We start from the raw sequence: 56,159 nt of genomic DNA, 5'->3' as shown, positions 1-56,159 counted from the left end.
GAGCGAACTTCGCTTCTTCGGCGCGCTCGCGGTCCTGGAAACTCGTCATCGGACAACCTCGGGTTAAAGCGTTGTCCATGCCGATAGGGAACGCGGGGCTGCGGGGCAATCCTTGATTCGCAATAGCGACCGATGGATCGAGAGGCGAAGAATCCTCCCTGTCGCGAAGCGATGGGGAGGGGGACCGCCGCCGCAGGCGGGGGTGGAGGGGAAGAAGACCCCTCCGTCAGCCCTGCGGGCTGCCACCTCCCCATTCCTTCGGAACAGGGAGGATTTTGCGGTCAGGCCGCCAGCACCGGGCTGGCAAGGAACGACAGCGTTTCGCGTGCCTTGCCTTCGTAGGTCGAGATCGTTTCGCCCTGCGCCATCGTCAGGCCCACTTCGTCTAGGCCGTTCAGCAGGCAGTGCTTGCGGAACGGATCGATCTCGAACGTGAAGCGATCCTGGAACGGCGTGGTCACCGACTGCGTGTCGAGGTCGATGTCGATCGTCTCGTCCTGCGCCACTTCCATCAGGCGGTCGATCGCCTCCTGCGGCAGCGCCACGGTGAGGATGCCGTTCTTGAAGGCGTTGCCCGAGAAGATGTCCGAGAAGCTCGGCGCGATCACGCAAGTCACGCCCATGTCGAGCAGCGCCCAGGCGGCGTGCTCACGGCTGGAGCCGCAGCCGAAGTTGTCACCCGCGATGAGAATCGGCGCGCCGGCCCAGCGCTCGTCGGTGAAGACGTTGCCGTCTTCCAGCTTGATCGATTCGAACGCGCCCTTGCCGAGACCTGTGCGGGTGATCGTCTTGAGCCAGTGCGCCGGGATGATGACGTCGGTGTCGACGTTCTTACGGCCGAACGGAATCGCCTTGCCGGCGACGTGGTTGATCGCCTGCATCAGTCCGTCTCGCTCGGGAAGTGTGGAGCCGTGTTGGTCTTCGGCGGCTGCGCGTCGGCCTTCTTGCGGTCGCTGCGGCGCTTCACGAAGAGCAGGGCAGCGGCGATGGCGGCCGAACCGATGGCGGCACCGGCGGCGATGGCGGCGCGGCCTGCGAGCGAGTTGTCGGAATCGTTGGACATGGGGGAGATCCTATCAGCTTAGGCCGGTTCAGTCATTGGCGCGAGGTCGCGCACGTCGGTCAGCTTGCCGGTGACGGCGGCGGCGGCGGCCATGGCGGGGCTCATCAGGTGGGTGCGCGCACCCGGACCCTGGCGGCCGGTGAAGTTGCGGTTGCTGGTGGAGGCGCAGCGCTCTCCGGCAGGCACCTTGTCGGGGTTCATGGCAAGGCAGGCCGAACAGCCCGGCTCGCGCCATTCCAGACCCGCATCGATGATGATCCTGTCCAGACCCTCGGCCTCGGCCTGCGCCTTGACCAGACCCGATCCGGGGACGACGATCGCCCACTTCACGTTGTCGGCCTTGTGGCGCCCCTTGAGCACTTCGGCGGCGGCGCGGATGTCCTCGATGCGGCTGTTGGTGCAGCTCCCGATGAAGACGTTCTGCACTTCCACGTCGGTCAGCTTCGTGCCGGGCGTCAGGCCCATGTAGTCGAGGCTGTGCTTGACCGCGTCGCGCTTGGAGGCGTCGGCGAAGTCCTCAGGCGCGGGGACGACGCCGCCGATGCCGGAGGTGTCCTCAGGGCTGGTGCCCCAGGTCACGGTGGGCTGGATGTCCTCGGCGCGGATGAACACGGACTTGTCGTACGTCGCGCCTTCGTCGGTCGCCAGGCTCTTCCACCAGGCGACGGCCTTGTCCCAGTCCGCGCCCTTGGGCGCATAGGGGCGGCCCTTGACGTAGGCGAAAGTCGTCTCGTCCGGTGCGACCAGACCGGCGCGGGCGCCGCCCTCGATCGACATGTTCGATACCGTCAGGCGGCCTTCGACCGACATCTCGCGGAAGACGTTGCCGGTGTACTCGATCACGTAGCCGGTGCCGCCGGCAGTGCCGATGACGCCGATGACGTGCAGGATCACGTCCTTCGGGGTGACCCCGGCGCCGAGCGTGCCCTCGACCCGGACCTCGAAGGTCTTCGACTGCTTGAGCAGCAGCGTCTGGGTGGCCAGCACGTGCTCGACCTCGGACGTGCCGATGCCGAAGGCCAGCGCGCCCAGGCCGCCGTTGCAGGCTGTGTGGCTGTCGCCGCAGACGATGGTGGCGCCGGGCAGCGAGAAGCCCTGCTCGGGGCCGACGACGTGGACGATGCCTTGTTCCGGATCGGCGTCGCCGATGTAGCGGATGCCGAACGAAGGCGCATTCTTCTCCAGCATGTCGAGCTGCTGGGCGCTCTGCGGATCGGCGATCGGCACGCGGTTGCCGTTCGCGTCGCGGCGCGCGGTGGTGGGCAGGTTATGGTCAGGCACCGCGAGCGTAAGATCGGGGCGACGCACCGGGCGACCGGCGGCGCGAAGGCTCTCGAAAGCCTGCGGGCTCGTCACTTCATGGACGATGTGCCGGTCGATATAGATGAGGCAGGTGCCGTCGTCCCGTTGGTCGACGACGTGGGCGTCCCAGATCTTCTGGTAGAGGGTGCGCGGTGCGGTTGTCATGATCAGGCGCGATTAGGCCCCGCCCTTGCGAAATTCAAGGGGCAGGGCGATTCGCTGCGCCCCTCGAATGAAATTTTCATTCAATCCGAATTGACCTGACGATCGATCGTTGCTGTTGCGAGGCGCTCGCACCGCCATGTAAAACGCGCCCGGTCCTTGCGGCCGGGCGCGTTAGGGAGTGTGCGGGCCGGAATTCAGGGTTACCGGCCCGGTCGATCAGTGGTGGCGACGATCGTAACGGTCATGGCGATCGTAGCGCGAACGATAGCGGCGGTCGTCGTGGTGGCGGCGGTCATTGCGCCAGTAGTGCTTCGAAGCGCGGTGATGCTTCACGTAGCGCGGCGGGGCGTGGTGGCCACGGCGCGCATGGTCGCGCTGGTCGTGGTGGTAGGGTGCGGCCTCGGCGACGGCAGGGGCCAGCGAGGCGCCGCCGAGCAGCGCGACGAGGGCGGGGGCGATGATCTTGGTCAGCTTGTTCATGGGGGGATTCCTGTGTGGGGGGATTGTTCTGCCGGGAGGGAAACTGCGGGCTACGGCAAAGGCTGCCGGATTATTCCGCGACTTGGGGTTCCCGGTCGCCGATCAGCCGCGGCGGCGGTCGTAATCGTGGCGCTCCATCCGCAGCGAGGCGTAGACCTTGTTCACGCGGTTGCCGAGGATGCGGGTCTCCTGCGCGGAGAGGCCGCCGCGCGAGTACTGGCCGTAGAGACGCTGGATATCGACGACATCGCGGCGCAGGCCCGAGGCTTCGCGCTGCGAGATCGTCCGGCGGGCGGCGGCGCGGTCGATGTTGGCGCGCAGGCCCTGGATGTCGGAGCGAATGTCGTAGTGGCGGGCGGCCTGGACGTGGCGGTTCGGCGCGGCCTCGGCGATGCCGGGGGCGATGGCGCCGAGGCCGGTGACGGCGATCAGGGCGGGGGCGATGAACTTGGTGAACTGGCGCATGGGTCGCACTCCTTGCTGGAAACTGTTTTCGGAAGGTCGCTTCCGATGCATTCAGGATTAGGCTTGTGAAACTGAACGTCAGCTAGACGGCCCGTCGCAAGGGTGTGTGCAATTGTAAGAGAGTGTCGCAGCTTCAGTCGCGTCATCTCCGCCTGCGCGGGGATGACGGGATTTTGTGTGTGAAGAGAGGCGTTGGCAGTATAAGGGCAAGGCCATGTCCGCCCTTGCCGCCGTCCTGATCGTCCTTGCCTCCGCCGCCGCGATGGAGTTCGTCGCGTGGTCGAGCCACAAGTACATCATGCATGGCTTCGGCTGGGCCTGGCACCGCGACCACCACGAGCCGCATGACAAAATGCTGGAGAAGAACGACCTCTACGCCGTGTTCGGGGCGGCGATCAGCATTTCCATGTTCGCGCTGGGCTCGCCGCTGGTGATGGGGGAGCGAGCGTGGTGGCCGGGGACGTGGATCGGTCTCGGCGTGCTGGTCTACGGCGTGATCTACACGCTGATCCACGACGGCCTCGTCCACCAGCGCTATTTCCGGTGGGTGCCCAAGCGCGGCTATGCCAAGTGGCTGGTGCAGGCCCACAAGCTGCACCATGCGACCATCGGCAAGGAAGGCGGCGTCAGCTTCGGCTTCGTCGTCGCGCGCGATCCGGCGGTGCTCAAGCGGGAACTGCGGGCGCAGCGCGAACAGGGCATCGCCGTGCTGCGCGAGGCGGTGGACTAGGTCTATCCTCCCTGTTCCGAAGGAATGGGGAGGTGGCAGCCCGCAGGGCTGACGGAGGGGTCTTCTCCCCCTCCACCACCGACTGCGTCGGCGGTCCCCCTCCCCGAGCAAGCGCAGGGAGGATTTATTCCGCCCGCGTCCAGATCCACGTCCCGATCGTCGCCAGCACCGCTAGAGGGATCAGCGCCCACATTTCGCCTGCGGTGAACCATACGATCGCGACGCTCAGGCCCATGGTGGAGATCGCCGCGATCTTGCCCTTGCGGCTGATCGCCCGCCGGTCGCGCCATTCGCGCAAGTGGCGGCCGTACTTCGGGTGTCGATAGAGCCGCTCAGCCCATTCCGGGTGGCTCTTCGAGAAACACCCGGCGGCGAGAATCCAGAAGATCGTCGTCGGCAGCAGCGGCAGGAAGATGCCCAGCGTGCCGATCCCGACGAGGATTACCCCCGCCGTGATCCAGAGATATTTCCTAGCCCTGGGCATATCGCGCGGCAGTTTCCCGGATCAGCGCGATCATGTTGGGCACGCCCTGCGTCCGGTTGGACGAGAGCTGGTTGCGCAAGTCGAACGGTTCGAGCGCCGCCGCAATGTCGGTCGCGGCCACCGTCGCGGCAGGCTTGTCCTGCACCGCCGAGATCACCAGCGAGACGATGCCCTTGGTGATCGCCGCGTTGCTGTCCGCCAGGAAGTGCAGGGTGCCGTCCTCGCGCGCCATGGGATAGACCCAGACGCTGGCGGAGCAGCCGCGCACTTTGGTGGCGTCGGTCTTGAGCGCCTCGGGCATATCGTCCAGCTCGCGCCCCAGTTCGATCAGGAGGCGATAGCGTTCGTCGCCATCGAGGAATTCATACTCTTCGCGGATATCGTCCAGGTCACGCATAGACCCGGCATTTAGAGGCGGGGGCGGCGAGGGCAAGAGGATATTGCGAACATTTCGCAAAGGCCAACCGTCGTCCCGGACTTGATCCGGGACCGCTGGCGGTCTTTAGGTGAGCTTCATCGTGCAGGGCGCCCTGCCGAGAGGACGGCTGTTCACGGCCAGCGGTCCCGGATCAAGTCCGGGACGACGAATTCGAGGAATGCCGATGACCGACACCAGCCACCCGTTCTTCTCCATGCACGAGCATGGCTTCGTCCGCGTCGCCACCTCGACCCCGCGCGTGAAGACCGCCGACGTCGCCGCCAACCGCGATGCGATCCTTGCCGAAGCGCGCCGGGCCCATGCGGCGCATGTCGACCTGCTGGTCTTCCCCGAACTCAGCCTGTCCTCCTACGCCATCGACGACTTGCACCTGCAGGGCGCGATGATCGAGGCGGTCGAGGCCGCGGTGGCCGATATCGTCAAGGCCAGCGCCGACCTTTCGCCGGTGCTGCTGGTCGGCGCCGCGCTGGAGCGCAAGGGGCGGCTCTACAACTGTGCGCTGGTCATCGCGCAGGGCCGCCTGCTCGGCGTGGTGCCCAAGTCCTACCTGCCCAACTACCGCGAGTTCTACGAGAAGCGCTGGTTCGCCAGCGGCAAGACCGTCCGGGGCTCCACCATCACCGTGAACGGGCAGGAGGTGCCGTTCGGCGTCGATCTCGTCTTCGCGTCCGAGGTGCTGAAAAACTTCCGCTTCTTCGTCGAGATTTGCGAGGACTTCTGGGCGCCGACGCCGCCGTCCTCGCTGGGCGCGATCGCGGGGGCGACGATCCTCGCCAACCTGTCCGCCTCCAACATCGTCATCGGCAAGTCGGACGAGCGCCACATGCTGTGCCGGGCCCAATCGGCGCGCGCGATGGCGGCCTATATCTACTGCGCGGCGGGACACGGCGAAAGCACGACCGATCTCGCATGGGACGGGCAGGGCATCGTCTACGAACTCGGCGACCTGCTGGCGGAATCGGAGCGTTTCTCGCTGGAAGCGGAACTGTGCGTGGCCGACGTGGACTGCGACCGCATCGTCATGGACCGCCTGCGCTCGCCCACGTTCAATGACGCGGCGGACGTCGCGGGCAAGCCGGAGGAAACATTCCGCACCGTCCCCTTCCGCCACGCCCCGGCCGGCGGCGACATCGGCCTCGTGCGCCCGGTCAGCCGCTTCCCGTTCGTCCCCTCGCGCGCCGACAGGCTGGACGCCGACTGCTACGAGGCGTTCAACATCCAGGTCGACGGCCTGATGCGGCGGATCGAATCGACCCATGCGAAGTCGCTGGTGATCGGCATCTCGGGCGGCCTCGATTCGACCCACGCGCTGATCGTCGCCGCGCGCGCCTGCGACCGGCTCGGCCTGCCGCGTGAGTTCATCCGCGGTTACACGATGCCCGGCTTCGGGACGAGCGACGGCACGAAGTCCAACGCGTGGAAGCTGATGGACGCCGTCGGCATCACCGCGCAGGAGATCGACATCCGGCCCGCCGCGACGACGATGCTCCATGACATCGGCCATGCCTTCGCCAATGGTGAGCCGGTCTACGACGTGACGTTCGAGAACGTCCAGGCGGGGCTGCGCACCGACTATCTGTTCCGCCTCGCCAGCCAGCACGGCGGCTTCGTGGTGGGCACCGGCGACTTGTCGGAACTGGCGCTGGGCTGGTGTACTTACGGCGTCGGCGACCAGATGAGCCACTACGCGGTCAACGCGGGCGTGCCCAAGACGCTGATCCAGTACCTGATCCGCTGGTGCGCCACGACCGACCAGTTCAGCGCCTCGACCGAGGAGATCCTGCTGGCGATCCTCGCGACGGAGATTTCGCCCGAACTGGTGCCCGCCGGGGCCGACGGCGCGATCCAGAGCACCGAGGCGAAGATCGGGCCTTACGAACTCAACGACTTCTTCCTCCACCACGTCATGCGCTTCGGGCAGAAGCCGTCGAAGGTCGCGTTCCTCGCCTGGCACGCCTGGCGCGACACGGCGGCGGGGGCATGGCCGCACGCCTTCCCGGAAGCCAAGAAGAACGCCTACGAACTGCCGGTCATCCGTTCATGGCTGGAGAAGTTCGTGACGCGCTTCTTCGCGTTCAGCCAGTTCAAGCGCTCGGCCATTCCCAATGGCCCGAAAGTGTCCACCGCCGGAGCCCTCAGCCCCCGGGGCGACTGGCGCGCACCGTCCGACGCCAGCGCAGCGGTATGGCTGGCGGAACTGGAGAAACGGGTGCCGTAACTTCCTCCCCGGAACGGGGAGGACGCGCGCCTAACCCCGTCATCCCAGCGAAGGCTGGGACCGCTGGCCTGTTACGGCGAGCCAACGTTCAAACGCCCTGCCGAGGGTTGGGCTTTGCGCGGCCAGCGGTCCCAGCCTTCGCTGGGATGACGACGCCGTGCGTGCAGTCAGCGCACGCGGAAACGCCCGCTGGCGAGTGCGGGCCGTTACGCCAGGGGAAATCAACGCGAATACCGAGAACATCGGGTCGGCGTCGGGAGCGTCCTCACCGGGACGCGGTGTTTTGTTTTCCGTGAAGCTCTGGCGAGCGGCCGGGTAATCACGGTGCAGCCCGGCTCGACCTGTATTCCATCGGAAAGTCCCATGTGGCCGTCGTTAGGGTTCGCATCGTTATCGGCCGAAGGCTATCCGGGGATGGCCGTCCCAAGTCCTGCCGTGTGTCGCAGAAACGTATGGACGGCGTTTCCGGTAGCGCAGAGACAGTCCGGGTCTTCGATGGACGCGTGGTTTGCGCGATCGCGGCTAAAACCGCATCCCGGCCCACGACGCCGACCCGATACACCTCTCCGGCGTGATCATCGCCGGATCGGATGCTGGGCTATATAACCTATTTGGCGATAAATGTCAATCCCGCAGGGCGTCGATCTCGCGGGCAAGGTCCTTGCCGCGCCGTTCGTCGGTGGCGATGCGTTCCAGCACAGCGATGCGCTTGCGCATGGTCTCGACCTCGCGCTCCAGTTCGTGTTCGCGGGCGGTGTGATCGTAGCCGCCGGCCTCGCGGTCCCGCTTGTCGCCCAGCGCGCGGTAGCGCTGGGACTTGAGCCAGGTCACGCAGCCGATGGCGAAAAGAACGACTACGGCAGTCCAGAAACTCATTGCTTGGTCACCTTCACCCTATCGCCGTCGTGCGCGTCCTCGACTCGAAGCGCTTCGATCTGGAGCGCGATGTCGTGGCCGCTGCCGCCGTCGGTGATGATTCTTTCCAGCACCCGCACGCGATTTTCAAGCGTGCTGTTTTGCGCTGCGTACTGTGCGGCCTTTTCGGCGGTCGCGCCGACGGTGATCTCCAGCTTGCGCTCGAGGAAGGCCAGGCGGCGCTTGTAGGCGCCCATCAGGATCGCGAAGACAGAGATGATGGTGATGAGGACGGCGCAAAGGCCGAGGAAATCGCCGGGGCTCATTGCGATGCTGCCTTCTGAAGCGGCGCGCGCAGGCTCTCTATCTGCGCGGCGGTCGTGTATCCGGTATCGGTGACGATGGTTTCGAGGCTGGCGGTGCGGCTCTCCAGCGCTTCCAGCCGGGCGCGCAGCTGCGCGTTTTCCTCAGCCAGTCGCGCCCCAGCAGCGTGATCCGCACGCTCGGTCTTGCCGCCCCATTCGTCCTCCAGCGCATAGCCGTGGCGCGCGCGGATCCAGTTGTTGAGCACCCAGCCGCCGGTACAGATGCCGACGATGACGAGGACGAAGTCCGGTCCACCCCATTGCATGGCGGTCTCCTCAGTTGATCTTGGGCTCGGCCGTGCGGGCGCTTTCGACCTCGCGCCGGTCCCGCAGCGCCTCGATCTGGAGGGCGGTGTCATAGCCGCCGTCGGTGATGATCCGCTCCAGCACCCGCACGCGCTCTTCGAGTTCGCGGCTGTGCGAGGCGTATTGCGCGGCCTTTTCGGCGGTCGCCTCGATCTGCAGTTCGGCGAGCTTGCGCTGGTGCTTGGTCCAGATCGCGAAGCCGCCCATGATGAACGGTGCGAGCGGGATCAGCACCCAGATTGCGTCTTCCATGTCGTCGTGTCCCTGTTGCCCGGATGGCGTTGCCCGGATGGCTGCGTGTCAGCGCAGCGAGTCGATCTCGGCCGCAAGGCGCGAGTTGCTGTTGGAATAGTGTGCCTCCATGTCCGCGATCCGGCGGTCCATGTCGGACAAGTCGGTGCGCAGGCGGCTGGAGGTGGACGGCTGGCTGAAATTCAGCCCCCCGCTCGTCAGCCCCTTGCGGGCGCGGCGGCGTTCCATGCGGCGCAGCAGGCGCATTTCCTCGTCCTCGGAATAGAGGCCCATCGGGCGGCTGTCTGCCAGCCAGGCCACGCCGAAGTAGATGGCGATCACGATCGGAAACCCGGCGAACAGCAGCAGCACGGCGCCCAGCCGGATCCACAGCGCATCGACGCCGGTGTAATCCGCGATCCCTGAGCACACGCCCGAAATCTTGGCGTTCGACTTGTCGAGATAGAATTGTCCGCGAGACATTGCCTGTTTTCCCTTCCCTCGAATGTCTTACTGTTGCTTGTCGGCCATCTGGCGCTTCATCTCCGCGAGTTCCTCGTCGATCGAGTCGCCATCGGCCAAGGCCGCGATTTCCTCGGCGAGCGTCGGCTGGCGGCGATCGGAGAGGCTCATGGCCTCGGCGCGGCCTTCCGCGTAGTCGACGCGGCGCTCCAGCTGGTCGAACCGGGCCATGGCTTCGTCCACGCGCTCGTTCGCCAGCAGCGTGCGCAGCTTGACCCTGTTTTCCGCGCTCTGCAAGCGGGCCGCGATGGACGACTGGCGGCTGCGGGCCTCGCGCAGGCGGGTCTGCAGCTTCTCGATGTCGGCCTCGTAGGCGCGCAGCGCGTCGTCGAGCACCAGGATCTCGGCCGAGAGCTGCTCGGCCATGTCGGCGGCCTTCTTGCGCTCCATCAGCGCGGCGCGGGCAAGGTCCTCGCGGTCCTTGGACAGCGCCAGCTGCGCCTTGTCGTTCCAGTCGGCCTGCAGCTTGTCCAGCTTGCCCACGTGGCGGCGCAGTTCCTTCTGGTCCGCGATCGTGCGGGCCGAACTTGTGCGCACTTCCACCAGCGTCTCCTCCATCTCGAGGATGATCAGGCGGATCATCTTGGCCGGGTCTTCGGCCTTGTCGAGCAGGTCGTTGAAGTTGGCGGCGATGATGTCGCGGGTGCGGGAGAAGATGCCCATGGCGGTGGTTCCTGTGGTGAAGCTGCGGCCCGAGGTGAAAGTACCCGTCGTGGCCCGGATGTCATCGGCGTCGAAGCGGTAGGCGCGCCCCGGATTGAAGTGTGCGTTCGGGGCGGGATTCTGGAGCACTTCGATCTCCGCGTCGAGCCTGCTCATGCGAGCGGCGCTCCGCACGAATGCACCGAGGAGGCATGCGCCTCGGGCACCGCGACCTTGTCGGCCAGCGCCACGAGATTGAGTGCGCCCATCGCCAGCATGCTGACGATGATCGCCCAGTCGAGCTTGGTGCGGGCCAGTGTCGAACGCGGGGTGGTGGAGCGTCCCTGGCCGGTGCTGTTCGCAGTGATCGGGAGCATGTCGAAGTTTCCTCTAGTCCTGAACTTGGTCTTGCCGAGGTAATAGCAACCCCCGTGCCAAACTGCGCGAATGGCGGATTTGCGGGATTTCGGTTTCTCCGTGCGAAAGTGCGCGTAAAATGAATTGCCAATGAATGGGAAATTTCGCTAACTTTCAGGAATGGAGCGCGACACCCACTTCATCGGCCAGTCCTCTGCCTTCCTCGATGCGGTCGAGCGGGCCAGCCGCGCCGCCGCCGTGCGCCGTCCGGTCCTCGTCATCGGCGAGCGCGGGACCGGCAAGGAACTGATCGCCCAGCGCCTGCACCATCTCTCGCCGCGCTGGGGCGAGCCCCTGGTGACCCTCAACTGCGCGGCGCTGCCCGAGACGCTGATAGAGGCCGAACTGTTCGGCCACGAGGCGGGCGCGTTCACCGGGGCCACACGGGCCAGGGCAGGGCGGTTCGAGGAGGCGGATCGCGGCACCCTGTTTCTCGACGAACTGGGCAACCTGTCGATGGCGGCGCAGGAGCGTCTGCTGCGCGCGATCGAATATGGCGAGGTCGTGCGCATCGGTTCCTCGCGCGCGGTGACGGTGGACGTGCGCATCGTCGCCGCCACCAACGCCGACCTGCCGCGCATGGCCGCCGAGGGCACCTTTCGCGCCGACCTGCTCGACCGACTGAGCTTCGAGGTCATCACCCTGCCGCCGCTGCGCGCGCGGGAAGGGGACGTCGCGGAACTGGCCGACTACTACGGCCGCCGCATGGCCAGCGAACTGGAGTGGGGTCGCTTCCCCGGCTTCTCGGGCGCCGCGATGGAGGCGCTGGAGGCGCACGAATGGCCCGGCAACGTGCGCGAACTGCGCAATGTGGTCGAGCGCGCGGTCTACCGCTGGGGGGATGAGGCTGCGCCGATCGCGGAAGTGGTGTTCGATCCCTTCGTCAGTGCATGGGGGCTGCGCGCGATGGCGGAGGTGGTGCCTGCTAAAAAAGCGCCCGAACAGGTGCTGGTGCCTGTAGTGACTACCCTTCCCGCTGAGATCGCCTCGTTGCGCGAATCCGTCGAAGCGCATGAGCGTGCGCTGATCCTGTCCGCGCTTGAAAGGCTTCGCTGGAATCAGCGCAAAGTTGCTGCCGCTTTGGGGTTGACGTACGATCAGTTGCGACATTGTCTGAAAAAGCATGGGCTTCGGGCAAGTGGGGGATAGACGTGATAAAGCGCATTCTGGGTATAGTGGCCGGTCTTATGCTTGGTCTGGCGCCCGGAGCAGCATGTCATGCAGCGCCGCCCAAGGCAGGCGAACTGGCTGCGGCGCAAAAGGCGCAGGAGCGTGGCTTGCAGATGTACCTCTACGATCAGGCAGCATGGCACGCGACCGATCGCTTTCAGGCGGACCTGCGTGGGATCGGAAAATCGCCTGCTGACCCGGCACTGAGGCTGTCCGGATATATCGTCGAGCCGACCAGCGGCGATGCGCTGCTGGTTTCGTTCTATGGTGGCGAGGGCGCTGCTGCAGTGGCGCGGGCGCGGTACACGGTTGATAGTGCCGGGCATATCGAGGGTGGCATTGTCGCTGATGGCGGTGATTCGGCGATGTCGCCGCTTGCGCTCCGGATGATTGCCGCGCGGGAGATTGCCTGGCATCGGGCATCGCGGCCGGGTCACGAGCTATGTTCCGCTTCGCAGGCCAATGCGCTGGTTCTGCCTCCCGGTCCCGATGGCTCGGTCGCCGTCTACGTGCTCACGTCCAGCGCCGATGCAGAGGTTTATCCTGCCGGCGGCCACTACCGGTTCGATGTGGCGCAGGACGGAAAGTTGATGGCCGAGCGCCGTTTCATGGCGACGTGTTTCCCGGTGGAAGTCGGCAAGATGCGGCGGGAGAAGGCGGAAGTGATGTTCCTGACGCATCACCTCGACAGACAGCCGACGGAAATCCATTCTTTTGTGAGCCTCAACATCGGCTTTCCACTGGTCATTGCCACAACCGACAACAAGCTTCTGTGGGGTGTCGTCGATGGGCGCATCACGTACCTTCGTGAGCTGGAAAAGAAGTAGTAGCTCCGGTTTTGAGCCTTTCGATCCCGATGATGGTCCGCCGCCCCTTGCATTTTTCCAGAATCGCGACTATCTGGCCGTCATCCCGTAATTGGTGAAACAACGAACGGGCTGGCGCCGGTAGGGGCCGGCGCGAAACCGCGTTGCTCATCGCACGGCAAGCACAAACGAAACGGAAGCCAGATTGGTCGATATCGCACGCCTTACCGAAGTCATCGAGCCGGAGGTCGCCGCCCTGGGCTTCGATCTCGTGCGCGTGCGCATTTTCGGCAAGAGCGAAGTCGGTGACGACGAGATTGCGCTCCAGATCATGGCCGAGGACCCGAAGACCGGCCAGCTTGTGCTCGACGACTGCGCGGCGCTGTCGCACCGCATCTCCGATCGCATGGATGCGCTCGAGGAAGCGGGCGAGACGCTGATCGAGGAGGCCTATCGCCTCGAAGTCAGCTCGCCGGGCATCGACCGTCCGCTCACCCGCATCAAGGACTACGCCAACTGGGCGGGCCATGAGGCGAAGATCAACCTGATCAATCCCGTCGAAGGCAACCGCAAGGGCCTGCACGGCGACCTCGTCGGCATCGAGGGTGAGGCAGGAAGCGAAGTGGTCACGCTGGAGGACAAGAAGTCCGGCCGCGTGTCCTTCCCGCTCGCAGACGTTCAGTCGGCAAGGCTGATCCTTACCGACAGGCTCATCGCAGCAAGCCGCCCGCAGGATACCAGCGGCGCGGACGACATTCTTGAGGAACAGGAAGACTAAGCCATGGCCAGTGCGATTTCCGCCAACCGCGCCGAGCTGATCGCGATTGCGAACTCCGTTGCTTCGGAAAAGATGATCGACAAGTCGATCGTCATCGAGGCGATGGAAGAAGCCATCCAGAAGTCGGCCCGCAACCGCTACGGCGCCGAGAACGACATCCGCGCGAAGCTCGATCCGCGTACCGGCGACTTGCGCCTGTGGCGCGTCGTCGAAGTCGTGGAAGAGGTTGAGGACTACTTCAAGCAGGTCGACCTCAAGCAGGCCGAGAAGCTCCAGAAGGGCGCTGCGCTGGGCGACTTCATCGTCGACCCGCTACCCCCGGTGGACCTCGGCCGCATCGACGCGCAGTCGGCCAAGCAGGTGATCTTCCAGAAGGTCCGCGACGCCGAGCGTGACCGTCAGTACGAAGAGTTCAAGGACCGCGCCGGCGAAGTCATCACCGGCGTCATCAAGTCGGTCGAGTTCGGCCACGTGATCGTCAACCTTGGCCGCGCCGAGGGCGTGATCCGCCGCGACCAGCAGATCCCCCGCGAAGCCGCCCGTGTCGGCGAGCGCGTGCGGGCGCTGGTCCTGCGCGTCGAGCGCCAGAACCGCGGCCCGCAGATCTTCCTCAGCCGCGCGCACCCGGACTTCATGAAGCGCCTGTTCGCGCAGGAAGTGCCCGAGATCTACGACGGCGTCATCGAGATCAAGGCAGCCGCCCGCGATCCGGGTTCGCGCGCCAAGATCGGTGTGATCAGCAACGACAGCTCGATCGATCCGGTCGGCGCCTGCGTCGGCATGAAGGGTAGCCGTGTGCAGGCGGTCGTGCAGGAAATGCAGGGCGAGAAGATCGACATCATCCCCTGGAGCGAGGACACCGCGACGTTCGTGGTCAACGCGCTGCAGCCCGCGACCGTCAGCCGCGTCGTCATCGACGAGGAAGAAAGCCGCATCGAAGTCGTGGTGCCTGACGATCAGCTCAGCCTCGCGATCGGCCGTCGCGGCCAGAACGTGCGTCTGGCCTCGCAGCTGACCGGCTCGCAGATCGACATCATGACCGAGGCGGAATCCTCGGAGAAGCGCCAGAAGGAATTCGTCGAGCGCTCGAAGATGTTCGAGGAGGAGCTGGACGTCGACGAGACGCTCTCGCAGCTGCTGGTCGCCGAAGGCTTCAGCGAGCTGGAAGAAGTCGCCTATATCGATGCCGCCGAACTGGCGAACATCGAAGGCTTCGACGAAGAGCTGGCCGAAGAACTGCAGAACCGTGCGCAGGAAGCGCTCGATCGCCGCGAGGAAGCCAACCGCGAAGCCCGCCGTGCGCTGGGCGTCGAGGATGCGCTGGCCGAACTGCCGCACCTCACCGAAGCGATGCTGGTCGTGCTCGGCAAGGGCGGCATCAAGACGCTCGACGACCTCGCCGACCTTGCGACTGACGAACTCATCGCCAAGAAGCGCACCGAACAGCGTCGCCGCGACGGTTCGGTGAACAAGCGCGCTGGTCGCGACGAGGATAAGGGCGGCGTGCTCGGCGAGTACGGCCTGACCGAAGAGCAGGGCAACGAAATCATCATGGCCGCGCGCGCCCACTGGTTCGAAGACGAACCGCAAGCTGAGGAGGCCGCCGATGCGGAATCCTCGCAATGAGCGCGTAAGCTCCGACATTGACGGCAATTCGCCGGAGAGGACCTGCATCCTCTCCGGCGAGAAGGCTGTGCGCGGGGAGTTCATCCGTCTGGCGATCTCGCCGGACGGTCTGGTGCTCCCCGACGTCCACGCGCGTGCCCCCGGGCGCGGCGCGTGGATCGGCGTTTCTCGCGCAGACCTTGAAATTGCGGTGTCGAAGAACAAACTTAAGGGAGCACTGGCACGGGCCTACAAGGGCGCGGCCATTACCATCCCCGACGACCTAGCGGATCGGATCGAGGCTGCGCTGTGCCGCGCGCTGACCGACCGGCTGGGCCTTGAACTGAAATCGGGCAGGCTGCTCATGGGCTCGGACCGCATCGCGCAGAACGCGCGTGAGGGGCGGGTCGAATGGCTTGCCCATGCCGCCGATGCGCGTGAAGACGGATCGCGCAAGCTGGACCAGGCCTGGCGGGTCGGGTCCGAGGCGGAAGGAACTGGTCTGCGAGGCGTCACCTTGCCTCTGGACCGGGACACGTTGTCTGTGGCATTGGGCCGCGACAACGTCGTTCACCTGGCGCTGAACGATCGCGGAGCGGCTGACCGAGTCGAAACGCTGCTAAAGCGCCTCCTGCATTTCCAAGGGCAGGTCATCAGCCGGGAGGCCTCGAACGGGGACGACGGCCAAAGTGACTTACACAGGCCCAGCATGGATGACACTGACGGAGCGGCCCAGGCCGACTCCGTGACGACGAATTGAGCGAAGGGCGAAGACGAGAAATATGAGCGAGACCGACAACAAACCGACCCTGGGCCGCAAGCCGCTTGGGCTTAAGCGCTCAGTGGAAGCGGGTGAGGTCAAGCAGACCTTCAGCCACGGCCGCACCAACAAGGTGGTGGTCGAGGTGAAGCGCCGCAAACTGATGCCCGGCGGCAAGCCCGAAGGCGAGGTGACTCCGGCGCCTGCCGCTGCCGCACCTGCTCCGCAGGCTGCGGCACCGCGTCCTGCGGCTCCGCCCCCGCCGCCCGTCCGTCGCCCTGCGCCCTCGAACGAAACCCCGCAGGAGCGCGTCGCCCGCATGCAGCGTGAGGCTGAAGAAGCCCGCATGCAGATGCTCGAGGAGGCGACCCGCCGCGAGCAGGAACAGCGCCAGCGTGCGATCGACGAAGAGAAGCAGCGCGTCGAAGCCAATCGCCGCGCCGAAGAGGAAGCGGCTGCTGCCGCCGCTGCCCCGGCCGAACCCGTCAAGGCTCCCGAGCCTGTCGCTGCGCCCGAACCCGCACCAGCGCCCGAGGTTGCCCCTGTGGCCGCTGAGGCACCGGCGGTCGTGGAAACTCCGGCTGTTGCCGAGACTCCTGCACCTGCGGCGGCTCCGGTCGCCAAGGCTGCTGCACCTGCCCCGGCTCCCGCACCTGTAGCGACGCCGGTTCCGGCCGCACGCCGCTTCACTCCGGTGCAGCGCCCCGAGCCGCGCCGTCCCGAGCCGACCGCACCTGCGGCGGCCCCGACTGCGGGTGGTGGCAATGCCGGTAACGGGAGTAGCGCCGGTGCCACCGCACCCCGCGCTCCGCTCGGCGCCAAGAAGGGGCCGGCGACCCCGGCCCGTCCCGCGCCGAGCCAGCAGACCGACCGGAACGCCAAGGGCGGCGATCGTCGCCAGGCCGGCAAGCTGACCGTCAACCGCGCGCTCAACGACGACGAGGGGGCCCGCGCCCGCTCGCTCGCCGCGCTCAAGCGTGCGCGTGAGAAGGAGCGTCGTTCCAGCTACAGCGGCCGTTCGCAGCCACGTGAAAAGCAGGTTCGCGATGTCATCGTGCCGGAGGCGATCACCGTCGCCGAACTGGCGAACCGCATGGCCGAAAAGGCGGCGGACCTTGTCAAGTCGATGTTCAAGATGGGCATGATGGTCACCGTCAACCAGACGATCGACCAGGACACCGCGGAGCTGCTGGTCGAGGAATTCGGCCACAACGTCCAGCGCGTGTCGGAAAGCGACATCGACATCGACCACACCGTGGACGTCGATCCCGAGGACACGCTGAAGGCGCGTCCGCCGGTCGTCACGATCATGGGCCACGTCGATCACGGCAAGACCTCGCTGCTCGACGCGCTGCGCGGCACCGACGTCGTGCGCGGCGAGGCGGGCGGCATCACCCAGCATATGGGCGCCTACCAGATCAAGACCAAGGGCGGCGACTTCGTCACCTTCCTCGACACCCCGGGTCACGCCGCCTTCACGCAGATGCGTATGCGCGGTGCCAACGTCACGGACATCGTGGTGCTGGTGGTCGCGGCCGACGATGGCATCATGCCGCAGACGGTCGAAGCCATCAATCACACCAAGGCCGCCGGCGTGCCGATGATCGTCGCGATCAACAAGTGCGACAAGCCCGAAGCCAATCCGCAGAAGGTGCGCGAGCGTCTGCTCGAACACTCGATCGTGGTCGAGGACATGTCGGGTGACGTGCAGGACGTCGAAGTCTCGGCCAAGACCGGTAAGGGTCTGGACGAGCTGATCGAGAAGATCCTGCTCCAGGCCGAACTGATGGAACTGAAGGCCAACCCGGACCGCATGGCCGAAGCCACCGTGATCGAAGCCAAGCTCGACAAGGGCAAGGGGCCGCTCGCGACGGTGCTGGTCAACCGTGGTACGCTCAAGGTCGGCGACATCCTCGTTGTCGGCACCGAGAGCGGCCGCGTGCGCGCCATGCTCGACGACAAGGGCCGCCAGATCAAGGTCGCCCCGCCGGCAATGCCGGTCGAAGTGCTGGGCATTGGCGGCGTTCCGATGGCCGGTGACATGCTCACCGTGGTTGAGAGCGAGCAGCGCGCCCGCGAGGTTTCGTCCTGGCGTCAGGAGCAGGCGACTGCCAAGCGCACCGCGATGGCGCCCGCCAGCCTCGACACGATGTTCTCGGCGCTCGCCGACAAGCAGAAGGTCATCGAGTACCCGGTGGTCATCAAGGCGGACGTGCAGGGTTCGGTCGAGGCGATCAACGCCGCGCTCCACGCCCTTTCGAACGACGAGATCAAGGTTCGCGTCCTGAACTCGGGCGTCGGTGCGATCACTGAGACCGACGTGACGCTTGCCGCAGCTTCGGGCGCGCCGATCGTCGGCTTCAACGTCCGTCCGAACGCCAAGGCCCGCGAACTGGTCGAGCGTACCAAGACGCCGATGATGTACTACGACGTCATCTACGAACTGACCGCAGAGGTCGCCAAGCAGATGGCGGGCATCTGGGGTCCGGAGCGCATCGAAACCGTCGTCGGCCGCGCCGAGGTCAAGCAGGTCTTCCCGGCCGGCAAGCGCGACAAGGCAGCGGGTCTGCTGGTGGTCGAGGGCTACATCCGCAAGGGTCTCAGCGCGCGTCTCACCCGCAACGACGTCATCGTTTCGGCGACGACGATCTCCTCGCTGCGCCGTTTCAAGGACGACGTTGACGAAGTGCGCGCCGGCCTGGAATGCGGCGTCGTGCTGGCCGATACGAACGACATCAAGGCGGGCGACCACCTCGAAGTCTTCGAAGTCAGCCACCGCGAGCGTACCGTCGGCTAAGGCTCGATCTTACACCAACGCTGATGAATGCGGCCATCGTCGGGGAGACCCGGCGGTGGCCGCTTTCGTTTGCCGGGATTTAATCGGGAACGGATGCGCATCGCGCCTATACCTCGCCGGTCGCAACTGGCGGCGGAAAGGCAGGTGATGTGGATGGACACACAAGTCGTGGTGATGCTGGTGCTTGGCGTGGCGAGCTTGATCGTCGCGCTGGTAACCCTGACGATCAAGCTGATCGAACTGGGCCGCAAGTAGCCGGTAGAGGAGGTCGGCGCTGGAACGCCGACCTCCGATATGGTCAGGCGTTCTTATGGAAAGAGCCCGGATGCTGGAACATCCGGGCTCGGCAGGTTGAATGAACATTCAAACCGTGGTGATGGGCACAAATTACATCGCTCCACGCGCCCTTGCAAGGGCGCGCCTTCCGGGCCTTGCGGAACTTTAACCGGGTGCATCAATCGTGGTAGGCGAGGTCGGCCTTCATCAATCTTCGGAAACATTCAAGATGACCCGCTACTGCGCCTTCTTCGCCTCGATCAACGTGGGCGGTAACCGCCTGACCATGGCGGACTTGCGCTATGCCTTCGAGCGCGAGGAGTTCGAGAACGTCGAAACCGTCGTCGCCAGCGGCAACGTCCTGTTCGATTTCGACGAGCGGCCCACCGATGGCCTGGAAGACCTGTTCGCGCACATGATGCTCGACCGCTTCGACATGAACACCTTCGCCGCCGTGCGCAACGCCGGGGAAGTACGCTCGGCGGTGGAGGACAATCCGTTCACCGGAATCGGACAGGACCATTACGTCCACACCCTGTTCCTGGAACGCGACGCCGATCAGTCGGCATTCGAAAAGCTGGTGGCCGACCATGCCGGGCGCGGGCCGGAGAAGATCGCGATGGGGCCGCGCTGCCTCTACATCGATTACGTGGACGGCGCGGGCCAGTCCAAGCTCACCAATGCCTTCATCGAGCGGCGTCTCGGCTGCCGGGGCACCGCGCGCAACGTGCGCTCGCTCGCGCGGATCGCCGCGAAGATGGCATGAAAATGGCGGGCCGCGCGAGCGGCCCGCCCTCTGATCCCGCCAGTCGGCCTTAGCGGAACTGGCCCGCCAGCACCGAGGCGACGATACCGCTTGTGATGCCCACGAGCAGCATGTCGTTGCCCGAGCGTACGTAGTGGTAGCCGCGCGGCGGCGCCTTTACGTTGCGGTACTTGCGATAGTCGATGACCTGATAGTTGCGCGCATAGCGCCGATCGAACTTCTGGCCCTTGCGGAAGGACTTGTAGGTCGTCTTCTGCGTCACGACGGTCTTGTGCGGGCCGCGATCGTCGCGATTTCCACGATCGTCGTGGTGGGCGGGCTGCGCCATGGCAGGCGCTGCGGCGATGCTGGGGACCAGCAGCGCGGCGCTGAGCAGGGCGGCGGTGAACTTTTTCATGGTGCGACTCCTTTGACGGCACGTTTCATCCGGGATAACGCCAGGAACCGGGCAAGGAGGCGTAACAGTTTGTTGCAAATTGTCGCGCCCGGCCCACATGGACGCATCAAGATGGCAAAAAACCAGACAACTCCCGAACAGCACTCCGTCCGCCTCCTCAAGGTGGGTGAGCAGGTGCGGCACGTCATTTCCGAGATCCTCGCCCGTCAGCAGGTCCACGACGAAACGCTGAGCGCGCATACCGTCTCCGTCACCGAAGTGCGCATGACGCCCGATCTGCGGCAGGCCAGCGTCTTCGTGAAGCCCTTGCTGGGCGAGCACGAGGAGGAAGTGCTCAAGGCGCTGCGAACCAACACCGCCTATTTCCAGCGCGAGGTCGCTCAGCGGCTCAAGCTGAAGTTCGCGGCCAAGATCCAGTTCCGCTCCGACCAGACGTTCGACGAGGCGCGCCGCATCGACGCACTGCTCAACGACCCGCGCGTGAAGCGCGACCTCGAGGGCTGATAGTCCGCACCGCCGGGACGATCACCCGGCGCTGCCTCTTCCTACGCTCACCCGGCCCGCTACCCTGATCGCAATTCGATGATCGGGAGAGCAGGTATGCGCGACATGGTGTTCCTCCATGGCGGCGGACAGGGCGGCTGGGTCTGGGAGGAGACGATCGCGGCGGTCGGGCGTCAGTCTGGCGGGGCAGTGCGCTGCCTTGCGCTGGATGCACCCGGTTGCGGCGCGAAGCGCGGCGTGGATAACGCCGCCTATGCCTTCGCCGACACAACGCGCGAACTGATCGGCGACATCCTCGCCTCCGGGCTGCGCGGGGTCATGCTGGTGGGCCATTCACAGGCAGGCATGACGATCCCGCACATGGCTGACCTTGCGCCCGGCGGCCTCATCGGCAAGCTGGCCTACGTCACCTGTTCGGCGCCCCTGCCGGGCCTGACGACGCTCGATCAGATGGGGCGCGGGCCGCGCGGGTCGAGTGTCGAGGAAGTCGGCTATCCATCCGGGTCCGAAGCCGAGCGCTACGCAACCATGTTCTGCAACGACATGGAGGAGGGCGAGGCGGCAGCCTTCCTCGGAAAGCTCGGCCACGACGGATGGCCGGCGAGCGCCTATGCCTACAGCGAATGGCGCTACGACCACTTGCGCGCGATCCCGGCCTGCTACGTCGTCGCCTTGCGCGACATGGCCTTGCCGGCTTCGTGGCAGGAGCGCTTCGCCGACCGGCTTCATGCGCGCCGACTGCACCGCATCGATGCCGGGCATCAGGTCATGAATACCCGTCCCGAAGCGCTCGCCGAAGTGCTGCTGGCCGAGGCGCGGTCCTGACCGGCCGGCCTGTCAGTCCGTCTCGAACGCCAGCGTCGCTGCCTGCCAGTCTCTGGTAAGCAGGGCCTGGGCGCCGATGCGGAAACGCCAGGCGCCGGTTTCCTCCCATGCCCACTCCATCAGGTCGTCGTAGCCGAGTTGCAGCAGCAGGACTTCGCTGCCGTCGGTTTCGGCGTCGAGCATCCGGTGGTGATGGACGGGCGGCATGCGGTATTCGCGGTTGATCCGTGAGAGCACGGCGTCCGGCACGGCGGCGAGGGTTTCGGGTGGGCCGGACACCATCGTGCGCAGCGAGATCGTCGCGAGGTCGGCAAGCGTGCCGGGCAGGTGCGCCTGCACCACTTCGCCGTACCTCTCGTGCAGCTCGGCGAGGATGTCGCCGACCACCGCGAGTTCGTCTGTGGTCAGGCGCTTCATCGGCTCGCGCCCGGCGATGAACTGGTCGAGCGCGGCGACCATAGCGGGCAGCGCGGCGCATTGGTCCTGAAGCAGCGCGTATTCGCCCTCGATCTGCTCGGCGATCTCCTGCGCATCTTCCAGTGCGTAGGGGATCGCGGCCGCATCGGTGCGCAGGCGGGCGATTTCCGCGTTCTGGCGCGCCATCTCGTCACGGCGGCGGGAAAGCAGGCGCGGCGCCTCGTCGAGCGCCTCGTGCAGGCGGTCGGACAAATGGATCACCGCATGCCACCACAGGGCCTCGACCGGAGCGCCGACGCCCGCCGCGTAGAAGGTATGATCACGCAAGGCCGCGCCGAGGCGGACGGCGAGCGCCGCGTCGCTCTGCGGGCCGGTCGGGTCGAGCGCCACCGGGCTCACCGGCCAGAACGGGAAGAACCAGCGGGTCAGGCGGGTATGGCGGGTGGGGAAGGGCAGCCCTCCCTCGTCATAGGCGGGCGGCAGGTCGGCGGGCGGGTCTGTGAAGTCGTGGATGCCCTCCGGCACGGCGACGACTGCACCCGCGCCGAGGAAGAACGCCAGCGATCCACTGCGCGGCAGCGGCATGTCCGGGCGGGCGGCGGCGAGTTCGGACAAGTCGATCTGCGCCGCGAAGGGCAGCGGCGTCCCCGCTTCGTCGCGCGGCCATTCGGCATTGCCGAGGCGCGGCAGGCCGCCGAGCCAGCTGGCATCGCCGAACCAGTCGCGCCGCCGCTCCCGCTGCTTGCGCACGAGCACGACGGGCGCGGCCGCGACGGTCGGCTGCGGGGGGAGGGCGGGGGCTTCCGGGTCGTCCGCAGGCTCTTCGGTGACAGGCTCCTCGAACGGGAGGGCGTCTTCTTCGGGGCTTTCTTCGTCAACCGGCTCCGGTTCGGCGGTGAGCTTGCGGCGGCGGCGGCCGAATTGCTGCGGTGCGACTTGCGGTTGATACGTCAGTCGTTCCGCAGGTTTGCCGCGCACCGCCAGCGCGGCCAGCACGGCAAGGCCGATCCCGGCCATCAGCAGCGCGAAGACGGCCGCATTGCGCCCCTGCATGCCGATCACGCGCTCGGCGAGCGGATCGAGCGAGGCATACTGCCCGCCCAGCGGCGCGAGCGCCAGCCAGGCAGCAAGGAGCGCGGGCAGCGCAAAGGCCGCCAGCGCGGCGATCAGTTTCTTCATGCGCCCGGCTTCTTCATGACCACGGCCTCATCCGGCACTCCCTTGGACTTCGATCTTGATTGTTAAGGGCAATTGACCCGGGGAGAAGCCCGGGAAAGACCGTGCGCCGCATTCGGGGCGGTGTTATCCCCAGCAACCGATGGCCAAGCTCTATTTCTACTACGCCAGCATGAACGCGGGCAAATCGACGACGCTGTTGCAGGCGGCCTTCAACTACCGTGAGCGTGGTATGAAGACGATGCTGTGGACCGCCGCGATAGACGATCGCAGTGCCGATATGGGCGCCGATCACGCGATCGAAAGCCGCATCGGCCTGCATGCCTCGGCGCACCGGTTCGGCCCGTTGACCGACTTGTGCGAACAAGTGCGCGCCGCCCACGCGGTGGAGCCGCTGTCCTGCGTGCTGGTGGACGAAGCGCAGTTCCTCACCGCTGCGCAGGCGTGGCAATGCGCGGACATCGCCGACAAGGTGGGCATTCCGGTCCTCTGCTACGGCCTGCGCACCGATTTTCGCGGCGATCTGTTCCCCGGAGCGGCGATCCTGCTGGGGATCGCGGATTCGCTCATCGAGCTCAAGGCGGTGTGCCACTGTGGGCGCAAGGCGTCGATGAACTTGCGCGTGGATGATGGCGGCCGGGCCGTCAGCGAGGGCGCGCAGACTGAGATCGGCGGCAACGACCGCTACGTGGCGCTGTGTCGCCGCCATTTCAGCGAGGCGCTGGGGCGGTAGGGCTATTCGGACTGCCCATTGCGGACATTGCCTGATCCTCCCTGTCGCGCAGCGATGGGGAGGGGGGACGCCGACGCAGTCGGTGGTGGAGGGGGCAAACCCCTCCGTCAGCCCTGCGGGCTGCCACCTCCCCATTCCTTCGGAACAGGGAGGATAACACGGCCGCTTCCCGTCAAAAGCGTGCCTAGATCAATTTTAATCCGGGTATATTGACAATTTCATCCGGGTTAATGTAGCGGCGCTGTCCGAAAGGAAGTGCCCATGGCCGTCACCGTATTCTACAAGGACGACGTGATCGCGCGCGGACAGCCGGGGGATTTCACCCAGGCGCTACGCGATCTCGGTCCGCTCGCCCGCAGCAGCGATCTGCTCGCCTTCGACGACGATACCGGGCGGCAGGTCGATCTCGACCTGACCGAACCCGCCGCACCGCGTCCGCGCGGGCGGCCTTCGCTCGGCGTGGAGGCGCGCGAGGTCACGTTGCTGCCGCGCCATTGGGAATGGCTGGCCGGCCAGCCCGGCGGCGCCTCGGTCACCTTGCGCAAGCTGGTGGAGGCGGCGATGCGGGCCGGGCGCAGCGAGCGCGAGTGTCTCGACGCCGCCTGCCGCTTCCTCACCGTCATGGCGGGCGACCGTCCGGGCTACGAAGAGGCGATCCGCGCGCTCTATTCGGGGGACCGGGAGAATTTCGACGCCTTGTGCGTGCTCTGGCCCACCCCGATCGCCGATCATGCGCGGTTGCTCGCATGGCCCAAGGAAGCATGATGCCGCACGGATGGATCATTCTCGACAAGCCGCTGGGCCTCGGTTCGACGCAAGCCGTGGCGGCGGTGAAGCGCAATTTGCGCGAGGCCGGGTACGGCAAGAAGGTGAAGGTGGGCCACGGCGGCACGCTCGACCCGCTGGCGACGGGGATTCTCCCGGTGGCGCTGGGCGAGGCGACCAAGCTGGCGGGCCGGATGCTCGATGCCACCAAGGCTTATGAGTTCACCGTGAAGTTCGGCGAGGAAACCGACACGCTCGACCTCGAAGGCGCGGTGATCGCGACCAGCGACGTGCGCCCCTCGCGCGGGGATGTGGAGGCGGTGCTGCCGCGCTTTACCGGGCCGATCGAGCAGGTGCCGCCTGCCTACTCGGCGCTCAAGGTCGATGGCGAACGCGCCTATGACCTTGCCCGGGCCGGGGTGGATGTGCAGCTTAAGACGCGCAGCGTGACCGTGTTCGACCTGCAACTGCTGAATTTCGATCCCGAAGCGGGCGCGACACTGCTGGCCACGGTTTCCAAGGGCACGTATATCCGCAGCCTCGCGCGGGACATTGCGCAGGCGCTGGGAAGTTGCGGCACGGTCACGATGCTGCGCCGGACCAAGGCGGGGCCGTTCGACCTGTCCCACGCGATTTCGCTGGACAAATTGAACGAATTCGGTAAGGGCGCGCCTCTTGAGCAGATACTCTTGCCGCTGGAGGCGGGGCTGGACGACATCCCGGCCATCGACCTCGACCCGGAGCAGGCAAGGGCGGTCCGTCAGGGCCGCGTTCTTACCGGAATGCCCCATGAAGACGGGCTATACTGCGCGTACGAGGGCACCGTCCCCGTCGCTTTGGTACAGCTTACGGACCGCGAGGTCCGCGTCGTTCGGGGGTTCAATCTATCCGATGTCGCGGAGTAAATGAAATGTCGGTTACCGCTGAAAAGAAGCAGGACATCATCACGGACAACGCTCGCGTCGCTGGCGACACGGGCAGCCCGGAAGTCCAGGTCGCGATCCTTACGGAGCGCATCCGCAACCTGACCGAGCACTTCAAGGCTCACCACAAGGATAACCACTCGCGTCGCGGTCTGCTGGCCATGGTCAACAAGCGCCGCTCGCTGCTGGACTATCTGAAGAAGAAGGATGTGGCGCGTTACAACTCGCTCATCCAGAAGCTCGGTCTGCGTAAGTAAGATCAAGCTACGGCCCGCTTCGGCGGGCCGTTTTGCATTTGAAGCATGAGGCGTGGTAAAGCGCGCCAGCAAAATTTCCGGGCAACCTCGCAATTCGGCGCAGGCAGCCCAGGGGCGACGAAAAAGCCCCGCACCGGACCGGGACGGTATCCCCGGCAGTAAGCCCCGCATGGCAATAGGGCCGCGCGGGTCAAGGAAATCGAAAATGTTCGACGTAAAGACCGTAAGCATGGAGTGGGGCGGCAAGACCCTCACCCTCGAAACCGGCCGCATCGCCCGTCAGGCCGACGGCGCCGTCCTCGCAACCTACGGCGAGACCGTGGTGCTCTGCGCCGTGACCGCCGCCAAGTCGGTGAAGGAAGGCCAGGACTTCTTCCCGCTGACCGTCCACTACCAGGAAAAGTATTCGGCCGCAGGCCGCATCCCCGGTGGCTTCTTCAAGCGTGAGCGCGGCGCGACCGAAAAGGAAACGCTGACCAGCCGCCTGATCGACCGTCCGGTCCGCCCGCTGTTCCCCGAGGGCTTCTATAACGAAATCAACGTCATCGCCCAGGTCCTGAGCTATGACGGCGAGACCGAGGCCGACATCGTCGCGATGATCGCCGCTTCGGCCGCGCTGACCATCTCGGGCGTGCCCTTCATGGGCCCGATCGGCGCCGCGCGCGTCGGCTTCGTCGACGGCGAATACACGCTGAACCCGAAGCAGACCGCTGCTCTCACCGACGGCCGCCTCGATCTCGTCGTCGCCGCCACCGGCGACGCCGTGATGATGGTGGAATCGGAAGCCAAGGAGCTGACCGAGGAAGAGATGCTGGGTGCCGTCGTGTTCGCGCATGACGAGATCAAGAAGGTCGTCAACCTCATCATCGACCTGGCGGAAAAGGCCGCCAAGGAGCCCTGGGACATCGACCTGTCGGACAACACTGCCGACATCAAGGCGAAGCTCAAGAAGGCCGTCGGCAAGGACGTCACCGCAGCCTACAAGCTGACCGACAAGTCGGCCCGCTCCAACGCCCTCAACGCCGCGCGCGCCAAGGCCAAGGAAGCGTTCTCGGGTGAAACCCCGCAGCTCCAGATGGTCGCGATCAAGACCATGAAGAAGCTGGAAGCGGACATCGTTCGCGGCGCCATCCTCAAGGACGGCAAGCGCATCGACGGTCGTACGCTGGAGCAGGTCCGCCCGATCGAGGCGATCGTCGGCTTCCTGCCGCGTACCCACGGTTCGGCGCTGTTCACCCGCGGTGAAACGCAGTCGATCTGCACCACCACGCTGGGCACCAAGGACGCCGAGCAGATGATCGACGGCCTCGAAGGCCTGTCGTACTCGTCGTTCATGCTGCACTACAACTTCCCGCCCTACTCGGTCGGTGAAGTGGGCCGCTTCGGCGCGCCGGGCCGCCGCGAAGTCGGCCACGGCAAGCTGGCATGGCGCGCGCTGCACCCGGTGCTGCCCGCCAAGGAAGACTTCCCCTACACGATCCGCGTTCTCTCGGACATCACCGAGTCGAACGGTTCGTCCTCGATGGCCACCGTATGCGGCGGTTCGCTGTCGATGATGGACGCCGGCGTGCCGCTGGTCCGCCCGGTCTCGGGCATTGCCATGGGCCTGATCCTGGAAGGCAAGGATTTCGCGGTCCTGTCCGACATCCTGGGTGACGAAGATCACCTCGGCGACATGGACTTCAAGGTCGCGGGCACCGAAATCGGCATCACCACGATGCAGATGGACATCAAGATCGCGGGCATCACGCGCGAGATCATGGCCAAGGCTCTGGAGCAGGCCAAGGCTGGCCGCGCCCACATCCTGGGCGAGATGACCAAGGCCCTCGGCTCGTCGCGCACCGAACTGTCGGCGCACGCCCCGCGCATCGAGACGATCCAGATCGACAAGTCGAAGATCCGTGACGTCATCGGCACCGGCGGCAAGGTCATCCGCGAGATCGTCGCCGAGACCGGCGCCAAGGTCGACATCGACGACGAAGGCGTCATCAAGATCTCGTCCTCGGACACCGCGCAGATCGAGGCCGCCAAGAAGTGGATCCTCGGCATCGTCGAGGAAGCGGAAGTCGGCAAGGTCTACCAGGGCAAGGTCGTCAACATCGTCGACTTCGGCGCCTTCGTGAACTTCATGGGCGGCAAGGACGGTCTCGTCCACGTTTCCGAAATGAAGAACGAGCGCGTGGAAAAGCCCACCGACGTCGTCAAGGAAGGCCAGGAGGTCTACGTCAAGGTCCTCGAGATCGACCAGCGCGGCAAGGTCCGCCTGTCGATGCGCGTCGTCGATCAGGAAACCGGCGCCGAGCTGGAAGACACCCGTCCGCCCCGCGAACCGCGTGAAGGCGGCGACCGTGGCCCGCGTGGTGGCGGCGATCGCGGCGGTGACCGTCGTGGCCCGCGCCGTGACGGCGGTGGTCGCGGTGGCGATCGCGGTCCCCGTGGTCCGCGCCGTGACGGTGGCGGCGAGGGTGGCAATCCGAACCACATGCCGGCCTTCCTCAAGGAAGACTGATCGGCACACTCCGCTTAGGACGCAAAAAAAGGGTCGCGCGAAAGCGCGGCCCTTTTTGCTTTGTGACCAGCACGAAAGCTGCTTGCGAGCACCGGACCATTCGATAAGCTGATGAACAGGCTATCGAATTTTGCACGGAGACGGGGAATGCGGGTTCTTGCACTAGCGATACTGGCAGCCGCACCGGGTTCCGTGGCCATGGCGCAAGCACAGCAGGCGCCGCAGATCCTCGTCTCGGCCAGCGGCACAGCGAAGACGGCGCCCGACATGGCGACGATCAACTTCACGCTGCGGGGGGAGGGTACGACCTCCGATGAGGCGGCCACCAAGCTGAAGGATCAGGCTGCGGCGATGAGCGCGGCGATCAATGGCCTGCTGCCCAAGGCGGCGGATTTCCGTTCATCCAATTTCTCGCTCGCACAAGTGCGCTCCAAGGAGTGCGATGCCAGCCCCTATGGGCAACAGCGGCTCTCGACCGGGGCCTGCGCGATCATCGGCTACATCGCGACGTTGCCGGTGTCGGTCGATACCTCGCGGCCGAAGGATGCGGGCACGCTGGTGAGCCTGATCGGCCACATGGGCGGCCTAGATGCCTCGCTGCAGCGCTTCTGGCTGCGCGACGACGCCGCTGCCCGCGATCAGGCGATGCAGGCCGCTCTGGCGAACGCACAAGGCAAGGCAAAGCTCATAGCCGAAGGTTCCGGCACCCGTTTGGGGCCAATCCTGCGCGTGCAGGATTCGGACTATCGTGAAATCGCGATGGAGCCGGAAATCGTGCAGGCAGCAGGTTCCCGCGCATCTGCGCCGCCGCCGCCCGCTCCGCCACCGCCGCCCGTGCAGGTCGAACTGGCGCCCCGGCCGATCGAGACCACGGTGCGCCTGATGGTCGCCTATTCGATCGGAAACTGAAGGGCGACCGGAAGGGTCAATTGCCTGCGGGTGGAGCCTTGGTCCGGCGGGCGGTGATGATCTTCACGTCCTGCGCAAGGATCTGCCCTTTCATCACGCCTTCGCCCTTGGTGGCGGAGCGGGGGAGGTTCCAGAGCGCCTTCACTACGTCCATACCCGCCGCGACATGGCCGAAGGCGGCGAAGCCCGCGCCGGGGTCCTTGCCGTCATTGCCGGGGTCGGCGTCGAGCGAGGGCATGTCGGAGAGCAGGATCAGGAAGTCGGCCTGGGCCGAGCCCGGCGCGAAGCGAGCCATCGAGATGGCGCCGGCGACATGCTTGATCCCGGTCTTGCTATTGGGCTCGTGCGCGACCGGGGGCAGCAGGTTGGCGCCGTTGCGCACGCCGCCTTGCAGCAGGCCCTGTTCAGGGTCGTGATCGAGATGCATGGCGCGGTAGAACACGGCGCCATCCATCTTCTTCGTATCGACGTATTTGAGGAAGTTGGCGGTCGTCAGCGGCGCATGGGTCTTGTCGAGCGCGAGGGTGATGACACCCTGCGGCACCGTCAGCGCGACGTAGACGTACTCGGCCGGGACTGGAGCAGGTGCCGCAGCCGGTGCAACCGGCACGGCGTCCTGCGCGAGGGCCGGGGACAGCGCCAGCGGCGCCGCGAGAAGAGCGAGCGCCGCCCGGAGCTTCATCCCCGAACCCATCCGATCAGCGGACCCGATCAGCGAACACGGGGGCCACCGAACGGCAGCGGCGGGGGCGCACGGCGCGCACCGCGCGGCAGCTGGGCCTGATAGGCGCGGCCGCAATGCTCGACGCAGTAGGGGAACCCGGGGTTCACCTTGTCGCCGCAAAAGTGGAAGTCCGGCTCACCGGGGTGGCCCATCGGCCAGCGGCAAATGCGGTCGCTGAGGTCGAGCAGGCTGGTCTTGCCGGCGATTTCCGGGCTCGGCTTCGCGGGTACGAGACGGCGCGGGGGCGCGGGCGGGATCGGCTGCTGCTGATCACCGGGCCCCTGGCGCAGGAAGCCGCCGGGACCGACCGAGACGATGCGCGGCTGCGGCGGCGCGGCCGGAGCATCGACAGCGGGCGCCGACGAGGGCTCTGCACGCTGCACGGGCGGCTGCGGCGCGGGGGCGGCGGCGCGGGCGACCGGTGCTTCGACTCGCGGCGCGGGGGCGGGAGCCGGTTCGGGCGCGGCGGTGACTTCGGGCTTGGGCTTCTTCGGAGCGGGCGCGGGGCGCGCGGGCTTCTCGTTCGCCTTCACCGGGGAAGGGCGCGCCTTGAGGCCGAGGCGATGCGCCTTGCCGATCACCGCATTGCGGCTGACGCCGCCGAGTTCGTCCGCGATCTGGCTGGCGGTGGAACCGCCCTCCCACATCTTGGTCAGCTTCTCGATCCGCTCGTCAGTCCAGCTCATTCCAGTTCCATCACTTCATGCGGGACGAGAGAATCGCCCCTGATTTCCAGGCGCCGCTTGCCTCGGAAGGCATCAGCCGATAGTCGCCGGTGCATGGCCGATCAACCCCATTCGACTGAGCTGCCCGGCACCTCCGGGATCCTGAACCCCGACGGCACCAACGGCAACGCGACTCGCCGTTTTCCGGCAAAGGGAGAACCCCTGATCCACCAGGTGAACTGGGAGGGGCTCAAGACGCTCTATATGAAGGAGGTCAGGCGCTTCTTCAAGGTCCAGACCCAGACGATCTGGGCGCCCGCGATCACCACCATGCTGTTCCTGGTGATATTCACCGTGGCATTGGGGCGCGGCGACCGTCAGGTGCTGGGCGTCAACTTCGCGACCTTCGTGGCGCCGGGGCTGATCGTCATGGGCATGATGCAGAACGCCTTCGCCAATTCCAGCTTCTCGTTCCTGGCGGGCAAGGTGCAGGGCACGATCGTCGATTACCTCATGCCGCCGCTGACCGAGGCGGAGTTGATGGTCGCCATGATCGGCGCGGCCGTCACCCGCGCGGTGCTGGTGGGCCTCGCCCTGACGCTGGCGATGCTGCTGTGGCCGGGCGTGAGCCTGTCGATGGCGCATCCGTGGGCGGTCGTATGGTTCGGCCTTGCGGGATCGGCCTTCCTGGCGCTGTTGGGCCTGCTCTCCTCGGTGTGGGCAGAGAAGTTCGACCATAACGCGGCCGTCACCAACTTCGTCATCGCGCCGCTCTCGCTGCTGTCGGGCACCTTCTACGTGATCGACAACCTGGCGCCCGCTTTCCAGGCGATCAGCCGCGTGAATCCGTTCTTCTACGTGATCTCGGGCTTCCGCTTCGGCTTCCTTGGTCAGAGCGACATCGGCGACACCAACATGGCCGTGCTGCACAGTGCACTGGGCGTCGGTGTGCTGGATGCGGCGCTGGCGACGGTGCTGTTCTTCGTCCTGCGGTCAGGTTGGAAGCTTAAGGGCTGAAAAGGCCCGTTATCCGTAAATATTCACATCGGACGACAGGCTTTCGTTAAGGAAAAGTTATTCGCTCTGGTGCAGGCAGTCGTGTGTGACATCACGATTGGCCTTGGGCGAAAATCGCAAGCGGATGGTCGGTCGGTTTACGGCTCCGATCGTGGCGGCGGCGTTGTGCCTGCTCGCCCTCATGCTCGGCCTGCTGGAATGGTCGGGTCACGAAGTCGATCGCATCGCCCGCAACCGCGATCACGCCATCGTCTCGCTGGTGCTGGCGCAGAGCATGGAGCGCGTCGCCCATGCGCAGGAGTCCTCGACCGTATGGGACGAGGCCGTCCGTGAGGCGCGCAAGCGCCCGCTGGACGAGCGCTGGCTCGACCTGAACCTCGGCGTCTGGTTCGAGGACTATGCCGGGATCGACGAGGTCTATCTGCTCGACCCGCAGGGCGCGCCGATCTACGCGATGCGGGCAGGCAAGCGCGCGCGTCCGGAAAGCTACATCGCGGTGGAAGACGCGACGCGGCCGCTGCTGTCAGGCCTGCGCCGCGCGCCCACCATCCGTAAGCGCACGGAAGCCGACGTGGCGATGCTCTCGCCCGGACAAGCCGACATCGCCATCGTCCGCGGGCGCCCGGCGATCATCAGCATCAAGCCGATCGTCACCGACAGCGGAACGCTCCGGCAAAAGCCGGGAGCGGAAGCCCTGCATGTCGCAGTGGTCTATCTCGACAACCAGTTCTTCGGCGGCGTGGCCGAGCAGTACGGCCTTGCGGGAGCGCATTTCGCCCTCGCACCGCCCGCTAATAACGGGCAGCGCTCGGTAGCGCTCCACGACCGCGCCTCGCGCGTCGTGGGCTACCTCGTGTGGCAACCTTTCGCGCCCGGCAGCCAGGTCATCGCGGCACTGGCTCCGGCGCTGGCGATCGTCCTGCTGCTGATCACCGTAGTCCTCTTTATGCTGGCGAGCCGTCTGGCCCGCCGGACGCACGACCTCGAGGAAAGCCGCCTTCACGCGCAGCACCGCGCCATGCACGACGACCTGACGGGGCTCGGCAACCGGGCGATGTTCGAGCAGCGGCTCGACGAGGCGCTTGCCCGCTCGCGCCGCCACCGCACGCTGCTGGCATTGCTCTACATCGACCTCGATCGTTTCAAGCAGGTCAACGACACGCTGGGCCATCCGGCGGGCGATGCGCTGATCCGGCAGGTGGCGCGGCGGCTGGTCGCCGAAGTGCGCGGCTACGACATCGTCGCCAGGCTGGGCGGCGACGAATTCGCCATTCTCATCGGCGAGCCGGAGGGGCGGGCCTCGATCGAAGGCATCTGCGCACGCATCGTCGCGGAACTGGAGCGCCCCTTCGACCTGGCCGGCTCGCAGGCGTTCATCGGCGCCAGCATCGGCGTGGCGGTCTCCCCGGTGGATGGCCTCGACCGTACCGAACTGACCCGCAAGGCCGACATCGCTCTCTACAAGGCGAAGACCGACGGCCGCAGCCGCTACGTCTTCTTCACGCAGGACATGGACCACGACGTCCGCTCGCGCGAGGAGACCTACCGGGAGCTGCGACTGGCGCTGGCGGACTGCGACCGTCAACTGGAACTGCACTACCAGCCCATCTGGTCGCTGGAAGACCGCCGCATGGTCGGCGTGGAGGCGCTGCTGCGCTGGCAGCATCCCGAGCAGGGCCTCGTCGCCCCAGGCGCTTTCATCCGCTCGGCCGAGGAGAGCGGTCTCATCACGGTGCTGGGTGAATGGGTGCTGCGCCGCGCCGTGCAGGATGCGCGCGCCTGGCCGGGTCTGCGCGTTGCCGTCAACGTCTCGCCGATCCAGCTGCGCAGCCGCAAGTTCGTCGAGATCGTGCGCGAGGTGCTAGGGCAGGGCGGCGTGACCGCCGAGCGGCTGGAACTGGAACTGACGGAGACGGCGCTCATGGCGGCTTCCGGCGAAGTCGCCCGCTCGCTTGCGGACCTGCGCGGGCTTGGCGTGCACTGCGCGCTGGATGATTTCGGGACCGGCTACTCCTCGCTCAGCCATATCCGTGACATCGCGGTGGACCGGATCAAGATCGACCGTTCGTTCGTCAATGCAGTCGATACGGTGCCCGGGGCGGCATTGGTGGAAGCGATCGTCGGTCTGGCGCGCGCCAACGGCCTGCGCCTTACCGCGGAGGGCGTGGAAACCCCCGAACAGCTCGAGTTCCTGGAGCGGGTCGGCTGCCACGAAGTGCAGGGCTACCTGTTCTCGCGGCCTGTCCCCGCCTCGGCGATCGCCCGGCTGCTGACGAAGCGGGCGGGCGAGGGCGACCGGTCCTCCGCAGCGCTCTGAGCCGTATCGACGGGAGAAATCAGTGCGCCAGGCCGGGGCGCAGCTGGTAGCGGCCGTTGTCGTAATCGTCGAACATCTGCGACAGCGAGGGATGATCGACCGGCCCGCCATCGGCGTCCCCGGTCAGGTTCTGCTGGCTGACGTAGGCGACGTAGCTGGAATCGTCACTCTCTGCGAGGAGGTGGTAGAAGGGCTGGTCGCGCTTGGGGCGCACTTCGGCAGGGATTGCCTGGTACCATTCCTCGCTGTTGGCGAAGACGGGGTCGATGTCGAAGACGACGCCGCGAAAGTCGTGGAGTCTGTGGCGCACGACATCGCCGATGGCGAATCGTGCCCGCGTCCGCAGCGGTGCGTCGATGACACGCCCGGCCTGGGGCGAGAAGAATGACGCTCTGTTCATGGCCGAGATATAGGTTTCATGCGCATTTCAAACAAGCGAGCATGCGGGGCTGTTCCCGAAAATTTGAAATGAGGGCTTGGCAAGCGCGATCAGGTCCGCTAACGGCGCGCTTCCCGACCCGGTGGAACTTGGTTTCACCGCCTAAATCTTCTAGCGGAGAGGTGGCAGAGTGGTCGAATGCGCTGCACTCGAAATGCAGTGTACGGGAAACCGTACCGTGGGTTCGAATCCCACCCTCTCCGCCACTTACATCCTCATATGTGTGCTCGTTACGACGGGGCATATCGCTTACTAATCCCTTTGGGGCGCATGTTTCAGCGTCCATGGCGGAGACGTAATCGCTTAACAACCAATGTCAGTGGTGGCAGAGTGTGCAGAATAGTACGCTGTGGTTGGCGCATTTTGTTCGCTGTGTTGATTGTGATCAGGCAGGTCGGATTAAGGCGAATATCAGAATATTGCCGCCAGTTTAATCAAATGTATAAGTCATTATATTGTATTGATTTCTGATGCGCACAGACCTGGCAGGCCGATTTGGGAGGATCGCCATGGGACAGTCGGTATCGCAGTGGCTCAAGATGGACCAGGCGGCGCTCGATGCGCTGTTTTCCGCGCATGAGGCGGGGCCGATTCCCGATGGCGAGGCCAAGGGGACGGCGATCATCGCGCCGGGCACCTCGGTTTCGGACGAGATCGCCAAGCTCATCAATATCTTCGCCTGGCAGGGCAAGGTCTTCGACGGCGAGCATGGTTTCCTGCGCAACACCATCCTGCCGTTCGGGCTCAAGGCGATCGTCGCCAAAGTCTACAAGGAGCCGAGCTGGCTGGACGGCAAGGAGTGCATCGTGCTCGACTATTCCGACACTTCGCTGCTGGCATCGCACGTGCGCGACGAGATCCGGATGATCGAGCCGGGGCTCTATCTGGGCAAGGTCTACTGGGACAAGACGCGGCTGATCGACTTCGCGCTCGAGTTCGGCGGCTGATCGGGCCGCCGTGATCCGGCAGGGACACATCTTCATCGCCTCGCCCCTCCGCTTCGGCGTACGCGTCGAACTGGAGCGGACGCTGGCGTCGATGACCTCGTCTCCCGGCCAGGCAGAGCCCGAGAATTGGCTGGTGCCGTTCGGGCGGCTCAAGCGCATCCATGTCGCGCGGTTCGTCGTGCTCGACGATCCCTCGCTGCGGGACCGCATCGCGCTGGCCGAGAGCCTGCCGGTGACCGAGCCGGTGCGATTGGCGTTCATCGCCGACTACGATGGCGGGGATGCGGAGTTCCTCGAGGCGCTGGCGGTGGTGGCGGGGCCGGGGCTGCGCAAGATATTCGGGTTCTGCATCGACTTCGAGCCGCGCACCGACCTGATCGCGTGGATGCGCGCGCATCGCTGCCGGACGGCGGCCAATTACATCAACTGGCGCGGGCGGGGCACCCGGCAGATTGCCGAGGAGGCGGCGCTGCATCGCGCGCTGCGCGTGGCGCGGCTGGCGCACCGGACGGAAGATCCGGAAACGCTCTGGCCGATCCTGGCGCAAGCGGGGCAGGCAGTGCCGCTGACGCCTTTGCAGAAGATGCCGATCCTGCACCGGCTCGGAGAACTGGCGCACTTCCTGCTGCTGCCGGTGCTGGGGTTGCTCCTGCTGCCGCTGATCGTGCTGGGTCTGCTGCCGTTCGTGCTGCTGCTGCGCCGCCGGGAGAAGACCGACCCGGTGCTCGCCCCGGTGCCTGACCGGGAGCGCAACCGCATGCTCTCGGCGCAGGAGGACCACGACATCACCAACCAGTACAGCGCCATCGGCTCGCTCAAGCCGGGGCGCTTCCGGCGGTGGCTGGCGGTGGTGATCCTGTGGGTAATCGGCTGGGGCGCGCGGCACATCTATCGCAAGGGGCGGCTCGCGCGGGTGAACACGATCCACTTCGCGAGCTGGACGTTCCTCGACGACAGGCGCCGCGTCTATTTCGCCAGCAATTACGACGGCAGCCGCGAGGCGTACAACGACGACTTCATCAACAAGGTGGCCTTCGGGCTGAACCTGTCGTTCTCCAACGGCCTCGGCTATCCGCGCACCGACTGGCTGATCCGCGGCGGGGCGCGGCGGGAGGAGGACTTCAAGCGCTACCTGTTCCATCACCAGATCCCGACGCAGGTATGGTTCAAGGCGTTTCCGGGGCTGTCCAACTACGACATGGCGCGCAATGCCCGCATCCGCGCGGGGTTCGAGGCGAGGCCGCGCGGGCGTGCGCTGCGCCGCTGGATCGCCGAGATATGAACGGGCGCCGAGAGATGAAAGGGCTGGGCACCGACGTGCAGGCGCTCGTCGGGCGCGGGTTCGGGTCGCTCGGCGGCGCGCGCTATGTGCTGCTGCAGGTTGCGCAGCCGGGCGCGGCGCGGGCGTGGCTGCGCTCGCTGGCGGTGACGACGCTGGCCGAGGCGGAGGCGCGGCGGCTGGAGCGGGTCTGCCAGCTGGCCTTCACGGCGGCGGGGCTGCGGGCATTGGGCCTGCCGGTGGACGATGTGCCCGGCTTCGCGCCCGAGTTCCTCGACGGGATGGCGGGCGATCCCTCGCGCTCGCGGCGGCTGGGGGACGTGGAGGAAAGTGCGCCCGAATACTGGCGCTGGGGCAGCGGCGAGGCGGAGCCGCATGTGCTGCTGATGCTGTTGGCGGGGGAGGGGGACATTGCCGCGTGGCAGGATGCGATACTCGGCGCGATGCCGCCGGACGCCTGCACGCTTCTGCGTATCAACGACGCGAGTGGACCGGTCGGGCGCGAGCCGTTCGGCTTCGTGGACGGTGTCTCGCAACCGGAGGTCGACTGGGAGGGCACGCTGAGACCCGGCGGGGCGAAGGACCGCGACTATCGCGATCGGATCGCGCTCGGCGAATTCCTGCTGGGGCATGGCAACGAGTACGGGTTCGTGGCGGATCATCCGGTGCAGCGGGGGATCGGGCGTAACGGGACGTACCTCGTCTATCGCCAGTTGATGCAGGACGTGGGCGGCTTCTGGGACTGGACCGCGCGGATCGCCGGCAGGGACGGGGCAGTCGCGCTGGCCGAGCGGATGGTGGGGCGGGGCATCGAGGGGCAGCCGCTGCCGGAACTGGCCGCGCACGGGCTCAACGGCTTTACTTTCGCGGGCGACCCGGACGGGATTGCATGCCCGGTGGGCGCACACGTCCGCCGCGCCAATCCGCGCAGCGGCGACGATCCGCAAGGACGGCGCGGGTTCCTGCGGGATGTGGTGTCCTCGCTCGGGTTCAAGGGCACGGCCATCCATGACGCGGTGGCCTCGGCGCGGTTTCACCGGCTCCTGCGGCGGGGGCGGCCCTATGGCGCGGCGCCGGAGCCGCTTGCGGTGATCGCCGGAGAGGCGGTGGCGCAAGAGTGCGGGCTGCACTTCATCTGCCTCAACGCCAGCCTCGCGCGGCAGTTCGAATTCGTGCAGGGTAGCTGGATCGCCAGCCCCTACTTCGGCGGGCTTTCGGGCGAGCAGGACCCGCTGCTGGGCAACCGCTGTCCGGTCCGCAGCGGGCAGGCGACGGACGCCTTCGCGTGGCACGACGGGGATGGCAATCCGCGCCTCGTCGCCGGACTGCCGCGCTTCGTGACGGTGGTTGGCGGGGCGTACTTCTTCCTGCCGGGGATCGGCGGGCTGGCGCGGATACTCGAGGACGCGCCCTAATTCGTCATTGCTTCGCTGTGCTTGCGGGTGGCGAAAAGCTGGCGTGTGACCGACTTCAATTCAATCATCGTCATTCCCGCGAAGGCGGGAACCCAACTCCTGAAGTGGCAAATTGCACCGTCATCAGATGGGTCCCCGCCTTCGCGGGGATGACGGACGGTGTTTCAGTCAAACACGATCAGGCCCTAGTCGAACTGTTCGTGCCCGGTCGGCTCGGCGTGGCTTTCGCCGTTCTTGCCCTGCCGGTAGCGCGACATTTCGAAGTAGAGCCGCCGCCGTGCGCGGTTCTGGTTGCCGAGGGGGCGGTGCTCGGGAACGCAGTGCCAGGGGTTCCACGTCAGTTGCCGGGCGAAGGCGAACTGTGCAGGCGAGCGGAATTCCTGGGCCGGGATCGTGATCCGCGCCCCCGGAATATAGGGCGTGCGCGCCGGGTCCCACAGCACCGCGCCTTGCTCGATCGGCTGAAGGAACGGGTCGCGCTGCAGCCTCAGGCGCATCTCGAAACAGGCCTCGCCTTCCCGCAGCGAGGCGGCGAGGTTGTCGCGCAGGTAGTCGTCGCCGGGACGCAGCGGCAGGCGGGGAATGCGCGTCGTGACGGGGGTGAGGGGGTGGAAACTGTACTGCATCGCCTGCCCCTCTCCCAGCAGGTAGGGCGTGCAGGAGAAGTACGTGTTGGCCAGCGGATTGGCGAGCGTACGGTTCCACAGCGCCTGCATGATGAAGTCGCGCACGTGCGGGCGCCTGAGGTTCAGGAAGTACCAGACCCCCATCTCGCGGCGGCTCCAGTATTGCAGGTGCGCGTTGGTGCGCGTGTCGGGCGTGGGGAAGGTGATGACGGTGACCGAGGTGAAGTCCTGCGTGGAATGCTCGTCGTCCATCAGCTTGGGGCCGGGCACGTCGCATAGCTTCACGCTCATCGAGCCGAAGCCGACGTCGTCGATGTCGGGCTCGACATGGGGGCCGGGGTTGGAGAAGCGGACCCATGCGGGAAAGCTGCGCTCCGCCGCGAAGACGCCCCGGCGCACGTGCTCGGGCAGGCCCGGCAATACCGTGAAAGTCGCCCGGACGAGGCCGTGGGTCTTGGTGTTGCCCGCGCGTTCGTAAGTGCCGGGGGTGAAGTCGAGGTCGAGGTGATGCTGCATCTCGGCGATGATGGTGTCGAGGCTGATGTCCTCGTCGGGATCGATGCGCCCCTGCGCCAGCGGCGGCACGTCGCGGCTGCGGGTGACGTTGATGGTCCAGTTGAAGAACCGCGTCAGCGGCATGCGCACCACCGCGTCGAGTGCGGGGCGGAAGAAGGGATCGAAGCGCCGCTCGAAGTGGAGGCCCGCTTCGAGCAGGCGGTGCAGAAAGCGCAGCATCGGTCAGCTCTCCCTATTCAGGCGCAGGATGTCGGCGGCCAGCTTCTCGGCCGCGAGGTAAATCGGCGCGGCGATGAACAGGCCGGGGATGCGCGGGAAGATCGAGGCATCGACCACGCGCAGCCGCTCGATCCCGTGGACCCGGCCCGAGGGATCGAGCACCGGCCCGATCGCCGCGCTGCCGCAGGCGTGGTGTCCCCATGCGTTGGCGCGAACCCAGTCGCGCAAGGGCGCGCCGGTGAGGTGAGGGCCGGGCAGTTCCTCCTCGGCGATCACCCCGCGCGCGATCAGCGGGCGGGCGAGGGCGCGGGCCATCTCCAGTCCTTCGACGAGGCCGGTGAGGTCGGCCTCCCCGTTCTGTGTGAAGTGGGCGAAGTCGATACGCGGCGGATCGCGCGGGTCGGCGGAGGCAAGGCGCACGGTGCCCGCGCGGTTGCCGGTCTGGCCCTTGAGCACGGTCCAGCTGAACCCGTCGAGCCCCGGCCAAAGCTCGGCGGAATAGCCGGGATAGTACCCTTTAAAGCGCGCCATGAGCCCCATCAGGAACAGGTCGGGCGCGTGGTCCCGCGCGGTGCTGGAGCGACGCAGCGCGGCGAGCGCCGCGCCGTTCGAGATGTACATGCCCCGCCGCCGCTTCCGCCACATGTGGTGCAGCGGATCGCCGGGGCTGAAGGTCGCGCCCTGCAGCGAGCGCCAGGGCTTCGCCATGCGGTGGACCAGACCGATCTCGTAGCGGTCCTGCAGGTTGCATCCGACTTGCGGCAGATGCTTGCGGCAGGCGATGCCGTGTTCGGCGAGATGGCTGGCGTCGCCGATGCCCGATAGCATCAGCAGTTGCGGCGTGGCGAAGGCGCCGCCTGCGAGGATGACCTCGCGCCGGGCGAAGCTGGCGCCTTCCTCGCCTCCTGCACGGGGCTGCGGGCTGGCGCGGTGGAGGTGGCGGCCTTTCAGCCAGGCGACGCCGTTTGCGACCCCGCTCCTGTCGAACAGGACGCGGGTAGCGAGGCAGTCCGTCAGGATGGTGATGCGGTCGGGGTGAGCCTCGCGCACGGCCTCCAGCCGCTCGCGCGCGCCGCTGCGGGCGTGGCCGCGCGTGGTGAGCGGGGTGTAGCAGACCTGTTCGCGGTCCTGCCGCCTGTCGTCGTTGGGATCGCCCCAGTCGCGCAGGAACACGCCGATGCGCGAGAGCCAGTTTCGGCCCCGTGCCACGTCCACCAGCGTCGCCAGCAGCAGCGAGCGGATCAGTGCCGCATCGCGAAAGGCGCGCATCGGCGCCGCTTTTCCGACCGGCAGCCAGCCGTCCCAGCCATGTCCGGTCGGGTCGATGCCGAGGCGGGCGAGCAGGCGCCAGAGCGGGCGGTGGCGGCAGTCCTCGACCACCTTGCGGTGCCCTCGCATCGCTTCGGGCGACCAGCCCGGATCGCCGGTCAGGGTGGCCAGATGCGCCCAGTCGCTGTCTGGCGGGACCAGGAAGATCATCGCATTGTGCGCCGTGCAGCCCCCGAGCGCCCCGGCGCGGGGGTAGCTGACGAGGTCGCCTGCAGGAGCGGCGAAATGCCGCACGCGGTAATCCCACGCGAATTCGGGGTTCTCCGAGGCGAAGGGATGGAAGGCGGGCACCGCGTAGTCCGCCTGTGTCCTCGCGTCCCCGGCGCAGGGGTCCGGCCCCGCCTCGATGACCAGCACCCGCATTCCCGCCTCGGCAAGCCGCGCCGCGACGGTGCCTCCGGCCGCGCCCGACCCCACCACGATGTAGTCGTGTTCGCCCTGCGGCACCGCCTGCTCAGAGCGTCTTGAGGTATTCGACCAGTGCCCGCTTGTCCTCGTCGGACAGGACAGGCTCGCGGCCGAAATCGCGCTCGTCGCGGGTGCGCTGATAGCGGTTGAACTCCTCGGTGCCGAAGTAGTGGCCGCGATTGACCACGAAGTCGGGGCACTTGTTGAGCGCCATCAACGGTCCCCGCAGCGAGGCGAAGTGGGCGCGCACCGCCGCGTCGTCGGCCCCGCGCGGCAGGGTCAGCAGGCCCTTCTTGAGCTGTGCCAGCAGCACGATGAGGTCGCGGTAATGGCGCGCGATGGTGGCCGGATCGCGGCTTTCCGCCAGCGGCTGGAGCGAGGCGAGCAGGTTCACGGGCATTCCCTTGGGGATCGGCCCCAGTTCGATGTCGCCGTCCGCGTTCTCCAGCGAGCGCAGGGCCTTGCGCGCCTGATCGTCCAGCGGTCCCGGGGCGTCGGGGATGAACGAGGAGGGCACGTAGAGTTTGCTGCGCGTCGTCGTGCGGTCGATCATGCCCCAGGCGCCGGGCAGCATCGCGTCGCGTTCCCGAAGGTTCGGCCAGAGCATCTTGGCGATGCCGTCGTCGAACGCCGCCATGCGTCCCGCCACGGACGGATCGCCGTTGAACGTGCCGACCGTGTTGGCCAGCAGGAACGGCGCGGTCGACCACAGCGAGACCAGCGAGGGCACGCGCGTATAGCCGCGTCCTCCGGCGGGCATGCGATAGGCGCGGGCCTCTCCGGTGAAGGGGTCCTGATAGGCGACGGTGCCGACCGAGGGCAGGACCTTGTAGCTTTCGGACGAGAAGTTGTCCCAGATGTTCCCGCGCAGGGCATTGGTCGCCAGCGGGCTGCACAAGTTGGTGCGCAGCAGCGTCACCGGGATGCGCGCGTCGGTGCTGAAGTAGTTGCCCTGCCGGAAGTCCGGCCGCGCGACGAGGGCGCGCATCCTGCTCTTGAAGTCCTCGGTCTGGGTCCAGCGCCACCATGCCTTGAAGCGCGTCAGGTAGTCGGGGCCGATGGCATCGACCAGCGAAGCGCCTGCGGGCGCGTCGGGCTGCTTGCTGGAGTGGCAGCGCGCGCAGGTATTGGCGAAAGCCATCGCGCCGCGCTGGAGCACTTGCGGGCTCGCCTTGAGGTAGCCCGCACCGCCCGGCGCATTGGCCAGAGGATCGGGCCGCGCGGCCTTGAGGAAGAACAGCGCGGTGAGCGGCGTCCCCGCCTCCGTCGCGCGCCAGTAGGCGGAGTTGCGGCGGGCGGTGGCGATCTCGATCGGGCTGATGATCTTGCCGCCGACGACCGGGTTGAAGTGCGTCAGCCACTCTTCCGAGAACAGCCCGATGTTGAGATAGACGCGGTTCAGAGCCCCCAGCGCGCCCACCGCGTCGGCGCCGTCCTTGAGCACGTGCGGTGTCCAGACGGTCGCAGGCTTCTCGAAATACTGCGTGAGCGGGCCGGAATCGAGGATGTCGTTGAACTGCACGTTCTTGCGGCTGCCGCCCGCCAGCGTCTCGCGCCCGAACTTGCGCGCGGCGCCGAGCCGGTCGCCGAGCAGGTAGACCGCGTTCATCGTGCGCGGGTTATTGATGTTGTCGGTGGAGACCAGCGAAGTGTCCATCGCGCCCGGCCGGTATGTCGAGACGAGCTGGTACATGTAGTTCGACGGGTCGGCCTTCCACATGAACAGCCGGTCCACCCACATGTACTGCGCGCCGACCGTGGAGTTGAGGTTGGCGAAGGCGGGTTTCTCGGGATCGGCGGGCGGGCGCGTCGGGCTGGGGCCGAGGTGGCAGAACCCGCAGCTCATGCCCACGCGGTAGGGGCGCACCAGCCTGGGATCGTTGTAGTAGCGCGCGTCGCTGTAATAGCGCTTCGCGTCCCAGCGGGCCTTCGCCTTCTCGTCGAAGTCCGGATTGGGGAACAGGCGCAGGCCGAGGATGCCCGAGGGCTCGCCGAAGTAGGAGCCGACCGGCACCGTCGTCCCGCGCGCGCCGATGCGGATGCCGGGGTACTTCTTTTCATTCGCGAAGGGATCGGGTGCGCAGCCCGGATCGCGCGTGTCTCGCCAGAGGCCGTAGCCGTCCGGATTCGTCGGCGCGGAAAAGCAGGGTTCGTTGACAAGGCCCATGACTTTCCAGCGCGTCGGCCGGGCATTGGGGCTGCCGGGCGGCGGGGCGACGATCTTGAGCAGGTCGAAGCCGCCCAGCGTCGGCTTGCTCATGGTGTCCCAGAAGCGGTCGTTGCCGCCGCTCCACACCAGCCACATGTTGCGGCCCTTCACTTCGTCGGGGGTGAGGGCGACGCCGTCGTCCATTTCGTGGAAGTAGTCTTCGTCCGCCTGGACGAGCGTGTCGTCGCGCACGCCGACTTTCTGCGCCTCGTCCTTCGGCCCGCCGTGACAGGCGGCCAGCGCCGCGAGCGATCCGCTCAGGAGTATTCCTCTGGCGATCACCATGCTCCCCCCTCTCGACAGCACCTTGCCTGACTATGCCCTTCAAGGAGGCTCCCGTTTCGCAGGGCGGTCAAGTGACGATATTTGTAATGGAAGAAGACGATGGTTTCCGGATTGCTGAAGTTGACCAATAGTCGTCATGATATTCAACGGCTTGTAGAGTGAACGGCGTTCGGTGAAGTTAAGCGGTCCTGTTTGATGGCATGTATCGTCATGATTTGGGGGCTTGCGGCGTCCGGTAAATAGTGTTCGTGAAAAGCGCCGGTAAATACGGCGGATTTGGGACAATGTTGCGCCCCTGAGGTAAATGCTTAAGGGCGTCTTCGGATAGGGGCATGCCGGTGGCCGGATGGTTTCGCCTTGCAGGTTCGTCGCGGTGCGGGATCGGCTGACGTGGCCGGCGTCGCATCCCTGCCGGGCATCCGCTCGCTCGCTGTGCTGTTGTCGACCACGATCGCGGTGGTGCTGTTCTTCGGACTGCTGCTGATCCAGGCGCGCTCGGACCTCGTGCTGCGGCGGCAACAGGCGGACTTCGGCGAAGTGGCGCGCATGGCCAGCCTGTTCCGGGACCTTGGCGACATGGTGACCCGGCGCGCCTCGCAGGATGGACAGCGCGACGGTTCAAATCTCGACAGTTCAAGCGACCGCTTCCAGGTGCGTTACGCGGCGCAGGACCGGTGCCGCGCGATGCCGACCGCGCCGACGAAGCTGCGCCTGACCCTCGACGGTTTCCAGGCGCGTGACCGCAAGCCGGTGATGTCGGCCTTCGCGACCGAGGACGGCGAGCCTTTCTGTGCGCAGAGTTCTGCGCAGTCGGTGATCCAGGCCCCGGTAATTCCGGGGCGTAGCGAGCAGACGCGGGCGCGCGAACTGGCGATCACCGGGCCGGACGGCGAAGTCCTGCTCGTGCTGCGCGGGGACTGGCCCCAACGCATCGAGCCGCCCGCAGCGAAGGACAAGGCCGCGCTCGAAGGCGGCGCGGTGCCCGCGTCCGACACTTCGGGCAAGACCCCGAAGATCGAGATCGGCGGGCGGGAGCGGCTGGTCTACCAGTGGCCGCTCGACCTTGGACGGCCGGTGACGATCCAGCGCGAGGAAGGCCCCTATGTCTGCGCGCCGCGCCGGTGCCTGCTCAGCGCTCTGGGCGATCCGCCGAGCGCAGGGGCGGTGCTCAACAATCTGAGCCCCTTCACCAAGGCGGCGTTCGGATTCTCGGTGGTCGTGCTGCTGCTGCTGATCCCGCTGATCAAGCTGGCCTCGATCGACCACAATGCCTCGCTCGGCTGGATGGACGTGGTCGGCATCATCGCCGCGGTGCCGCTGATGGTGGCGACGCTGGTGACCGCCTGCGCGGTGATCGCGTTCTGGGGCGACCTCAGGCGTGACAACGACACGATGGCGCAGGGCCTCGCCGCCGCCATCGCGCAGGACGTCGATCGCGAAGTGGGCTTCAGTCTCGGCGCGATCGAGCGGGATACCAGGGCCGTATGGGGGGATGGCTGGGCCTCGTCGCAGCAATCGGGCGCAGGGGCGGCGTCGTCGCCGTGGCAGACTTACCCGGCGCCATTGCCGCTGGCCGCGCTGCAGTTGCGCAGCATGGTCGGCAGCACGATCATCGACCAGTTGCCGACGAAGGACCGCCCGCTCGCCGACATTCGCGAGCGCCGCTACTTCGGCCGCCTGCGCGCCGGGGAGGTGATCCCCTGCACCGGACGCCAAGGGGAGACGCGCGCTGACGGCGGCTTCGGCTGCGGGAAGGGGCAGGTCTACACGATCGACCAGGTGCCTGCGGCGGCCAACGGCGACGCGCGCATGGTGGTGCTGCTGACCCGCGCGGGAGCCGCGAACCTCGTGATGTCGGGAAAGCCGCCCGCCGCGACGCTCGCGGTGCCGGTGCCCGAGGGCTTCGGCTATGCGGTGATCGATCCCGCCAGCCTCGAAGTGCTGCAGCATTCCGATCCGGCGCGCGCGCACAACGAGACGTTCGGCAGCCAGCTCGACGCCGTCGATACGCTGTCGCGCATCGCGGGATCGGTCGACGAGCGCTGCGGGCTTGCCGATGCTGCGCAGCATGGGCGCGCGGCGGAGCCCACGGCAGGCGCTCCGTTCGATGCGCGCTACGGCGGCAAGCGGGTGCGCATGTCGATCGGCGTCGCCTGCTCGGCGCACTGGCTGGTGGCGACGTGGTACGACCGCTCGAAGCTGCAGAGGGCGGCGCTCGATCCGGCCTTCGTCGCGGGGGTGACGATGCTCTGCGTCGGGCTGGTGCTGGCGGCGGGGCTGGGCGTGATGGCCTCGACCGACCCGCGCTCGCTGCTGCGCAAGCTCTGGCCCGATCCCGAGCCGTTCCACAGCGCCGAGGCCGACCAGTGGTATCTGCGCGGCATGTCGGCGCAGCTGGCGGTGGTGGTGCTGATGGCGGCCGGGCTGCTGCTGGCGCGGGGCGACGCGGCGTTCCTGCATGCGGCGCTGGGGCTGTTCCTGCTGCTGATTCTGCTGGCGCGCAAGGATGCCGACCATAGCTGGGGCACTCTGCCGGTCGGCTGGGGCAAGGTCGCGACTGTGTTCTACGCCGCGCTCGGCATCTATGCGAGCGTGGTGCTGGCCTGCCGCCTTGGCGCGAACTGGCGGGCCTTCGCCTATCCGGTGCTGCTGGTGGCGATGTGGATAGTCGCGGCGCTGGACTGGTTTTCGCTGCGCAAAATCGACGTCAGATTGCCGGCGTGGATGGAGCGGATGCGCGCGGCGCCTGCCGGGTTCGTGCCGCCTTCCGTCATGCGCCGCGTCAACCGCGTGCTGCGCCATCAGTTGGTGACGATCTACTTGCTGGCGGTCATCCCCGCACTCGCTGCGTGCTGCGCGGGGGCTGGGCAGTTGCGCGCCGACCGCTCGCTGTCCGATGCCTGGGTGCTGCAGCAATCGCGCACGCAAATCGCCGACGACATCGCGCAGATGCGGCCCTTCTACGACGGCGCGCCCAAGGCGAAGACGCCCGCGCCCGCCGATCTGTCCGCCCGCAAGCTCGTCGCCGACCATGCCGTCGCCGAGCCCGGTGCGCCTTCGCAGATGGCCTCCGCGATCATGCAGCTGTGGACCGACGATCCGGTCCGTTTCGACCATCCGATCGACCTTCGCCTCGGCGTCCTGGCCGACTACGCGCGCTGGGCGCAGGCGCGCACCGGCATCTCGCTCGTCACCATGCCGCGCAGCCCGGGGCTGGTGGTGCTGCGCGACTGGCTGCTGGCGGTCGGCGCCATGGGCGTGGCGACGTTCCTGACCTGGCGCCTGCTGGTGCTGGCGGCGCAGAACCTGTTCGGCCTGCAGCATTTCGGCTTCCGTGCGCTCCATCCGCGCCACACGCCCGAGCAGATCCGCACCAAGTCCACCCGCCCGATCAAGGCCGTCTTCATCAACTATCCCACGCGGGAATTCCGCAAGCTGCAGAACTCGCTCGACACGCGCGACCGGCTGGAGATGTTCGACCTTGCGCTCGAACGCGGCAAGCTGGGCGAGAAGAGCATGGCGCTGCTCACCGCCAAGTCGTGGATCGTCACCGGCTTCGAAAGCATCGTCGCCAACCGCGATCTGCGCGTGAAGACGCTGGCACTGCTGGAGCAGTTGACCGCCCGGCCCGAGGTCAACGTCTATTTCTTCGTTCAGACAATGCCGCTGGTCCGGCTGCGGCAGGCGCGCGACCGCGAGAAGCGCGAGGCCGAGGTGGCGGGCAGCGCCGGGATCATGAACGAGAGCGAGTCCTACCGCTGGGCCGAGCTGTTCTCCGAATTCATCACCTACACCTGGACCGAGACGCTGGCCGAGCCCGCGCCGCTCGACGCTGAGCCAGACCCGCCGCGCGGCGGCGCCAATCTGGAGCGGCTGCTGGAACTGATCGACGACCCGGTCAACCGTGCCTCGGTGCGGCGCTGGGCGGCGCGCAATCCGGCGGTGGCGGAGGCGATCGCCAGCGAGATGATACAGGTGCCGTCCGACCGCATCCAGGACCAGATTCGCTCGTTCGGCATATCGATCGACGACATGACCGCGCCTGTGCCTCCGGGAGAACTGGGCGTGCTCAACGATCTCAACGACGTCTACCGCGAGCAGATCCACGAATACATGGCGAACTTCCTGGGCGACTACTACCAGGGCGAATGGGTGCGCTCCAGCAAGGAGGAGCATCTGACGCTGCACCATCTGGCGCACGGCAAGTTCATCAACACCAGCAACTTCCCGGTGCTCAACAGCCTGCTGACGCGGCGGCTGGTCAAGACCGATCCCAACTTCCGGCTGATGAACGAGAGCTTCGGGCACTGGATCCGCACGCTGGAGCAGCCCGAGTGGTTCCACCAGTTCCGGCAGGACGCGCAGCGCGGCGGGGCGTGGAACGTGCTGCGCGTGCCGCTGCTGCTGCTGGTCGCGGCGGGGTCGGTGCTCATCACCTTCCTCGATCACGAGGGCTCCGGCTCGCTGCTGACCCTGCTTCCCGGCGTCGTCGCGACGATGCCGATGCTGCTGTCCCGTTTCACCCGGCCGCTACAGGCCAATGCCTAGGAGGATGCTCATGGCCGCTGCGCAGAAGGACTGGCTCGCGATCGAATGGGTCGGCAATGTCCCGGTCAAGGAACTGACCGAGCAGTTGAAGGCTTCGGCCGCGCTCAGCCAGCGCTTCCACTACCTGCTGTTCCCCGACGGATCGATCCGCGCCAACCGCAGGCTGGAGCCCGGCCAGCCGGTCGAACTGCTGGTGGTGCGCGAGGGCGCTGAGCCGGGCGCGGAGCAGCTGGAGCGGATCGCGGCCTTGCGGGATTACTTCGCGGCTTGGAATGCGGCCGGGGATAAGGCCAGTGTCGTGGCACCCGACTGGCTGCCCTCGGCCGGGGAAGCGCCCGAGGCCAGGACGCGCGGTGGCGACACCGTGGCGGTGTCGCCCTGGCCGGTCTTCGTCGATCCCGGCCCGTTCACCGGCGCGCCCGAGCAGCTGCGCGAACTGGCGCTCCATGTCGTCAATTTGCGCAAGGGCGTGCTTTCCGACGACGGGATCATGGCGACGCACGAGACGGATCTCGACCGGCTCGTCAGCGCCATCGTCGACAAGGCCAAGCAGGGCTACCGGCTGATGCTCTACGCCCACGGCGGGCTGACCGACGAGCGCAGCGGCCTCGCGGCGGCATGGGCCTATCACCGCTGGTGGATGGCGCACGGCATCTACCCTGTCTTCTTCATCTGGGAGACCGGCGGGCTGGAGACCTTCTGGCAGATCGTCGAGGGTGACCGGCGCAAGGGCCGCGCCCTCTCGCGCGACATCTACGATTACACCACCGACCCGGCGGTGGAGCTGATCGGCGGCAAGGTCGGCGCCCTGCTATGGGACGCGATGAAGGACAGCGCCCGCCGGTCGAGCGACACCGGCGGCGGCGCGCGCCTGTTCGCAGAAAAGCTGGCGGCGGCGTGGAAGGAGCCGAGTGCGATCTTCGCGCTGGGGCACAGTGCGGGCTCGATCTTCCATGCGTACTTCCTGCCGGTGCTCTGCGCCGACAAGCTGCGCGTGAAGCAGATGCACCTGCTGGCCCCGGCGATCACCAACGACCTGTTCGCGCAGACGCTCGGCAGCCTGATCGGCAAGAAGAAGATCGAGGAGGCGAGCCTCTTCGCGATGACGCGCGAGGCGGAGCGGGCGGACAACTGCGCCAACATCTACCGCAAGTCGCTGCTCTACCTCGTCAGCCGCGCGTTCGAGCCGAAGAAGGGGACGCCGATCCTGGGGATGGAGGACTTCATCCGCACCGACCCGGAGGTGAAGCGCGCGTTCCGGGACGCGGTGATCCTGTCTCCCACCGCGCCTGCCGCGAAGCCGACGATGGCCTCGGGCTCGCGCTCGCACGGCGGGTTCGACAATGACGTGGCGACCCTCGAGAACGTGCTGCGGCGGATGCTGGGGCTGGGCGATGCGGGCGTGGTCAAGCCGCGCTTTCTGGCGGGCGAGCCGCGCGTCGGCCGGGCGATCGTGGCGGCGAACTACTACGGCATGCCGGCGGGGCTGTTCGAGCAGCCTGCCGAGTTCGTGCCCGCCGCGCCGCCGCCTCAGACCGCGACGCCGGTGCAGCCCGGTGGCCAGAAGATCGCGCTGTGCATCGGCAACGACGCTTTTCCTGAAGGCATGCGCCTCTACGGCTGCGTCAACGATGCGAACACCTGGGCGGATACGTTCCGCCAGCAGGGCTACGCCGCCACCGTGCTTTCCGATGCCGGGGCAGGACAGATCCGCGAGGCATTGCGCGGGGTTCTCGGCAAGGCGCGCGCCGGGGACAGCGTGATGATCCATATCTCCTCCCACGGCACCCGCGTCCTCGACGTCGACGGGGACGAGTTGCAGGACAAGCAGTTCGCCGACGACAAGGACGAGGCGCTGGTGGCGCTCGACTGGCGTGACGGCGGGCTGATCATCGACGACGAATGGCCCGATCTGATGAGAGTGGCGGACGGCGTGAAGGTCATCCGCTTCCATGACTTCTGCCATTCCGGCCGGTCGAGCCGGATGATGCTCGGCGGGCGCACTGACCGTCGCCCACGCAGCGTCAGCCTGCCCGATGCGATCGCGCTCAAGGCTTACGAGGCGCGCAAAGCCGCGCGCGGAAGCCGGGCAGCGGCGGCCAGCCCTTCCGAGATCTACGGCGCGGACTTGTCCTATGTCACCTTCTGCGCCTGCCTGCCCGAGCAGTCGGCGATGGAGGAGGCGGGCTCGGGCGTATTCACCCGCGCGGCGACGAAGATCCTGCGCGGGCAGGGCGCCGGGATGACCGCGCAGGACGTCTTCGCCGCCATTGCCCGCGAGATGGCGGGCGAGGACCAGAAGCCGCTGCTCGAAGGCTCGGCGCTCTACAGCGCGCAGGCGCTGTTCGGTCTGCCCGCATGACTGACGGCGTGGTCATAACCGTCTCCCCCCGCGTCCTGCGCGAAGTGCGCAGCGCCGAGGACGAGGCGGACGAGCGCAAGCGGGCGAGGGACCGCTGCCCGGCCGCCGATACTGCCCCCGGTATTGGCGCCGAGACCGACATGCCGATGGTGCGCCGGATGCGGATATTCGCCATCGACCCCACCGCCCGCTCCGATCGCGGTGGGGTCGTCACCGTGTCCGAGCCTTACGAGCCGCTGAAGTTCTCAGGCGACGGCAAGAACCTGCGCGGCCGCCGCTTCGCCGTCACGTTGCCGGTCTGGTCGGAGGACAAGCCGCAGTGGCGCTCGGTGCGGACGATCATCGACGCGATGAAGCCCAACAGCATCGTCACGATCGCCGATGCGGGCTATCCGCCTTCGCTGAGCGATCCGCGTTTCATCGCGCAGATGGTCTATGCCACCGCCTCGCAGCTTTACGGCACCTTCCGCAAGGCGCTGGGGCGCGAGATCGTGCTCGGCCTCATGCACGATCCGGCGACCGGCGAATGGTCGCGCGCGGATCGCTTCCACCTCGCGCCGTGGGAGGTCGAGGAGGCGCAGGCGTGGTTCGACCCGGCGCGCGCCTGCGTGGTCTTCGGCTACTACAAGGCGCGCAGCGACACGGTGGGCTATCCCCCCGGCAGCCGGGTGTTCACCGCGCTGTCGCACGACGTTATCGTCCACGAGATGACGCACGCCCTGCTGGACGCGGTGAAGCCCGAGTTCATGACCGCCACCCACCGCGACGTGCTCGCCTTCCACGAGGCTTTCGCCGACCTCGCGGCGATCTTCCAGCGCTACTCCTACGGCGAACTCGTCGCCGCCCAGATCACCGAGGCGCGCGGCGACATAGAGCGGCTGGGCGTGCTCGGATCGCTGGCGCGCACGTTCTCCGAGACAGCGGGCGGCGGCGCGACGCTGCGCCCGCTGATCGGCGACCTGCTCTACGACAGCCCGGAGATCGGCGACGAGCCGCACCAGCTCGGCAACGTGCTGGTGCAGGCAGTCTACCGCGCCTTCCAGAAAGTCGCGAGCGCGCGGATCGAGGGGCTGATCGCCATCGCCACCAACGGCAGCGGCATCCTCCCGCGCGGCGCCCTGTCGCCCGCGCTGGCGCAGGAGATCGCCGCGCGGCTGGGCAAGACGGCGCAGATGTTCCAGTCGATGCTGATCCGCGCGCTGGACTATGCGCCGCCGTTCGGCATCACCTTCTTCACCTTCCTGCGCGCGGTGATCTCGGCCGACATGCGCCTCGTGCCGGTGGACGACGAGAACATCCGCGTTGCGTGGATGGAAGCGTTCCGGCACCACCGCATCTTCCCGAGCGACGGGCTGCATTATGCCGAGGAGCAGCTGGCCTGGCCCTTGCCGGAGGATGTGGCGGCCTTCGATCTCGCCATGCTGAGCTTCGCGCAGACCGCGTTCCAGGGCAATCCGGGCGACCTGCTGTCGCTCGACATCGCCGCGATTCAGGCGGCGCGCGTCGCCGCGCATATGAACGGCGAGGAAGCGGCGGCGTGGCAGGCGCTGCTGGGCCTCGAAGGCGCGGGCAGCGAGACCCGCGCCGACATCGTCGGCTTGCGCAGCTTCGCAAGGCCCGGCCCCGGCGGCATGACCGAGTTCGGCACCGTACTCGAAGTCGTCTGCCGCAGCTTCACCGATCGGGACGCCAGCGGTTTCATGGGCGCCACCGGGGCCAGCTTGGTCTACGACAGCGCCGGGCGGCTCATGTCCTGCGCGATCGAGCCGCAGCAGGCGGGCGCCGTCACAGGCGGGGGAGGTCGCCGCGAGGACATCGAGGGTTACGCCGTCAGCAAGGAAGGCGCGCGCAGCTGGCTGCTCAAGCAGGGCCGCTGGCAACTGCGCCCCGACGTCGCGCGGGGGCTGTGCATGCGCTGAGCGACCGCGCGTTGACGCGGCGCTCCTGCTGGGCGATGGCAGCGAAATGACGTCGGGGCGGGTTACATGAGAATCGTCATCATCGATGACAGCGGCCTTCGCGCGACCGTGCTCGAGGAGGGCCTGCGCGACGCGGGCTACGACGACATCCACATCGTCCCCCCGCGCGGCGCGTTCGTGGCGCGGCTGGAGCGCATGGCGCCCGACGTCGTGCTCATGGACCTCGGCAGCCCCAGCCGCGATACGCTGGAGGAAATGCTCACCGTCAGCCGGGCGCTGGCGCGGCCGATCGCGATGTTCGTCGACCAGTCGGACGAGGCGATGATCGGCGCCGCCATCGACGCGGGCGTCTCCGCCTATGTCGTCGATGGCTTGCGCAAGGAGCGGGTGAAGCCGGTGCTGGAACTGGCGGTGCGCCGTTTCAACGCCTTCTCGCGCATGCAGACCGAGCTTGAGGAGGCGCGCACCGCGCTTGCCGACCGCAAGGTGATCGACCGCGCCAAGTCGATCCTGATGAACCAGCGCGCCTTGTCCGAACAGGACGCCTATGCGCTCCTGCGCTCCACCGCGATGAACCAGGGCAAGAAGATCGCCGAGGTCGCGCAGGCGCTGATTACCGCCAGCGACCTGCTGGGAGGGGTATAATGACGACCAATCTTCGCATCGCCTTCCTGCCGCTCAACGACGTCGCGGTGCTCGCCGCCGCCCGCGAACGCGGCTTTGCCGAGGAGGAGGGCCTCGCCCTCGACCTCGTGCGCACGACGAGCTGGGCGACCTTGCGCGACCGGCTGGTCTACGGACAAGTGCAGGCCGCGCACATGCTGGCGCCGCTGGCGGTCGCGGTGACGCTGGGCCTGAGCCAGCAGCCCGCCGCACTGGCGGCGCCGTTCAAGCTGGGCGTCAACGGCAACATGCTGGTCATGGCGAAGGACTTCGCCGCCGCCCTCGCACCCGATCCCGCCGCGCGGCTGGCCGACCCGCTGGGCACCGCGCATGACTTTGCCGCCGCCATCGGGCTGTGGCGCCGCAAGCCGATCATCGGCGTCGTCCACCGCTTTTCCAGCCATGCGCTGATGCTGCGGTACTGGCTGGCCAGCGCGGGCATCGATCCCGACCGCGACGTGGTGCTGCGCGTGCTGCCGCCCTCGCTGACGGTCGAGGCGATCCATGCCGGCGAGATCGACGGTTTCATCGCGGGCGAGCCCTGGGGCAGCGCCGCGATCGAGTCCGGACGCGCGGAGGCGGTGGCGATCGGCCAGCGCATCTGGCAGCGCGGGGTGGAGAAAGTGCTGGCCTTCCGCGAGCCATGGCTTGAGGAGAACCCCGAGACCACCGACCGCCTGCTGCGCGCGCTCGCCCGCGCCGCCGTCTGGTGCGACGAGCCGGACAACCGCGAGATACTGGCCGATATTCTCGCCGACCCGCGCTATGTCGGGCAGCCTTCCGACCTGATCCTGCGCACGCTGAGCGGCACGATCGTCCCCAGGGCGGGCGATGCGGCGGTGTCCTGCCCCGACTTCGTGCTGTTCTCCCGCGAGGCGACGCCGTTTCCGTGGCGCAGCCAGGCGCTGTGGATCTATTCGCAGCTGGTGCGCTGGAACATGGTGGAGCCTTCCGCCGAAACAGAGGCGCGAGCGGCGGCGGTGTTCCGGCCTGACGTCTACCGCCGCGCGCTTGCGGGCAGCGACCTGCCGATGCCAGGGGCGAGCATGAAGCTGGAAGGGGCGGTGGGTGCGCCGCTGGGCGTGGGTTCGCGCAAGGGCGACCTGCTGCTGGGGCCTGACCGGTTCTTCGACGGCCGCGTGTTCGACCCGGAGCGGATCGAGGACTACCTTGCCGGTTTTGCCCGCTAGAATGCGGTGTCAATGGGTTGACCCACCCCTCGTCATTGCGAGCGCAGCGAAGCAATCCAGGGCAGTGTTACGCACCCTGGATTGCTTCGCTGCGCTCGCAATGACGATCGAGGGTAGGGCTGGCCTTTCCGGGATTTTGCAGCATTGAAAATACCAGTGCGCTGAAAACGCGCATAATTTTACGTCTTGCCAGATCTGCGGAATCGCGTGACTATATAGGGGTCTCGCGATGAAGCGCGACCACACCGGATAGGCTGTCCCAAAGGCGGGACGCCATCCTCACCGAAATTCGCAGCAAAGCCGCTGACCGGGCTCACCGCAAGGGTGACGTCCGGCCTGCGGCTTTTTTCGTGTCCGCTTTCATGATTTATGGGGGACGTACCATGGCAACCGCATTCTTCCGACCTGACGAAGACAATGACGTGCTTGCGCCCGCGCAGAAGCCCGCCGTCGGCTTCTGGAAGGCCGGCCACACGCCGACTCTGATCGCAGCTTTCCTCTATTTCGACCTCGCCTTCATGGTCTGGGTCCTGCTCGGCCCGCTGGCGCCGGAGATTTCGAAGACTCTCGGGCTCACGCCCGCGCAGAAGGGCCTGATGGTGGCGCTTCCCACGCTGGCGGGCGCTCTCCTGCGCGTCGTCAACGGGCTGCTGGTCGATCGTATCGGGCCGAAGCGCTCGGGCGCGATCAATCAGGTCATCGTCATCACCGGGCTGTTCTTCGCCTGGTCGATGGGCGTCACCAGCTTTGGCGGCACGCTGGCGCTGGGCGTGATCCTGGGCTTTGCGGGGGCGAGCTTCGCGATCGCACTGCCGCTCGCCAGCCGCTGGTATCCGGCCGAGCATCAGGGCAAGGCGATGGGCCTGGCGGGCATGGGCAATTCGGGCACCGTCTTCGCCGCGCTCTTCGCGCCGACGCTGGCGAAGATGTTCGGCTGGAACGCGGTGCTGGGCCTTGCCTGCATCCCGCTGACCGTGGTGCTGTGCATCTATCTCGCGCTCGCCAAGGACGCACCGAACCAGCCCGCGCCGCGCAAGCTGGTGGACTATGCGGCGCTGCTCAAGCAGGCGGACGCATGGTGGCTGATGGCCTTCTACGCCGTGACTTTCGGCGGTTTCGTGGGGCTCGCCGCGTCGCTGCCGATCTACTTCACCGACCAGTTCGGTCTCAGCACCGTCGTCGCCGGATATTGCACGGCGGGCTGCGTCTTCGCCGGATCGCTGGTCCGTCCGATGGGCGGCGCGCTGGCCGACAAGATCGGCGGCGTGAAGGCGCTGATGATGGTCTATGCGGTTGCCGCCATCGCGCTTGTCGGCGTGTCGCAGGCGCCGAGCCTGATCGCGGCGCTCGGGCTTTTCGTGGTGGCGATGCTGGCGCTCGGCACCGGCAACGGGTCGGTGTTCCAGCTGGTCCCGCAGCGTTTCCAGGCCGAGATCGGCGTGATGACCGGCCTCGTCGGCATGGCGGGCGGTGTCGGCGGGTTCTACCTCGCCAGCTCGCTCGGCCTTGCCAAGCAGTTCACCGGCAGCTTCGCGCCGGGCTTCCTGATCTTTGCCGGCCTTGCGGTCGTGGCTCTCGCCTCGGTGGCGAGCGTCAAGGGCCGCTGGCGCGCGACCTGGAAAACCGGCGCGCGCATCTGAGCCGACAACCGGGGCGGCGGCACCCCAGCGCCGCCGCCCCACTTCCTTTCGTCCTGAGGGGGACGCTTTCACCATGAAAAACATAACAAAAGCGGCGGCCGTGCTGGTCGTCGGCGGGGTCGCTTGCGCGGGATCGGCGCAGGCCCAGGACATCACCGTCAAGCCGGTCGCCGAGGCGCGGGTGCGCTACGAGCATGTCGATCAGGACGGCATCGCCGCCAAGGCCGATGCGCTGACCTTGCGGGTACGCGGCGGCGCGCAGGCCACCAGCGGGGCGCTGAGCGCCACCGTGGTCGCGCAGGGCAACCTCGCCGTGGTCGACGACTACTACGATGGCGTGAACGGCGCGGCCACGCGGCCGCTTGTGGCCGATCCGCAGAACATC

Annotated in this window: 52 protein-coding genes and 1 tRNA gene (2 of these 53 only partly in view); 30 read left to right on the top strand and 23 right to left on the bottom strand. The window is 67.0% G+C overall.

Annotated features, from left to right (window positions below):
- From PKE80_RS07295 to PKE80_RS07270, 6 genes are all read right to left on the bottom strand, one after another.
- Nucleotides 1-49 carry the start of a DUF1476 domain-containing protein gene (locus PKE80_RS07295; protein WP_036529513.1) on the bottom strand. 269 nt of this gene lie to the left of the window's left edge, so only the first 49 of its 318 coding nucleotides appear in the window; its start codon is at nt 47-49; the stop codon falls past the left edge of the window.
- A 232-nt stretch (nt 50-281) separates the two neighbouring features.
- Nucleotides 282-881: a 3-isopropylmalate dehydratase small subunit gene (gene leuD, locus PKE80_RS07290; RefSeq protein WP_271181924.1), complete on the bottom strand. Its 600-nt coding sequence runs from the start codon at nt 879-881 to the stop codon at nt 282-284.
- Nucleotides 881-1,063 (bottom strand): hypothetical protein, encoded by a 183-nt coding sequence (locus PKE80_RS07285; RefSeq protein WP_036530245.1) that lies wholly within the window; start codon nt 1,061-1,063, stop codon nt 881-883. Before PKE80_RS07285 ends, leuD begins: the two co-directional genes overlap by 1 nt.
- An 18-nt stretch (nt 1,064-1,081) precedes the next feature.
- A complete protein-coding gene (gene leuC, locus PKE80_RS07280) occupies nt 1,082-2,530 on the bottom strand; it encodes a 3-isopropylmalate dehydratase large subunit (protein ID WP_271181923.1) in 1,449 nt (482 codons plus the stop codon).
- Nucleotides 2,531-2,746: 216 nt separating this feature from the next.
- On the bottom strand, nt 2,747-3,010 hold the full coding sequence (locus PKE80_RS07275; RefSeq protein WP_008832914.1) for a hypothetical protein: 264 nt from the start codon (nt 3,008-3,010) through the stop codon (nt 2,747-2,749).
- A 102-nt stretch (nt 3,011-3,112) separates the two neighbouring features.
- A complete protein-coding gene (locus tag PKE80_RS07270) occupies nt 3,113-3,475 on the bottom strand; it encodes a hypothetical protein (RefSeq protein ID WP_008832915.1) in 363 nt (120 codons plus the stop codon).
- Between the two features lie 214 nt (nt 3,476-3,689).
- Between PKE80_RS07270 and PKE80_RS07265 the strand changes: the two genes are divergently transcribed.
- Entirely contained in the window at nt 3,690-4,205 is a 516-nt protein-coding gene (locus PKE80_RS07265; protein WP_271181922.1) for a sterol desaturase family protein, read from the top strand.
- 124 nt (nt 4,206-4,329) lie between these two features.
- Here the strand turns inward: PKE80_RS07265 and PKE80_RS07260 are convergent, their stop codons facing one another.
- Nucleotides 4,330-4,689, bottom strand: coding sequence for a YbaN family protein (locus PKE80_RS07260; protein WP_069709069.1), 360 nt, complete (start codon nt 4,687-4,689; stop codon nt 4,330-4,332).
- Nucleotides 4,676-5,086, bottom strand: a complete 411-nt coding sequence (locus PKE80_RS07255; protein ID WP_271181921.1) for a SufE family protein — start codon at nt 5,084-5,086, stop codon at nt 4,676-4,678. The genes PKE80_RS07260 and PKE80_RS07255 overlap by 14 nt, the downstream gene beginning before the upstream one ends.
- 199 nt (nt 5,087-5,285) lie before the next feature.
- Here PKE80_RS07255 and PKE80_RS07250 point away from each other — a divergent pair, with 199 nt between their 5' ends.
- Nucleotides 5,286-7,346, top strand: a complete 2,061-nt coding sequence (locus PKE80_RS07250) for an NAD(+) synthase (RefSeq protein WP_373877738.1) — start codon at nt 5,286-5,288, stop codon at nt 7,344-7,346.
- A 624-nt stretch (nt 7,347-7,970) separates the two neighbouring features.
- Here the strand turns inward: PKE80_RS07250 and PKE80_RS07245 are convergent.
- The 7 genes from PKE80_RS07245 to PKE80_RS07215 are packed head-to-tail and all read right to left on the bottom strand — an operon-like array spanning nt 7,971 to nt 10,644.
- The gene (locus tag PKE80_RS07245; protein ID WP_271181919.1) at nt 7,971-8,222 is read right to left on the bottom strand and encodes a hypothetical protein; all 252 of its coding nucleotides are present in this window, start codon (nt 8,220-8,222) and stop codon (nt 7,971-7,973) included.
- Nucleotides 8,219-8,527, bottom strand: a complete 309-nt coding sequence (locus PKE80_RS07240) for a hypothetical protein (protein ID WP_271181918.1) — start codon at nt 8,525-8,527, stop codon at nt 8,219-8,221. The genes PKE80_RS07245 and PKE80_RS07240 overlap by 4 nt, the downstream gene beginning before the upstream one ends.
- Nucleotides 8,524-8,832, bottom strand: a complete 309-nt coding sequence (locus PKE80_RS07235; protein WP_271181917.1) for a hypothetical protein — start codon at nt 8,830-8,832, stop codon at nt 8,524-8,526. The genes PKE80_RS07240 and PKE80_RS07235 overlap by 4 nt, the downstream gene beginning before the upstream one ends.
- A gap of 10 nt (nt 8,833-8,842) precedes the next feature.
- Nucleotides 8,843-9,124, bottom strand: coding sequence for a hypothetical protein (locus PKE80_RS07230; RefSeq protein WP_008830687.1), 282 nt, complete (start codon nt 9,122-9,124; stop codon nt 8,843-8,845).
- A 48-nt stretch (nt 9,125-9,172) separates the two neighbouring features.
- On the bottom strand, nt 9,173-9,586 hold the full coding sequence (locus PKE80_RS07225; protein WP_271181916.1) for a PspC domain-containing protein: 414 nt from the start codon (nt 9,584-9,586) through the stop codon (nt 9,173-9,175).
- Between the two features lie 27 nt (nt 9,587-9,613).
- Nucleotides 9,614-10,444: a phage shock protein PspA gene (gene pspA / locus PKE80_RS07220; RefSeq protein ID WP_271181915.1), complete on the bottom strand. Its 831-nt coding sequence runs from the start codon at nt 10,442-10,444 to the stop codon at nt 9,614-9,616.
- The gene (locus tag PKE80_RS07215) at nt 10,441-10,644 is read right to left on the bottom strand and encodes a hypothetical protein (protein WP_271181914.1); all 204 of its coding nucleotides are present in this window, start codon (nt 10,642-10,644) and stop codon (nt 10,441-10,443) included. Before PKE80_RS07215 ends, pspA begins: the two co-directional genes overlap by 4 nt.
- A 160-nt stretch (nt 10,645-10,804) precedes the next feature.
- Between PKE80_RS07215 and pspF the strand changes: the two genes are divergently transcribed.
- The 7 genes from pspF to PKE80_RS07180 all read left to right on the top strand — a co-directional run bounded on the left by pspF (nt 10,805) and on the right by PKE80_RS07180 (nt 19,642).
- Nucleotides 10,805-11,833, top strand: a complete 1,029-nt coding sequence (pspF, locus tag PKE80_RS07210; RefSeq protein ID WP_271181913.1) for a phage shock protein operon transcriptional activator — start codon at nt 10,805-10,807, stop codon at nt 11,831-11,833.
- A complete protein-coding gene (locus PKE80_RS07205; RefSeq protein WP_271182153.1) occupies nt 11,794-12,681 on the top strand; it encodes a hypothetical protein in 888 nt (295 codons plus the stop codon). Before pspF ends, PKE80_RS07205 begins: the two co-directional genes overlap by 40 nt.
- 184 nt (nt 12,682-12,865) lie before the next feature.
- The gene (rimP, locus tag PKE80_RS07200) at nt 12,866-13,438 is read left to right on the top strand and encodes a ribosome maturation protein RimP (protein ID WP_008830680.1); all 573 of its coding nucleotides are present in this window, start codon (nt 12,866-12,868) and stop codon (nt 13,436-13,438) included.
- 3 nt (nt 13,439-13,441) lie between these two features.
- A complete protein-coding gene (nusA, locus tag PKE80_RS07195) occupies nt 13,442-15,064 on the top strand; it encodes a transcription termination factor NusA (RefSeq protein ID WP_271181912.1) in 1,623 nt (540 codons plus the stop codon).
- A complete protein-coding gene (locus PKE80_RS07190) occupies nt 15,045-15,803 on the top strand; it encodes a DUF448 domain-containing protein (RefSeq protein WP_271181911.1) in 759 nt (252 codons plus the stop codon). Before nusA ends, PKE80_RS07190 begins: the two co-directional genes overlap by 20 nt.
- 22 nt (nt 15,804-15,825) lie before the next feature.
- Complete coding sequence (gene infB, locus PKE80_RS07185) at nt 15,826-18,600, top strand: translation initiation factor IF-2 (protein WP_271181910.1); 2,775 nt, start codon at nt 15,826-15,828, stop codon at nt 18,598-18,600.
- A gap of 505 nt (nt 18,601-19,105) precedes the next feature.
- A complete protein-coding gene (locus tag PKE80_RS07180; RefSeq protein WP_271181909.1) occupies nt 19,106-19,642 on the top strand; it encodes a DUF1697 domain-containing protein in 537 nt (178 codons plus the stop codon).
- Between the two features lie 49 nt (nt 19,643-19,691).
- On the opposite strand, the gene PKE80_RS07175 is transcribed toward PKE80_RS07180, so the two are convergent.
- Nucleotides 19,692-20,039 (bottom strand): RcnB family protein, encoded by a 348-nt coding sequence (locus PKE80_RS07175; RefSeq protein ID WP_271181908.1) that lies wholly within the window; start codon nt 20,037-20,039, stop codon nt 19,692-19,694.
- 111 nt (nt 20,040-20,150) lie between these two features.
- Between PKE80_RS07175 and rbfA the strand changes: the two genes are divergently transcribed.
- Together rbfA and PKE80_RS07165 are read left to right on the top strand one after the other, a co-directional pair.
- Complete coding sequence (gene rbfA, locus PKE80_RS07170) at nt 20,151-20,543, top strand: 30S ribosome-binding factor RbfA (protein ID WP_271181907.1); 393 nt, start codon at nt 20,151-20,153, stop codon at nt 20,541-20,543.
- A 96-nt stretch (nt 20,544-20,639) separates the two neighbouring features.
- Nucleotides 20,640-21,368: an alpha/beta fold hydrolase gene (locus PKE80_RS07165; protein ID WP_271181906.1), complete on the top strand. Its 729-nt coding sequence runs from the start codon at nt 20,640-20,642 to the stop codon at nt 21,366-21,368.
- Nucleotides 21,369-21,380: 12 nt separating this feature from the next.
- Here PKE80_RS07165 and PKE80_RS07160 read toward each other — a convergent pair whose 3' ends face one another.
- Nucleotides 21,381-22,964, bottom strand: coding sequence for a DUF1963 domain-containing protein (locus PKE80_RS07160; RefSeq protein ID WP_271181905.1), 1,584 nt, complete (start codon nt 22,962-22,964; stop codon nt 21,381-21,383).
- Nucleotides 22,965-23,103: 139 nt separating this feature from the next.
- On the opposite strand from PKE80_RS07160, the gene PKE80_RS07155 reads away from it, so the two are divergent.
- The 6 genes from PKE80_RS07155 to PKE80_RS07130 all read left to right on the top strand — a co-directional run bounded on the left by PKE80_RS07155 (nt 23,104) and on the right by PKE80_RS07130 (nt 29,057).
- Complete coding sequence (locus PKE80_RS07155) at nt 23,104-23,694, top strand: thymidine kinase (protein ID WP_271181904.1); 591 nt, start codon at nt 23,104-23,106, stop codon at nt 23,692-23,694.
- A gap of 261 nt (nt 23,695-23,955) precedes the next feature.
- Entirely contained in the window at nt 23,956-24,459 is a 504-nt protein-coding gene (locus PKE80_RS07150; RefSeq protein WP_036530221.1) for a DUF2239 family protein, read from the top strand.
- A complete protein-coding gene (truB, locus tag PKE80_RS07145) occupies nt 24,459-25,364 on the top strand; it encodes a tRNA pseudouridine(55) synthase TruB (RefSeq protein ID WP_271181903.1) in 906 nt (301 codons plus the stop codon). The genes PKE80_RS07150 and truB overlap by 1 nt, the downstream gene beginning before the upstream one ends.
- A 5-nt stretch (nt 25,365-25,369) precedes the next feature.
- Nucleotides 25,370-25,639 carry a 30S ribosomal protein S15 gene (rpsO, locus tag PKE80_RS07140; protein ID WP_271181902.1) on the top strand — a complete coding sequence of 90 codons (270 nt, stop codon included), beginning with the start codon at nt 25,370-25,372 and terminating at the stop codon, nt 25,637-25,639.
- A 205-nt stretch (nt 25,640-25,844) separates the two neighbouring features.
- Nucleotides 25,845-28,148: a polyribonucleotide nucleotidyltransferase gene (gene pnp / locus PKE80_RS07135; RefSeq protein WP_271181901.1), complete on the top strand. Its 2,304-nt coding sequence runs from the start codon at nt 25,845-25,847 to the stop codon at nt 28,146-28,148.
- Nucleotides 28,149-28,346: 198 nt separating this feature from the next.
- Nucleotides 28,347-29,057, top strand: a complete 711-nt coding sequence (locus tag PKE80_RS07130; RefSeq protein ID WP_271181900.1) for an SIMPL domain-containing protein — start codon at nt 28,347-28,349, stop codon at nt 29,055-29,057.
- A 16-nt stretch (nt 29,058-29,073) separates the two neighbouring features.
- On the opposite strand, the gene PKE80_RS07125 is transcribed toward PKE80_RS07130, so the two are convergent.
- Together PKE80_RS07125 and PKE80_RS07120 are read right to left on the bottom strand one after the other, a co-directional pair.
- Nucleotides 29,074-29,739 (bottom strand): peptidylprolyl isomerase, encoded by a 666-nt coding sequence (locus PKE80_RS07125; RefSeq protein ID WP_271181899.1) that lies wholly within the window; start codon nt 29,737-29,739, stop codon nt 29,074-29,076.
- A gap of 29 nt (nt 29,740-29,768) precedes the next feature.
- The gene (locus PKE80_RS07120) at nt 29,769-30,467 is read right to left on the bottom strand and encodes a GcrA family cell cycle regulator (RefSeq protein WP_271181898.1); all 699 of its coding nucleotides are present in this window, start codon (nt 30,465-30,467) and stop codon (nt 29,769-29,771) included.
- A gap of 93 nt (nt 30,468-30,560) precedes the next feature.
- On the opposite strand from PKE80_RS07120, the gene PKE80_RS07115 reads away from it, so the two are divergent.
- Both PKE80_RS07115 and PKE80_RS07110 read left to right on the top strand, forming a co-directional pair.
- Nucleotides 30,561-31,463, top strand: coding sequence for an ABC transporter permease (locus PKE80_RS07115; RefSeq protein WP_271181897.1), 903 nt, complete (start codon nt 30,561-30,563; stop codon nt 31,461-31,463).
- Nucleotides 31,464-31,587: 124 nt separating this feature from the next.
- On the top strand, nt 31,588-33,780 hold the full coding sequence (locus tag PKE80_RS07110) for a putative bifunctional diguanylate cyclase/phosphodiesterase (protein ID WP_271181896.1): 2,193 nt from the start codon (nt 31,588-31,590) through the stop codon (nt 33,778-33,780).
- Between the two features lie 19 nt (nt 33,781-33,799).
- Here PKE80_RS07110 and hspQ read toward each other — a convergent pair whose 3' ends face one another.
- Nucleotides 33,800-34,180 carry a heat shock protein HspQ gene (hspQ, locus tag PKE80_RS07105; protein WP_008832682.1) on the bottom strand — a complete coding sequence of 127 codons (381 nt, stop codon included), beginning with the start codon at nt 34,178-34,180 and terminating at the stop codon, nt 33,800-33,802.
- A 155-nt stretch (nt 34,181-34,335) separates the two neighbouring features.
- Here hspQ and PKE80_RS07100 point away from each other — a divergent pair.
- From PKE80_RS07100 to PKE80_RS07085, 4 genes are all read left to right on the top strand, one after another.
- Nucleotides 34,336-34,425, top strand: a tRNA-Ser gene (locus PKE80_RS07100).
- Between the two features lie 303 nt (nt 34,426-34,728).
- A complete protein-coding gene (locus PKE80_RS07095; RefSeq protein WP_271181895.1) occupies nt 34,729-35,166 on the top strand; it encodes a hypothetical protein in 438 nt (145 codons plus the stop codon).
- Nucleotides 35,167-35,176: 10 nt separating this feature from the next.
- Nucleotides 35,177-36,448, top strand: a complete 1,272-nt coding sequence (locus PKE80_RS07090; protein ID WP_271181894.1) for a hypothetical protein — start codon at nt 35,177-35,179, stop codon at nt 36,446-36,448.
- The gene (locus tag PKE80_RS07085; RefSeq protein ID WP_271181893.1) at nt 36,445-37,860 is read left to right on the top strand and encodes a Dyp-type peroxidase; all 1,416 of its coding nucleotides are present in this window, start codon (nt 36,445-36,447) and stop codon (nt 37,858-37,860) included. Before PKE80_RS07090 ends, PKE80_RS07085 begins: the two co-directional genes overlap by 4 nt.
- Before the next feature lie 185 nt (nt 37,861-38,045).
- Here PKE80_RS07085 and PKE80_RS07080 read toward each other — a convergent pair whose 3' ends face one another.
- Genes PKE80_RS07080 through PKE80_RS07070 form a run of 3 tightly spaced genes read right to left on the bottom strand, consistent with a single transcriptional unit; the run spans nt 38,046 to nt 43,452 of the window.
- Complete coding sequence (locus PKE80_RS07080) at nt 38,046-39,221, bottom strand: catalase family protein (RefSeq protein ID WP_271181892.1); 1,176 nt, start codon at nt 39,219-39,221, stop codon at nt 38,046-38,048.
- Between the two features lie 3 nt (nt 39,222-39,224).
- Nucleotides 39,225-40,997: a GMC family oxidoreductase gene (locus PKE80_RS07075; RefSeq protein WP_271181891.1), complete on the bottom strand. Its 1,773-nt coding sequence runs from the start codon at nt 40,995-40,997 to the stop codon at nt 39,225-39,227.
- Between the two features lie 7 nt (nt 40,998-41,004).
- Nucleotides 41,005-43,452, bottom strand: coding sequence for a hypothetical protein (locus PKE80_RS07070; RefSeq protein WP_271181890.1), 2,448 nt, complete (start codon nt 43,450-43,452; stop codon nt 41,005-41,007).
- 390 nt (nt 43,453-43,842) lie between these two features.
- Between PKE80_RS07070 and PKE80_RS07065 the strand changes: the two genes are divergently transcribed.
- The 7 genes from PKE80_RS07065 to PKE80_RS07035 all read left to right on the top strand — a co-directional run.
- On the top strand, nt 43,843-48,000 hold the full coding sequence (locus PKE80_RS07065) for a hypothetical protein (RefSeq protein ID WP_271181889.1): 4,158 nt from the start codon (nt 43,843-43,845) through the stop codon (nt 47,998-48,000).
- A gap of 10 nt (nt 48,001-48,010) precedes the next feature.
- Nucleotides 48,011-50,362, top strand: a complete 2,352-nt coding sequence (locus PKE80_RS07060) for a caspase family protein (protein ID WP_271181888.1) — start codon at nt 48,011-48,013, stop codon at nt 50,360-50,362.
- A complete protein-coding gene (locus PKE80_RS07055) occupies nt 50,359-52,281 on the top strand; it encodes a gluzincin family metallopeptidase (RefSeq protein ID WP_271181887.1) in 1,923 nt (640 codons plus the stop codon). The genes PKE80_RS07060 and PKE80_RS07055 overlap by 4 nt, the downstream gene beginning before the upstream one ends.
- A 66-nt stretch (nt 52,282-52,347) precedes the next feature.
- Entirely contained in the window at nt 52,348-52,926 is a 579-nt protein-coding gene (locus tag PKE80_RS07050) for an ANTAR domain-containing response regulator (protein ID WP_008828468.1), read from the top strand.
- Nucleotides 52,926-54,134 (top strand): ABC transporter substrate-binding protein, encoded by a 1,209-nt coding sequence (locus tag PKE80_RS07045; protein ID WP_271181886.1) that lies wholly within the window; start codon nt 52,926-52,928, stop codon nt 54,132-54,134. The genes PKE80_RS07050 and PKE80_RS07045 overlap by 1 nt, the downstream gene beginning before the upstream one ends.
- Nucleotides 54,135-54,517: 383 nt before the next feature.
- Nucleotides 54,518-55,774: a nitrate/nitrite transporter gene (locus tag PKE80_RS07040; protein ID WP_036525175.1), complete on the top strand. Its 1,257-nt coding sequence runs from the start codon at nt 54,518-54,520 to the stop codon at nt 55,772-55,774.
- 73 nt (nt 55,775-55,847) lie between these two features.
- Nucleotides 55,848-56,159 carry the beginning of a hypothetical protein gene (locus PKE80_RS07035; protein WP_271181885.1) on the top strand. It continues 909 nt past the right edge of the window, so only the first 312 of its 1,221 coding nucleotides appear in the window; its start codon is at nt 55,848-55,850; its stop codon lies beyond the right edge, outside the window.

It is taken from the genome of Novosphingobium resinovorum, assembly GCF_027922145.1.
Lineage (GTDB): Bacteria > Pseudomonadota > Alphaproteobacteria > Sphingomonadales > Sphingomonadaceae > Novosphingobium > Novosphingobium resinovorum.
This window is presented reverse-complemented; position numbering and strand designations above follow the sequence as displayed.

Excerpts from the sequence above, each read along its gene's own strand:
- PKE80_RS07115 (WP_271181897.1), top strand. The coding sequence starts at position 30,561 with ATGGCCGATCAACCCCATTCGACTGAGCTGCCCGGCACCTCCGGGATC.
- PKE80_RS07080 (WP_271181892.1), bottom strand. The coding sequence starts at position 39,221 with ATGCTGCGCTTTCTGCACCGCCTGCTCGAAGCGGGCCTCCACTTCGAG.
- PKE80_RS07285 (WP_036530245.1), bottom strand. The coding sequence starts at position 1,063 with ATGTCCAACGATTCCGACAACTCGCTCGCAGGCCGCGCCGCCATCGCC.
- PKE80_RS07085 (WP_271181893.1), top strand. The coding sequence starts at position 36,445 with ATGAACGGGCGCCGAGAGATGAAAGGGCTGGGCACCGACGTGCAGGCG.
- PKE80_RS07160 (WP_271181905.1), bottom strand. The coding sequence starts at position 22,964 with ATGAAGAAACTGATCGCCGCGCTGGCGGCCTTTGCGCTGCCCGCGCTC.
- PKE80_RS07175 (WP_271181908.1), bottom strand. The coding sequence starts at position 20,039 with ATGAAAAAGTTCACCGCCGCCCTGCTCAGCGCCGCGCTGCTGGTCCCC.
- PKE80_RS07215 (WP_271181914.1), bottom strand. The coding sequence starts at position 10,644 with ATGCTCCCGATCACTGCGAACAGCACCGGCCAGGGACGCTCCACCACC.
- PKE80_RS07250 (WP_373877738.1), top strand. The coding sequence starts at position 5,286 with ATGCCGATGACCGACACCAGCCACCCGTTCTTCTCCATGCACGAGCAT.
- pnp (WP_271181901.1), top strand. The coding sequence starts at position 25,845 with ATGTTCGACGTAAAGACCGTAAGCATGGAGTGGGGCGGCAAGACCCTC.
- PKE80_RS07110 (WP_271181896.1), top strand. The coding sequence starts at position 31,588 with ATGGTCGGTCGGTTTACGGCTCCGATCGTGGCGGCGGCGTTGTGCCTG.
- pspA (WP_271181915.1), bottom strand. The coding sequence starts at position 10,444 with ATGAGCAGGCTCGACGCGGAGATCGAAGTGCTCCAGAATCCCGCCCCG.
- PKE80_RS07225 (WP_271181916.1), bottom strand. The coding sequence starts at position 9,586 with ATGTCTCGCGGACAATTCTATCTCGACAAGTCGAACGCCAAGATTTCG.
- PKE80_RS07045 (WP_271181886.1), top strand. The coding sequence starts at position 52,926 with ATGACGACCAATCTTCGCATCGCCTTCCTGCCGCTCAACGACGTCGCG.
- hspQ (WP_008832682.1), bottom strand. The coding sequence starts at position 34,180 with ATGAACAGAGCGTCATTCTTCTCGCCCCAGGCCGGGCGTGTCATCGAC.
- PKE80_RS07235 (WP_271181917.1), bottom strand. The coding sequence starts at position 8,832 with ATGCAATGGGGTGGACCGGACTTCGTCCTCGTCATCGTCGGCATCTGT.
- leuD (WP_271181924.1), bottom strand. The coding sequence starts at position 881 with ATGCAGGCGATCAACCACGTCGCCGGCAAGGCGATTCCGTTCGGCCGT.
- PKE80_RS07245 (WP_271181919.1), bottom strand. The coding sequence starts at position 8,222 with ATGAGTTTCTGGACTGCCGTAGTCGTTCTTTTCGCCATCGGCTGCGTG.
- PKE80_RS07275 (WP_008832914.1), bottom strand. The coding sequence starts at position 3,010 with ATGAACAAGCTGACCAAGATCATCGCCCCCGCCCTCGTCGCGCTGCTC.
- PKE80_RS07165 (WP_271181906.1), top strand. The coding sequence starts at position 20,640 with ATGCGCGACATGGTGTTCCTCCATGGCGGCGGACAGGGCGGCTGGGTC.
- PKE80_RS07155 (WP_271181904.1), top strand. The coding sequence starts at position 23,104 with ATGGCCAAGCTCTATTTCTACTACGCCAGCATGAACGCGGGCAAATCG.
- PKE80_RS07260 (WP_069709069.1), bottom strand. The coding sequence starts at position 4,689 with ATGCCCAGGGCTAGGAAATATCTCTGGATCACGGCGGGGGTAATCCTC.
- PKE80_RS07255 (WP_271181921.1), bottom strand. The coding sequence starts at position 5,086 with ATGCGTGACCTGGACGATATCCGCGAAGAGTATGAATTCCTCGATGGC.
- PKE80_RS07230 (WP_008830687.1), bottom strand. The coding sequence starts at position 9,124 with ATGGAAGACGCAATCTGGGTGCTGATCCCGCTCGCACCGTTCATCATG.
- PKE80_RS07240 (WP_271181918.1), bottom strand. The coding sequence starts at position 8,527 with ATGAGCCCCGGCGATTTCCTCGGCCTTTGCGCCGTCCTCATCACCATC.
- leuC (WP_271181923.1), bottom strand. The coding sequence starts at position 2,530 with ATGACAACCGCACCGCGCACCCTCTACCAGAAGATCTGGGACGCCCAC.
- PKE80_RS07120 (WP_271181898.1), bottom strand. The coding sequence starts at position 30,467 with ATGAGCTGGACTGACGAGCGGATCGAGAAGCTGACCAAGATGTGGGAG.
- rpsO (WP_271181902.1), top strand. The coding sequence starts at position 25,370 with ATGTCGGTTACCGCTGAAAAGAAGCAGGACATCATCACGGACAACGCT.
- nusA (WP_271181912.1), top strand. The coding sequence starts at position 13,442 with ATGGCCAGTGCGATTTCCGCCAACCGCGCCGAGCTGATCGCGATTGCG.
- PKE80_RS07050 (WP_008828468.1), top strand. The coding sequence starts at position 52,348 with ATGAGAATCGTCATCATCGATGACAGCGGCCTTCGCGCGACCGTGCTC.
- PKE80_RS07055 (WP_271181887.1), top strand. The coding sequence starts at position 50,359 with ATGACTGACGGCGTGGTCATAACCGTCTCCCCCCGCGTCCTGCGCGAA.
- PKE80_RS07265 (WP_271181922.1), top strand. The coding sequence starts at position 3,690 with ATGTCCGCCCTTGCCGCCGTCCTGATCGTCCTTGCCTCCGCCGCCGCG.
- PKE80_RS07180 (WP_271181909.1), top strand. The coding sequence starts at position 19,106 with ATGACCCGCTACTGCGCCTTCTTCGCCTCGATCAACGTGGGCGGTAAC.
- PKE80_RS07095 (WP_271181895.1), top strand. The coding sequence starts at position 34,729 with ATGGGACAGTCGGTATCGCAGTGGCTCAAGATGGACCAGGCGGCGCTC.
- PKE80_RS07270 (WP_008832915.1), bottom strand. The coding sequence starts at position 3,475 with ATGCGCCAGTTCACCAAGTTCATCGCCCCCGCCCTGATCGCCGTCACC.
- PKE80_RS07190 (WP_271181911.1), top strand. The coding sequence starts at position 15,045 with ATGCGGAATCCTCGCAATGAGCGCGTAAGCTCCGACATTGACGGCAAT.
- PKE80_RS07070 (WP_271181890.1), bottom strand. The coding sequence starts at position 43,452 with ATGGTGATCGCCAGAGGAATACTCCTGAGCGGATCGCTCGCGGCGCTG.
- PKE80_RS07040 (WP_036525175.1), top strand. The coding sequence starts at position 54,518 with ATGGCAACCGCATTCTTCCGACCTGACGAAGACAATGACGTGCTTGCG.
- pspF (WP_271181913.1), top strand. The coding sequence starts at position 10,805 with ATGGAGCGCGACACCCACTTCATCGGCCAGTCCTCTGCCTTCCTCGAT.
- PKE80_RS07130 (WP_271181900.1), top strand. The coding sequence starts at position 28,347 with ATGGCGCAAGCACAGCAGGCGCCGCAGATCCTCGTCTCGGCCAGCGGC.
- PKE80_RS07125 (WP_271181899.1), bottom strand. The coding sequence starts at position 29,739 with ATGAAGCTCCGGGCGGCGCTCGCTCTTCTCGCGGCGCCGCTGGCGCTG.
- rbfA (WP_271181907.1), top strand. The coding sequence starts at position 20,151 with ATGGCAAAAAACCAGACAACTCCCGAACAGCACTCCGTCCGCCTCCTC.
- PKE80_RS07150 (WP_036530221.1), top strand. The coding sequence starts at position 23,956 with ATGGCCGTCACCGTATTCTACAAGGACGACGTGATCGCGCGCGGACAG.
- infB (WP_271181910.1), top strand. The coding sequence starts at position 15,826 with ATGAGCGAGACCGACAACAAACCGACCCTGGGCCGCAAGCCGCTTGGG.
- truB (WP_271181903.1), top strand. The coding sequence starts at position 24,459 with ATGCCGCACGGATGGATCATTCTCGACAAGCCGCTGGGCCTCGGTTCG.
- PKE80_RS07060 (WP_271181888.1), top strand. The coding sequence starts at position 48,011 with ATGGCCGCTGCGCAGAAGGACTGGCTCGCGATCGAATGGGTCGGCAAT.